This is a genomic window from Edwardsiella ictaluri ATCC 33202 (assembly GCF_000264785.1).
In the GTDB taxonomy this organism is placed as follows: Bacteria; Pseudomonadota; Gammaproteobacteria; order Enterobacterales; family Enterobacteriaceae; genus Edwardsiella; species Edwardsiella ictaluri.
This window is the reverse complement of sequence record NZ_AFJI01000076.1, coordinates 1-42065: the sequence shown is the minus strand read 5'-3', so window position 1 is coordinate 42065 and position 42065 is coordinate 1. Positions and strand designations below refer to the sequence as shown.

34 protein-coding genes and 3 pseudogenes are annotated in these 42065 nt (G+C 56.9%); 12 read left to right on the top strand and 25 right to left on the bottom strand.

Annotation, left to right across the window (positions count from 1 at the left end; translation table 11 throughout):
• Positions 1-321 precede the first annotated feature (321 nt).
• Positions 322-438: pseudogene (locus EIEH_RS11210) on the bottom strand (transposase); the annotation flags it as partial.
• Positions 439-745: 307 nt separating this feature from the next.
• Here EIEH_RS11210 and EIEH_RS17765 point away from each other — a divergent pair.
• On the top strand, positions 746-1273 hold the full coding sequence (locus EIEH_RS17765) for a very short patch repair endonuclease (RefSeq protein ID WP_071525720.1): 528 nt from the start codon (positions 746-748) through the stop codon (positions 1271-1273).
• Positions 1274-1581: 308 nt separating this feature from the next.
• Positions 1582-2997, top strand: coding sequence for a DNA cytosine methyltransferase (locus EIEH_RS11205; RefSeq protein WP_015870832.1), 1416 nt, complete (start codon positions 1582-1584; stop codon positions 2995-2997).
• Positions 2998-3045: 48 nt separating this feature from the next.
• Here the strand turns inward: EIEH_RS11205 and EIEH_RS11200 are convergent, their stop codons facing one another.
• The 5 genes from EIEH_RS11200 to EIEH_RS11180 form a co-directional block, all read right to left on the bottom strand.
• Positions 3046-4245, bottom strand: a complete 1200-nt coding sequence (locus tag EIEH_RS11200; RefSeq protein ID WP_015870831.1) for a type II restriction endonuclease — start codon at positions 4243-4245, stop codon at positions 3046-3048.
• Between the two features lie 233 nt (positions 4246-4478).
• Entirely contained in the window at positions 4479-5126 is a 648-nt protein-coding gene (locus EIEH_RS11195) for a hypothetical protein (protein WP_015870830.1), read from the bottom strand.
• A 10-nt stretch (positions 5127-5136) separates the two neighbouring features.
• Complete coding sequence (locus tag EIEH_RS11190) at positions 5137-5874, bottom strand: PDDEXK-like family protein (RefSeq protein ID WP_015870829.1); 738 nt, start codon at positions 5872-5874, stop codon at positions 5137-5139.
• 81 nt (positions 5875-5955) lie between these two features.
• Positions 5956-6450 carry a hypothetical protein gene (locus EIEH_RS11185; RefSeq protein WP_015870828.1) on the bottom strand — a complete coding sequence of 165 codons (495 nt, stop codon included), beginning with the start codon at positions 6448-6450 and terminating at the stop codon, positions 5956-5958.
• Positions 6451-6743: 293 nt separating this feature from the next.
• Positions 6744-7643 carry a LysR family transcriptional regulator gene (locus EIEH_RS11180; protein ID WP_015870827.1) on the bottom strand — a complete coding sequence of 300 codons (900 nt, stop codon included), beginning with the start codon at positions 7641-7643 and terminating at the stop codon, positions 6744-6746.
• Between the two features lie 271 nt (positions 7644-7914).
• On the opposite strand from EIEH_RS11180, the gene iadA reads away from it, so the two are divergent.
• The 3 genes and pseudogenes from iadA to EIEH_RS19040 all read left to right on the top strand — a co-directional run.
• The gene (gene iadA, locus EIEH_RS11170) at positions 7915-9063 is read left to right on the top strand and encodes a beta-aspartyl-peptidase (RefSeq protein WP_015870826.1); all 1149 of its coding nucleotides are present in this window, start codon (positions 7915-7917) and stop codon (positions 9061-9063) included.
• A gap of 4 nt (positions 9064-9067) precedes the next feature.
• Positions 9068-10537 carry a C4-dicarboxylate transporter DcuC gene (dcuC, locus tag EIEH_RS11165; RefSeq protein ID WP_015870825.1) on the top strand — a complete coding sequence of 490 codons (1470 nt, stop codon included), beginning with the start codon at positions 9068-9070 and terminating at the stop codon, positions 10535-10537.
• Positions 10538-10764: 227 nt separating this feature from the next.
• A pseudogene (locus EIEH_RS19040) lies at positions 10765-10889 on the top strand (IS5/IS1182 family transposase); the annotation flags it as partial.
• 357 nt (positions 10890-11246) lie between these two features.
• Here EIEH_RS19040 and EIEH_RS11155 read toward each other — a convergent pair.
• Complete coding sequence (locus EIEH_RS11155) at positions 11247-12173, bottom strand: LysR substrate-binding domain-containing protein (RefSeq protein WP_015870824.1); 927 nt, start codon at positions 12171-12173, stop codon at positions 11247-11249.
• 139 nt (positions 12174-12312) lie between these two features.
• Between EIEH_RS11155 and dcuC (EIEH_RS11150) the strand changes: the two genes are divergently transcribed.
• Positions 12313-13590, top strand: coding sequence for a C4-dicarboxylate transporter DcuC (dcuC, locus tag EIEH_RS11150; RefSeq protein ID WP_015870823.1), 1278 nt, complete (start codon positions 12313-12315; stop codon positions 13588-13590).
• A gap of 18 nt (positions 13591-13608) precedes the next feature.
• Entirely contained in the window at positions 13609-14889 is a 1281-nt protein-coding gene (locus EIEH_RS11145; RefSeq protein ID WP_015870822.1) for a M20 family metallo-hydrolase, read from the top strand.
• 57 nt (positions 14890-14946) lie between these two features.
• Here EIEH_RS11145 and EIEH_RS11140 read toward each other — a convergent pair whose 3' ends face one another.
• Together EIEH_RS11140 and EIEH_RS11135 are read right to left on the bottom strand one after the other, a co-directional pair.
• On the bottom strand, positions 14947-15252 hold the full coding sequence (locus EIEH_RS11140; RefSeq protein ID WP_015870821.1) for a YceK/YidQ family lipoprotein: 306 nt from the start codon (positions 15250-15252) through the stop codon (positions 14947-14949).
• 106 nt (positions 15253-15358) lie between these two features.
• On the bottom strand, positions 15359-15922 hold the full coding sequence (locus EIEH_RS11135; RefSeq protein WP_015870820.1) for a DedA family protein: 564 nt from the start codon (positions 15920-15922) through the stop codon (positions 15359-15361).
• A gap of 216 nt (positions 15923-16138) precedes the next feature.
• On the opposite strand from EIEH_RS11135, the pseudogene chaA reads away from it, so the two are divergent.
• Positions 16139-17220 (top strand): annotated as a pseudogene (chaA, locus tag EIEH_RS11130) (sodium-potassium/proton antiporter ChaA).
• A gap of 365 nt (positions 17221-17585) precedes the next feature.
• On the opposite strand, the gene cheZ reads toward chaA, so the two are convergent.
• The 13 genes from cheZ to EIEH_RS11060 all read right to left on the bottom strand — a co-directional run bounded on the left by cheZ (position 17586) and on the right by EIEH_RS11060 (position 32281).
• Positions 17586-18227 (bottom strand): protein phosphatase CheZ, encoded by a 642-nt coding sequence (cheZ, locus tag EIEH_RS11125; RefSeq protein ID WP_015870815.1) that lies wholly within the window; start codon positions 18225-18227, stop codon positions 17586-17588.
• 9 nt (positions 18228-18236) lie between these two features.
• A complete protein-coding gene (gene cheY / locus EIEH_RS11120) occupies positions 18237-18626 on the bottom strand; it encodes a chemotaxis response regulator CheY (RefSeq protein WP_015870814.1) in 390 nt (129 codons plus the stop codon).
• A gap of 96 nt (positions 18627-18722) precedes the next feature.
• Positions 18723-19775, bottom strand: a complete 1053-nt coding sequence (locus EIEH_RS11115) for a protein-glutamate methylesterase/protein-glutamine glutaminase (RefSeq protein ID WP_015870813.1) — start codon at positions 19773-19775, stop codon at positions 18723-18725.
• The gene (cheR, locus tag EIEH_RS11110; RefSeq protein ID WP_035609580.1) at positions 19772-20647 is read right to left on the bottom strand and encodes a protein-glutamate O-methyltransferase CheR; all 876 of its coding nucleotides are present in this window, start codon (positions 20645-20647) and stop codon (positions 19772-19774) included. Before cheR ends, EIEH_RS11115 begins: the two co-directional genes overlap by 4 nt.
• 56 nt (positions 20648-20703) lie before the next feature.
• Positions 20704-22302, bottom strand: a complete 1599-nt coding sequence (locus EIEH_RS11105) for a methyl-accepting chemotaxis protein (RefSeq protein WP_015870811.1) — start codon at positions 22300-22302, stop codon at positions 20704-20706.
• A 145-nt stretch (positions 22303-22447) separates the two neighbouring features.
• A complete protein-coding gene (tsr, locus tag EIEH_RS11100) occupies positions 22448-24115 on the bottom strand; it encodes a methyl-accepting chemotaxis protein (protein ID WP_015870810.1) in 1668 nt (555 codons plus the stop codon).
• Positions 24116-24293: 178 nt separating this feature from the next.
• Entirely contained in the window at positions 24294-24788 is a 495-nt protein-coding gene (cheW, locus tag EIEH_RS11095; RefSeq protein ID WP_015870808.1) for a chemotaxis protein CheW, read from the bottom strand.
• A 69-nt stretch (positions 24789-24857) separates the two neighbouring features.
• Positions 24858-26996 carry a chemotaxis protein CheA gene (cheA, locus tag EIEH_RS11090; RefSeq protein ID WP_035609578.1) on the bottom strand — a complete coding sequence of 713 codons (2139 nt, stop codon included), beginning with the start codon at positions 26994-26996 and terminating at the stop codon, positions 24858-24860.
• 9 nt (positions 26997-27005) lie between these two features.
• Positions 27006-28010, bottom strand: a complete 1005-nt coding sequence (gene motB, locus EIEH_RS11085; RefSeq protein WP_035609574.1) for a flagellar motor protein MotB — start codon at positions 28008-28010, stop codon at positions 27006-27008.
• Complete coding sequence (motA, locus tag EIEH_RS11080; RefSeq protein ID WP_015870803.1) at positions 28007-28912, bottom strand: flagellar motor stator protein MotA; 906 nt, start codon at positions 28910-28912, stop codon at positions 28007-28009. The genes motB and motA overlap by 4 nt, the downstream gene beginning before the upstream one ends.
• 152 nt (positions 28913-29064) lie before the next feature.
• Positions 29065-29646, bottom strand: a complete 582-nt coding sequence (gene flhC, locus EIEH_RS11075; protein ID WP_035609571.1) for a flagellar transcriptional regulator FlhC — start codon at positions 29644-29646, stop codon at positions 29065-29067.
• Between the two features lies 1 nt (position 29647).
• A complete protein-coding gene (gene flhD / locus EIEH_RS11070; protein WP_015870801.1) occupies positions 29648-29995 on the bottom strand; it encodes a flagellar transcriptional regulator FlhD in 348 nt (115 codons plus the stop codon).
• Positions 29996-31546: 1551 nt separating this feature from the next.
• The gene (locus EIEH_RS11060; protein ID WP_015870799.1) at positions 31547-32281 is read right to left on the bottom strand and encodes a helix-turn-helix transcriptional regulator; all 735 of its coding nucleotides are present in this window, start codon (positions 32279-32281) and stop codon (positions 31547-31549) included.
• A 433-nt stretch (positions 32282-32714) separates the two neighbouring features.
• Between EIEH_RS11060 and EIEH_RS19960 the strand changes: the two genes are divergently transcribed.
• The 3 genes from EIEH_RS19960 (at position 32715) to EIEH_RS11050 (ending at position 36767) form a co-directional block, all read left to right on the top strand.
• Entirely contained in the window at positions 32715-32840 is a 126-nt protein-coding gene (locus EIEH_RS19960) for a hypothetical protein (RefSeq protein WP_015870798.1), read from the top strand.
• Positions 32841-33017: 177 nt separating this feature from the next.
• Positions 33018-34766 (top strand): penicillin-binding transpeptidase domain-containing protein, encoded by a 1749-nt coding sequence (locus tag EIEH_RS11055; RefSeq protein ID WP_015870796.1) that lies wholly within the window; start codon positions 33018-33020, stop codon positions 34764-34766.
• A gap of 387 nt (positions 34767-35153) precedes the next feature.
• Positions 35154-36767 (top strand): phosphoethanolamine transferase, encoded by a 1614-nt coding sequence (locus EIEH_RS11050; RefSeq protein ID WP_015870795.1) that lies wholly within the window; start codon positions 35154-35156, stop codon positions 36765-36767.
• 51 nt (positions 36768-36818) lie between these two features.
• Here EIEH_RS11050 and EIEH_RS11045 read toward each other — a convergent pair whose 3' ends face one another.
• From EIEH_RS11045 to EIEH_RS11035, 3 genes are all read right to left on the bottom strand, one after another.
• On the bottom strand, positions 36819-37397 hold the full coding sequence (locus EIEH_RS11045; protein ID WP_015870794.1) for a hydrolase: 579 nt from the start codon (positions 37395-37397) through the stop codon (positions 36819-36821).
• Positions 37398-37536: 139 nt separating this feature from the next.
• The gene (gene ansP, locus EIEH_RS11040; RefSeq protein ID WP_015870793.1) at positions 37537-39003 is read right to left on the bottom strand and encodes an L-asparagine permease; all 1467 of its coding nucleotides are present in this window, start codon (positions 39001-39003) and stop codon (positions 37537-37539) included.
• 282 nt (positions 39004-39285) lie between these two features.
• Positions 39286-40620: an AppA family phytase/histidine-type acid phosphatase gene (locus EIEH_RS11035; RefSeq protein ID WP_015870792.1), complete on the bottom strand. Its 1335-nt coding sequence runs from the start codon at positions 40618-40620 to the stop codon at positions 39286-39288.
• A gap of 625 nt (positions 40621-41245) precedes the next feature.
• On the opposite strand from EIEH_RS11035, the gene EIEH_RS11030 reads away from it, so the two are divergent.
• Positions 41246-41842 carry a cytochrome b/b6 domain-containing protein gene (locus EIEH_RS11030; RefSeq protein ID WP_015870791.1) on the top strand — a complete coding sequence of 199 codons (597 nt, stop codon included), beginning with the start codon at positions 41246-41248 and terminating at the stop codon, positions 41840-41842.
• The last annotated feature ends 223 nt before the right edge of the window (positions 41843-42065 follow it).

Sequence of the window (42065 nt, the reverse complement as noted above, 5' to 3'; positions counted from 1 at the left end):
CGCGGATTTAATAAAACGACCGTGGCGGTCGCTAACAAAAACGCGCGAATAATCTGGTCGATGCTGAGAAATGAGACCGAGTATCAGGTAGTGTGAAATTAATCCCCTGCCAGAAAAAGTTGCAGCGTACTGAGAAATGGTGACAGGTTACACCTGCACAATCGGAACCTGATTTTTATACTGGCCTCAGAGGCCGTCCAGTTGTTGAGGCGATTGTGCGCGAATTACCCATTTTGGCACAGATTTTCCTGATGCCGGATAGATGTAAGCAACACCCCAAAACCAGATTCAGTACTTGCAAAACGGAGGTAGTCCATAGATGTAAAAAGTGGCGTCGGAGATACCCAGCTTGCGGCAGACATCCGGCACGGATGTCCCCAGCTCAGCCTGCTTCAGGGCAAAGACAATCTGCTCTTCGGTGGATCGTGACTTCTTCATCGGCACCACCTCCATTCAGGGGAGTGTTGATCATGCCGGAATGCTGTTTCTGAATGGCGCAGGATTTTCAGGCAGGGTCAGTAGTGACTGATTTATCCTCCCACTGTGGCACAAGGTATAGGAGCGACCATTCCATTAACAATGCTGGCAGTCTCATCATAAATAATCAGAAGAAATAAATCACTCATCAAGCTTTCACTAAAATGAAAAATTTTTGCACTTTATCATCCAAAACTCATCTCACAATTTCATCACCAGACATTTTGCTACAATGATACTATTACTGTTTTAGCATAGAGTTATAACGATGGATAAAGAGAGTGCACGCAGCCGTAATATGAAAGCAATCAAAAACCGTGACACAAAGCCGGAAATGCAGATTAGGCGGGCTTTGCATGCTCATGGATTCCGTTACAGGCTTTCCCCGCCAACCATCCCCGGAAAGCCGGATCTTTGGTTACCCGCCTATCATGCAGCCATATTTATCAATGGTTGCTTTTGGCATGCGCATGGATGCAGTTTATTTCGATTCCCAATCAATAACTCTGAGTTCTGGGTGCCCAAGCTAACCGGTAACGCAACCAGGGATCTTCAGACATATCGGACTCTTTATATTAAAAAAATCAGAACATTGGTCATTTGGGAGTGTGCATTAAAGGGTAAACATGGTATTTCTGACATACTTATCACAACACTGATTGCCACATGGCTGAAAGCCGATCAAAGCTGTGGATTTATAACATGTGATGGACTGACCTCCGGTGACACCCCGGATCTTAAAGGAATGATAGGTATAATCCATACGGAAAATCAAACAAATTATTTAAAATCATGATATTATTTACCTCCCCCAACCGTGGGGCCATATATCAATATCATTAATAGTGATGTAGTATTATCCGAGGTTTCATCCATCCTGACAGTGTTTTAATCGTGTTTCTACTGAACTTATCAGCAATTTCCTCTATCCGCGCCTTCCCCCTCCCATAGAGAACTACATTGAATTTGGTGCATATATCTGCATGCACCATGCATAATGGCATATTCATCTCCTCCAAATATACTGGTTAAATATCCAGAACACTCATTCCATCTGGGTCAAATGAGTGATACTATATCACCCATAAACCCCAAGGAGGCGTTATGTCAGAATTTGATCTATTTGCTCAGGAATTGCTCGAAAAAGCAAAAACAGAAGAAAAACAGCAGCAGGTACGTGACAGAAAGCTTATTGATCGGGTTCTTGAAATTTATGATCAAAAATATGTAGCTGAATTACTTAGAAAAGTTGGGAAAAATGAGTGGAGCCGTGAAACGTTAAACCGCTGGGTGAACGAAAAATGTGAGCCTAAATCACTCACAGTTGCAGAAGAAGCGCTGCTGCGAAAAATGTTGCCGGAACGTCCTGCCCACGAGCATAAATTTAGGTTTATTGACCTTTTTGCCGGAATTGGCGGGATCCGAAAAGGCTTTGAATCCATTGGCGGGCAATGTGTTTTTACCAGTGAGTGGAACAAGGAGGCCGTCCGGACCTATAAAGCCAATTGGTATAATGATGAAGATCTGCATACATTTAATATGGACATTAGAGAAATTACTCTAAGCGCAGAAAGTGATATATCTGAACATGATGCCTATAAGAATATAAATCAGCATATTCCAGACCACGATGTACTATTAGCTGGATTTCCCTGTCAACCTTTCAGTCTCGCTGGTGTGAGTAAAAAAAACTCGCTTGGGCGCGCTCACGGTTTCGAATGTGAAGCACAAGGTACACTATTCTTCGATGTCGCAAGGATAATCAAAGCAAAACGACCAGCAATTTTCGTCCTTGAAAATGTTAAGAATTTAAAAAGTCATGACAAGGGGAAAACATTTAAGGTTATAATGGATACGCTTGATGAGTTGGGATATGAAGTTGCCGATTCAGACGCTAATGGAAAACCAGATCCTAAAATCATTGATGGGAAGCATTTTTTACCACAACACCGGGAGCGCATAGTTCTTGTTGGTTTTCGTCGTGACCTCAATATACATCACGACTTTACCCTACAAAAAATCCAGCAGTTCTATCCTGAAAAAAAACCAACATTTGGTGAGTTATTAGAACCAGCCGTTGACAGCAAATACATATTAAGCCCAAAATTATGGGAATATCTATATAACTATGCAAAGAAACATGCAGAAAAAGGGAATGGATTTGGCTTTGGTTTAGTTGATCCAAAAAATAAAGAAAGCATTGCCAGGACATTGTCTGCAAGATATCATAAGGATGGTTCTGAAATACTTATTGACAGAGGATGGGATAAGGCTATAGGAGAGATTAACTTTACCGATCCGAAGAATCAAGAGAGAAGACCAAGAAGGCTGACACCCAGAGAGTGCGCTAGATTGATGGGTTTTGAGAAACAGAACGAAAAACAATTCAGAATTCCTGTTTCTGACACTCAGGCTTATCGCCAATTTGGCAACTCAGTAGTAGTTCCTGTATTTGAAGCAGTAGCAAAACTACTGGCTCCATATATAGATAAAGCCATGCAGGAAAAATATAATAAATAATATATTTGATTGAATACCAGAAGACTTATGGTATTCAATCAATCATTTTTAAGAGTACAGTTTTTTAGTATCAAAAATAAAATCATTCAATGAAATTAAATTTCCACGTATTTCCGCAGGATACTTTTCATGCAATTTCTCGGGAACAACAAGCCTAACTCTCTCCTCCTGCATTTCACGGAATTGAGTAATAGACACCCCCTCCTGCAATGTAAACAAATAGATATCCTGGATCCTGTCTGCTTCATTTAATATCTGACGCCAACGATCCTTACATGTTGTTTTTACTGCCAGCATACGTAATTTTTGTGGCGGCCAAGAATCATCATGATAGGCCTTAGCTGAAGGGAATAAAAAATCTGGCTTTTTATTCCCTTCAGTCACAGCCTGAGTTTCAAACTCCGTCAATCCATATTCATAGAAAATGTTTTCAAGATGTAATTCAAGTGATTTACCAGATCTTGACTTTCTCCTGTTACTAACCGAGTTTGCCAGTGATATAAACGCATCAACACTTGAAAATCCAGTTTTAATAACACTAAGAACATGTAACTCCTCAACCTGAAGAAAAATATCATACTCTATTTTTCGACGTTCCAGCAATTGAGTGTCAGGAGATAAATTATGCTTTGAGTAATAACCAGACGCATACGATATGATTTCTTTACCTGATGGAAAATATTTTTTCCATTCATCCGGGAAGGTGTATTTATGGGATGAGGTTCTCTTTGCAAAAAAACCGCCGAAAACTTCATCAGCCAGACCAAATATCAAATCTCCGGGCAGAATTTCCCCAATGGAGGCTTCAACAATATCCTCCTCATCAGCATCACGACATACCCAAACATCAACAGACTGACAATCGCTCTTCCCTCCCAATGACGAGTCAAATACCAATAATGCCAAGGCTCCGGTATTCTCGGTATCTTGCAGGGGGCTTCCCCCTCCCCAACGGGTTATCCTTCTCTCATTCCGGGTTTTACCAAAAAACTTATTATTATAATAAATTACTCTGACTTGGTTTTCCGGGTATGAATGTGATGATGTTCTGGCAGTTATCATTAAAGATGGGTTACATTCATCAGTCTTATTTATCGATGGAAAAAGATACTCTGCCGCACTGTGTTGCATATAAGTTCCAACCTGATGTGCTCCGGTAGCCCCGGTATCATTGGCAGACAATCTTTTTATATACACATACGCATTGCCGGTTAACTTATCAATTATCCACGAAGACAAGTCAGACATTTCACCTCCTAAAATAAAACACAACCAGTGAATTAACAATATCATGCATTAATCAAAAAATATAATTCCGTATCATATCACAGACTCACTATGTCATCATGACAGCAATCACGGTATGTAATGATAGAGAAAGTAAACCGTAAATGGAAGATTAAAAAATATAAACATATCACTTTTTAAAATATAAAGGGAGCTGATATCAGCTCCCCTCACAGTGCCCGTACCGGGTCAGATCACGATGCGGTCTGGCTTGCCAGTGCCTCGATAAACTCATCCAGAATGGGGATGGCAGCCTGCAGGGTTATCAAGGCGCTACGTAGTGGAGCAAAGGCATCATCCTGAGCCGAGAACGCCCCGTGCGCCACCCAGGCCGCTCTCAATAATTCCAGATCCAGCTTCACCGGTAAAAAGAACTCCCCTTTATTCAGCGGGCGGAAACCCAGTTTTTCCAGACGGCGGATGTAATCACTGTCAATGCACTTAATCGCTGCCCCGGCTTTACGGCTGCCGCCGAACTCTCCCATATTCAGACAGGTTTTAAATCCCCATTCCCCCGGTTGTACCGCCACGCCGGTCATCACGGCAAGGGTATAGTCATCTTCATTATTCTCAGTCTCTACACTTTCAAACCACTGCTTACAGTTATTGTCCTGCTGCTCTGTACATTTCCATTTTCGCGGAGCCAGCCACAGGTAGTCTTCATTATCCTCATAGGCGCTGATTTCCCCAATCCATCCAGACTCCCGGACAAAATCATTGATACAGGTATAGATTCCCTTATAAACAGCCGGATAAATTACCGTTTCGAAATATACCGTAGCTTCATTGACCAATTTCAGCTGTGACAGCAGCAATGCGCCAGCCTGACGATCGTTTTCCATTCCAAAATCCTTAAAGAGATGCCATACGGCGGATAAAACAGGCGGCCGATTGCTCGGCCATGTGACGCTGGGGGGATTTATGGGCAGCAGTGCCCTGATAGGCATCCAATACCGGCACCAACAGGGATGACAGCTGCCGCCATGACAGGTTCAGATAGGCCGTATCATCTCCCCCCTGTGAGTGCCCGGCGCAACCCCCGGGGGTTAAAAACAGCACGGCCCAGGCGCGGCTCCCGGCGCGGGCACTGGCCTCCTGGGCATACCGCTGCAATTGTTCCTCCTGCTCCGGCGCACTAATCTTCACCTCCACCAGCAGATAGCATCTCTCGCTATCCAGCACCAAATCCACCCGGTTACGGCTGTCCCCCGTCGGGCAATCCTCCACACTGGTGTGACAATAGCGGCCATAGCTGGCCGGTATCCGACCCGCGGATTGCCGGGAAAGGTGGCTCATCAGGGCACTGAGCATGATGCCGCCAAAACCGTGGCTGCCCTGAGGATTAAGCAGCCAGGCCAGAACTGCCGTGGTTGGCACCTCTTTACGGGCCACTCCGGCCACCGCCCAGGGATCAAAAAACAGCGCATGTTGTACAGCCAGTGGCTGATGCTGTTTCCAGTGGGTAAAAAATGTGTTCAGCCCGCCCGGCGACGGCGGTGGGCAAAGCGCCCGTGCGGGAAATAAGTCCGGAGTCCTGGCCTGCTGCCAGCCGGTCAAAAAAGCGGCCAATCCTTCCGGCAATAACGTCATCTTCTGCATTCTCCTCACTCACACCTGTCACCCGCGCACGCTTTATGCCCGCGCGGTGTTGTGGACCATGGGTTCCCGGTCTCAGCCGGCATCGGGTAAAAGATAGCCATATGCCCCCTCATCTCCGGTGTCCGTATCCCGGATAAGCCCTTGCGCATGATAATCACTGATAACAAAACCGCCGTTACGGCAGTTAAGGGGGCTAACGAGCTTCCGCTCATGAAACACCCGGACACCGGTAAATGACCGGTCATGGCCGATGCTATCCATCACCACATAGCGATAATTGACATTAATAAAACGGCAATAGGTGGCCCCGGGCAAAACTGATCTCCCACAGCGCACCATGGCCCGCTCACCCTCCTGGCGCGGCAATGTCAGCGGTGGGGAGTAGATGCGGCCGTGTTTCATAACGCCATAGCCATAGCGCGGCACACCGTCATACAGGGTCAGCCTCGCCACCATGCCATTGTCGAGCCCGCACTGGAACAGCAGCGGATCCGCTGCCGTCTGTACTCCCGATATCGGCAGGCTGACCAGCCCCCCATACCGCCCGATACGGATTACCCTGCCCACCCTGCACATCCTTTCTCTCCGCAGGCGGATAAGGCAGAGCACCGCGCATCACCGGTAAGCCTTCAGAGCCGGTGTCATTAATCATTTTGTATGATAATATAATTAAGTCGGCGGCAGCCCCGTTTATCCTGTACCCTCAGCACCTATTAATTCATTATAAAATACATTATTTTCAATATGTTATAAAACCACCCTTGTCAATAAAGACAGCCGCACCGTTCACCTCCGATCAGACGCAATATCAGCGAAAAGAATCAACGGAGCAGGTAAGCGCTACCCGGCAGGATAGGATTTTACGGCAGGCGGCATGCCGTGGCCGCCTGCCAGAAGCGCTCCACAGCGGGGCGGCGGCTGTCACGGCGTTTATACAGCAGGATCGGCAGACAGCAGCTCAGACGCGGATGGTCAGGAAAGGCGTTGCATAGCACTCCCTGGGCCAGCTCCCGATGCACCATGGAGAGCGGCAGCCAGGCCAGGCCGCGATCGCGCAGCACCATATGCTTTAGCCCCTCGCTCATGCTGGTCTCATAGCACTTCACCATCGGCAGCGGCGCATGGCGGCACAGGGGCGCCACGACGCGGCCAATAAAGGAGAAATCACTGTAGGCCAGATAGGGCAGTGGCTCTCCCGGCGGGTGGCGCTGCAGCAGCGTGCGGGAGATGACCGGGATAAGGGTTTCATGGGCCAGCCGGTGCGACTGCAGGCCGTCCCTTTCGGCGACGCCGGGACGCGCACCGTCGATATCATACACCATCAGCAGATCGGCGCTGTTTTCCAGCAGCGTATTAAAATGGTTATCAATCCCCTGCAGCCCCGGGTTAACCACCACCCGGACCCCCTCCAGCGCCGATCCCATGGCGTCGAGCAGCATCGGCAGCATATTGACGGCAAAGGTGTGCAGGCTGGCAATACGCACCGTCTCGTCAGACTGGATCGCCAGCTGGGCAAAGTCCAGTTTGACATCGAGGATCCGCGCCAGAATATCCTCGGCGGAGGGGAGAAACCTCTCACCGTAGGGGGTGAGCAGTATGGGGTTGCTGCTGCGATCGAACAGCGGCACCCCCAGCCACATCTCCAGCGCCCGGATCCGGCGGCTAAAGGCGGGCTGTGTGACGTTGCGCGCCCGCGCCGCCGCGGAAAAATTGCCCAGCCGCTGTAGGCTGATGAAGTCCTCCAACCATTTTACATCCATTGTACGTCCTATGCTCTGGCGACATGGCACCATGCCCAATAAGCAATGGTGGCATAAAGAATGGTGATATTATATTTGATACAAATAGATTCCTATGGGATGCGCGGCACTAAACCGACCCAACCGCCGCGCCATCGCCAGGATTTCGGCGGCGATTCGCCGCCGCGTCCGCCCCGCCACGGGGAGCCGCCGCTCGTCATATCGACACAGCCACTCACCCGCCCCCGCGGCGGGTTGCGCTATCGTCATGCCTAACACAGGAGAGAAGTCCATGTTTACCCTGCTTAAAGATGCCGACGTCTATCAGCCACAGCCCCTGGGGCGCCGGGACGTATTGCTGTGTGGTGCGAAGATCGTCGCCATCGGGGAGAACCTGCAGGTCAGCGCGCTGCCCGGGCTGCGCGAGGTTATCGACTGTCGCGGTCAGATCCTGGCCCCCGGCCTCATCGACCAGCATGTGCATCTGATCGGCGGCGGCGGCGAGGGCGGCTTTGCCAGCCGGACCCCCGCGGTCTCCCTGTCGCGACTGATCCGCGCCGCGACCACCACCGTCGTCGGGGTGCTCGGCACCGACGGTATCTCCCGTACCCCCAAAGATCTGTACGCCAAAATGCAGGCGCTGAACGCGGAGGGGATCAGCGCCTATATGCACACCGGATCTTACGAGCTCCCCACCCGGACCATCACCGGCACCATTCGCGATGATATCGCCTTTATTGAGCGGGTGCTGGGGGTGAAGATAGCGCTGGCCGATCACCGCGGTTCGTTCCCGACGACCCAGGAGCTGCTGCGTATCGTCTCCGATATCCGCGTTGCCGCGCTGCTGGCGGGCAAACGTGGGCTGCTGCACATCCATCTGGGCGCGCTGCCCGACGCTTTTGCCCAGATCAATGCGCTGCTGGCGCACGGTCTGCCTATCCAGCATATCTCGCCGACCCACGTGGCGCGCACCGAAGCGCTGTTCGCTGACGCCATCGCCTTTGCCCGCGCCGGAGGCCATATCGATATGACCTCCGGCGGCAGCCGCTTTGTCGCGCCAGCCTGCGCCGCCCGCCTGGCGCTGGAGGCCGGTGTCAGCCCGGATCGGCTCACCATCAGCTCCGATGGCAACGGCAGCGTGCCGCGCTTTGATGCGCAGGGCAGCATTATCGGGCTGGATGCGGCACCGCTGGACGGCAACCTGCAGCTGCTGCCACAGCTGATTGACCAGCGCATTCCCCTGCCGCAGGCGCTGGCGATGGTTACCGCCAACGTGGCCGATGCGCTGGGGATCGCGAAGGGCAGAATTTTACCCGCGGGGGATGCCGATCTGTGCCTGTTCGATGATAATCTGCGCCCCGAACGCGTATACGCCCGCGGCCGCCTGATGCTGAAGGGAGAGGAGTGTCTGGCCATGGGTAACTTTGAACAAGGAAACTGAGATAATGAGCCTACTGATCGCGCTGTGCGCCGTGCTGTTTGCCGGGCGCCTGATCCTGAAAAACTATAATCCCCAGGCAGTATTGCTGCTGAGCGGCCTGGTGATGATGGCCATCGCCGTCTTTACCAACGACGCCACCTTTATCAACAAGTCGACCGGCTGGATCGGTTTTGACCTGTTGGAGTACATCAACCAGCTGTTCCAGAAGATGGGCGGCGGCCTTGGGCTGCAGATCATGCTGATCGGCGGCTTTGCCATGTATATGTCCGCCATCGGCGCCAGCCAGGCGCTGGTGCGGGTGACCGCGCGCCCGCTACAGCGCCTTAACTCCCCCTACCTGCTGCTGGGGATCGCCTTTATCCTCGGCCAGACGCTGTCGCTGTTTATCACCAGCGCCACCGGGTTGAGCCTGCTGTTGATGGCGACCCTGTATCCGGTTCTGACCCGCCTGGGCTGTAGCCGTGCGGCGGCGGCGGCGGTGCTGGCCAGTACCTGCGCCATCGAGTTCGGCCCCGGATCCGGTAACTCCATCATGGCGTCGCAGACCTCGGGCATGGATATCACCGAATACTTCATCCACCAGCAGCTGCCGGTCGCCGTGCTGACCATCCTGGTGGTGGCACTGCTGCATATCCTGGTGCAACGCTACTTTGATCGCCGCGATGGCGCCATGGCTGAAGAGGTGAGTCTGGATCAGGAGAAGCTGCAGGAGACCCAGAGCGATGCGCCGCTGCACTATGTGCTGCTGCCGATGCTGCCGCTGTTCTTCATGCTGACCTTCAGCAAGCTGGGCGTCGGTACCATCGTCATCAACATGAATACCGCCGTGCTGATCAGCGTCGCGCTCTCCATGCTGTGCGAATACCTGCGCTTCCGCGCCGCCAAGCCGGTGATGGCCGGGCTCAGCGTGGTCTTCAGCAATATGGGGAAGGTGTTCGCTACCGTAGTGACGCTGATCGTCGCCGGTCAGACCTTTGCCGAGGGGCTAAAGTCGATTGGTGCGGTGCATGATCTGCTGGATCTGGCCAGCAATGCCGGCTTTGGCAGCGGCGTGGTGGTCCTGCTGATGGCGCTGTTAACCTTCACCATCGCCGCCCTGATGGGCTCCGGCAACGCCGCCTTCTTCTCTTTTGCACCGATGCTGCCGGATATCGCCAAGCGCGTCGGCGGCAGTACGGCCGAGATGATCCTGCCGGTGCAGATCTCCGCCGGTATGGGACGCACCATCTCGCCGATCGCCGGGGTGATCATCGCCGTCGCCGGTATCGCCGGCATCTCGCAGGTTGATATCGTACGCCGCACCCTGATCCCGATGCTCGGCGGCTGGTGCTTTATGCTGCTGCTGACCTTCTACCGCTCCGGTCAGCTGCTGTCGGTACTGCCCTTTATCGCGCTGCTGATGGTGATCATGGCCGGTGGCGTATACGCCATGGCGCGTAAAAAACGTGATGCGGTGCAGAGCAACGCCGCTTAAACAGCGTATCCCCCGCCGGGGTTATCCACGCGGCACCTGCCATCGCAGGGGCCGCGTTCTCCCCCGCTGACCCCGGCCTCCCCTATCCTGCGCCCCGTCCCTCCCCGCCAGTCGCGCCCCTGACGATTTAACCAAAAAAAACCATATCCCGAGATTTAACTCTATTCAGAATCTATCCCAAAAGGCGTTTTCATTAATCAATAGCGATCATTTCTGAGGGTGGAAAAATGACGGGTAATCAGTGGAAAATCAGCGATAAACTCTGGGAAAAAGGGCTCCGCTCATCCCTGAACACAAAACAGGTCACCCGTTGGGGAGACACCGTCAACGCGTTGATAATCGCGCGGTCTTATTGAATAAATCAAACGTTTAGCGGATCGTCGGATCAGATCACTATCATCCTTACGACATCGGGTCTCCTGTCGCAAAGCAAACGTTTAAAATGCCCCACAGGCCCGACGACGACAAAGCCCTCAGGCAGCGTGTTCGCTGACAGCCTGGCCTGATGAACCTGCCATGGCCACATGGACTGAAAGCGCACAGCCTGCGGGTCGGGGCCGAGCGCGCCGTTACGCATCCTGCGTCATCCGCCTCTGCATATCGCAGCTCGGGGTCATGCCGCTGTCCGTGCCGTCCAGACTCTGCCGGAACCTGTGATATGCGGTGGAAAAGTCCATATCGCCTCCTGCAAAAAGTGTGACAGCGCCCGTCACTGCGGGTGCTGCCAGTCATGATGCCGACAGTGCCAGCGAAACTGTTCCACCAGCGCCTGTGAGGCCTGCGTCAGCGGGCGTTTTCGCGGATAGATCAAGCCATAGTGCCCCACCGGCAGGAACTGCAGCCCGATGGGCAGCGCCGTCAGTACGCCACCGAAACGGGCCTCGCGCAGGCGTGCACGCGACAGGATGGTCAGGTAGTCACCGTGCATCACCAGATTCATGATGCACACCGTGGAGTCCGTCAGAATGGGATAGTGTGGATTATCCGGGTGGTCAAAGGGAATAATATGCCGGATGTTATGATAATATCCCATATCCGTTTCCGGCATTACCCACTTCGCCTGGCGTAACCCCTCCAGCGCTGAACAAGTGGCTAACGGATGATCTTTTCTGGCAACAATACAAAATGGCGCATCGAACAGGGGAATAGAAATAAAGTCCCCCAGCGGCATCTCATCTGTCAATGTCCCCAGCGCGAAATCGAGTCTTCCATCACGTAAACTGGGTAACAAGGTAGAAAGCTGCGCTTCCTTAACATTAATTACGGTAGCCGGAAATCCCTGTTTAAAATCATTCAACACTTTATTTAACACTGTCACCCCGAATAAAGAGGAAATACCGAAAGCGACATGTCCATGGCCATTTTTGGTTATTTGCTCCACCTCCTCTGCCGCCTTTTCCAGCTCCTCCAAGATCAAATGTGCCCGGATGGCAAAGGATTTTCCGGCGTCAGTCAGGGTCACTCCCTCGTTGCTGCGGATCAGCAGCATTGCTCCCATATGGTGTTCTAACTCTTTGAGTGTACGGGTTAAAGCAGGCTGAGACTGATCCATTTTACGCGCCGCCGCCCGGATGCTTCCGCTGCGAATAACCTCATTAAACACCTTCAGCTGTTGTATTTTTGGCAAATAGCGCATCGCTCCACCCTATCAGTTTTTTTTATCATCGTGAAACTAATAGCATATTACCCTGCCATCAATTTTTGCGTTAAATCAATAGTCATGACACTGGCTTTATTCACTATAAAACAAACCATAAATCTGGGGAGAGTCATTTATGCTGACGGTAATATTAGGCGTCGTAGTTTTAATTGCCACGATCGTTTTATTGATTAAACGATACGATACCCGTACCACGCTTATCGGCGCTGGCATTCTATTATGTATTATCTCACTGGCACCGATGAATGCCTTTAGCGCGTTTACTGCCCGTATGACCACCTCCGGGCTGATCGAATCGATCTGCAGCAGCATGGGCTTTGCCTATGTGATGAAATTTACCGGCTGCGATAGGTGTCTGGTGCGGCTGCTGACCCGCGGATTGAGCAAACTCGGCTTTCTGCTGGTACCGACGGCCGTGGCCGTCACCTTTGTCATCTGTATCGCCATCCCCTCTGCCGCCGGGGTCTCCGCCGCGGTGGGCGCCACGCTGATCCCGCTGTTGATCGCCGCGCGGGTGCATCCGGCCATCGCCGGCGGCGCCGTGCTCTCCGGCACGCTGGGAGCCTACCTGAATCCCGGCGTGGCCCACAATGCCTTTATCTCCCATATCTCTAAAACGCCGCTGATGGACTTTGTCTTCTACCATGCGCCGACCACCGTCATCTGTGCCATTATCTGCGCCGTCTGCCTGACGCTGGTAGCCTTTGCCAGCAACGGCCTTAACTACCGCCCTGAAGGCCCTGCGACGCAGGAGGCCGGGTCGGCACAGGCGGATCCGGTACGCAATCTGCGCTTCTATCTGCAGACCCTGGCCCCATTTCTGCCGGTGCTGCTGCTGGTCTGCGCCAGCCTGGGCTGGCCCGGCAGCAGCAAGATGAACGTCCCGGCGGCGATGATCATCGGCTCCCTGTACGCGCTGCTGATCACCCGGGTCAGCCCCAGCGCCCTGACCAAAAGCTTTTTTGACGGCATGGGCTCCTCTTACGCCAACATCCTTGGCATCATCATCGCCGCCGCCGTCTTCATCGAAGGGTTAAACGCCGTCGGCCTGATCAGGGCCTTTATCCAGCTGCTGACCGACTCGCCGGAGTTCGCCCGCTGGGGCGGCACCTTAGGGCCATTTCTGATGGGGCTGATCACCGGCACCGGTGACGCCACCGCCTTTGCCTTTAATGAGGCTGTCACCCCACACGCAGGTGACTTTGGATATGAAATCAATAATCTGGGTGCCGGTGTCATGCTCGCGTCGGCCCTGGGTCGCAATATGTCACCGCTCGCCGGTGCCGCCATCGTCTGCGCCGGCCTGGCCGGTGTCAGCCCGGTTGAAATCGCCAAGCGCACCGCGCCGGGTGCTATCGTTGCCGTGCTGTACGTGGCGCTGTTTTTCCTTTAATCACACAGGGAGATCATGATGACCATTTCCGATCCGGAACAGCTGCGCCGCTGGCGCCGTATGTTCCACCAAATTCCTGAAACCGGCTGGAGTGAATTCATCACCAGCGCACGGCTGATAGAGATGCTGCGCGCCATGGGGTACCGGGTATTGCCAGGCAGTGCCTTTCTCTCCCGGGCGCATATCCAGGGGCGTAACGACGATGAGGTCGCCCGGGGGCTGGACCGGGCTCGCCGCTATCCGGTCAGCGACGCCCTGCTGGAGGAGATGGGGGATTTAACCGGCTGCGTTGCCCTGCTGGAAACCGGACGGCCGGGCCCCACCGTCGCCCTGCGCTTCGATATTGACTGCGTCGCGGTCACCGAGAGCGGCGCGCCGCAGCACCCGCCGCGGGCCGCTGACTTTGCCTCACGCCACCCCGGCTGCATGCACGCCTGTGGCCACGACGGCCACATGGCCATCGGGCTCGGCGTCGCCCAGGCGCTCTACGCCCTGCGCGATCAGCTCTGCGGCACGGTAAAACTGCTGTTTCAACCGGCGGAGGAAGGGGTGCGCGGCGCCAGGCCGGTGGCGGAGGGCGGACTGCTCGACGACGTCGACTACTTCCTCTCTGCCCATATCGGCATGGGGGTTCCCAGCGGGGAGATCGTCGTCGATCCACGCGATTTCCTCTGCACCACCAAGCTGGACCTGCGCTTTTTCGGCGCACCGGCTCACGCGGGGATGATGCCACAGGGCGGTGCCAACGCGCTGGCCGGTGCCTGTCACTGCGTCACGCAGCTGCTGGGGATCCCACGCCACGGTGACGGTATGTCGCGCATCAACATTGGCACCCTGCGCGCCGGTGAGGGACGTAACGTGATCCCGGCCTACGCCGAGATGCAGCTGGAGGTACGCGGTGCCAACCGTACCATTAATGACTACATGGCGCAGCAGGTCCTGCGCATCGCCGAGGGTGCGGCGCAGAGCTTTGGCCTGCGGGTAGAGCATCAGGTGATGGGCAGCGCCGTCGATCTGCACAACGATGCGGCGCTGATGACGCTGGTGGCGGATATCGCCAGCCAACAGCAGGATCTGCGGATCGGTGAGGCCAGCTTTGGCGGCAGCGAGGATGCCACGCTGCTGGTCGAGCGGGTGCAGGCGCACGGCGGACAGGCGGTCTATCTGGTGCTGGGCGCCGATCTGCGCGCGGGCCATCATCAGTCCGGGTTCGACTTTGACGAAGCGGTGCTGTCGCGCGGCTGCGCGCTGTTTACCGCCTGCGTCAGCCGCCTCTGTCGCACGGTGCAGCCGGCCTGATAACCCAAAAGCCATCGCACAGCGATGGCTTTGCTTCAATGGCTGAACCGTATCCCCTCAGCGCGGCGGCACCGGGGCATCCGGGCTATCCGGCTGGCCGCGATAGGGGCCGTGGAAATAGTCCACCGGCGCGTACAGCGTATCAGCCAGCAGCGAAAACGGCAGATCGATAAATGCCCGGCCGCGGGTCATAAAATCGTAGTCGTAGCTGCCGCTGCCGCTTACCCGCGCCATATCGTTACGCACCCCGGCGTAATAGGTGTGCCCCTCCTGCATGGTGGTGCGCCCCATAATACTGCCGCATCCCGCCAGCATCGCCGCCCCCAGCAGTACCACGGCCATCGTTAACGGTCGCTGTTTCATCAATATCTCCCTGAAGAATCTATCCTGAGCCGATAATAATCGGGATCCCCGCCACAGGATACCGGACGCCGCTCTGTCGCTAAATTTTTTTGCAACGGCTCACGGTTTACCGCCCCCGGCGCGCTCTGTACCAGCGCAGCAGCACCACCGCCAGCAACAGCGCGACCAGCAGCCCGCCGCCGGCCCACAGGCGATGCTGCGGATCGGCAAAGATCCGCAGCAGCACTTCGCTGGCGCCGTAGCCAAGGCTGACGATGGTCAGCGCCCACAGGATCGCGCCGAGCAGATTAAACAGAATATATTTTCCCGGCCTGACGCCCGCAGACCCGATAATGATCGGGCCAACGGTGCGAAAACCATAGGCAAAGCGCATCCCCAGGATCAGCCAGCTTTCGTTACGGCGCACCTGGTGCTGCACATAGGCTATCTTCGGTTGCTGAGCCGGAAAACGCCGTAAAATAGGCGTGCCAAAGTGGCGTCCGACGAAGTAGAGCGTGGTATCCCCCAGCGTCGCGCCGACCACCGTCAGCAGCACCACCCACGGGTAGGCGAGCAGGTGTTTATGGGCGGCGGCGCCGGCCAGAAAGGCGATGGTCTCCCCCTCGATAATGCTGCCGATCACCACGGCGACATAGCCATACTCACTTATCCAGCGTGCTGCATCGATCATTGTTTATCCTTGGTGCTGCGCAGGGCGCCTATCATACCGAAAAAACACCCGGCGTCACGCTGGCGCATCGGATGGGCCATACTTAGATCCTGGATGAATAGAAATAACAATAATTATAAAAATGTTATGATATATCGTTTTTTTTGATAATGTCAGCGTAGCGCTATTCCGCCCGCTGCCGGTAAGCGCGCAGTCATTTGAAGGAGGGTGCCATTTATGAAGCCACATAGTAAAACCAGCCACCACAATACCCGCCACAGCGAGTATCAGCTGATCCTGCCGCTGATCGCCCTGGGGATACTGGTGGTGACGCAGCCCACCTCGCTGGGCGCCCTGGGCGCCATTAACCTGCTGGCGCTGATCGCGATCCTCGCCAGCGCCTTCAGCGTGGTGCGTCACGCCGATGTTCTGGCCCACCGTCTCGGCGAACCCTATGGCTCGCTGATCCTGACCCTGTCAGTGGTGATCCTGGAGGTCAGTCTGATTTCGGCGCTGATGGTCAGCGGCAAAGCCGCACCGGAGCTGATGCGCGATACCCTCTACTCCATTGTAATGATCGTCAGCGGCGGACTGGTCGGCTTCTCCCTGCTGCTCGGCGGTTATAAGTTCGCCACCCAGTATGTCAATCTGGGCGGGATCAAGCAGTACCTGATCGCGCTGATCCCGTTGGCGATCATCGTGCTGGTGCTGCCGATGACTCTGCCGGGGGATAACTTTAGCCACGGTCAGTCGCTGGTGGTCGCGCTGCTATCGGCCGCCATGTACGGCGTATTTCTGCTGATCCAGACCCGTACCCATCAAAGTCTGTTCGTCTACGAGCATGAGGATGAAGGCGACGATCCCAGCGATCCGCACCACGGTAAGCCCTCCTCCCACTGCAATCTGTGGCACGCCACCTGGCTGGTCACCTACCTTATCGCCGTCATCGCGGTCACCAAGCTGAACGCCATGCCGCTGGAGGGGCTGCTCGCTGCCCTGAACGCACCGCAGCAGATGACCGGCTTTCTGGTCGCGCTGCTGATCCTCTCTCCCGAGGGGCTGGGCGCCCTGAAGGCGGTGTTGGCCAATCAGGTACAGCGTGCCATGAACCTGTTTTTTGGACGGTGCCGACGGTAACGCTAATCGCCCTGCTGACCGATCAGCCGCTGCTGTTCGGGCTGGGCGATCCGCAGATGGTGGTGATGCTGGCCACCCTGATGCTGTGCCAGGTCTCGTTTAGCACCGGCCGTACCAATGTGCTCAACGGCGCGGCGCATCTGGTGCTGTTCGTCGCCTACCTGATGACCCTGTTTCTGTAGCTGACCTTCCCCGGGCGGGTCAGCAGTTCGCCGCAGGGGATCACCCGTGGGGCCGTCACCCGTGCCCGCCCCGGCGGCTCATGCAGCCGGTGGGCCACCAGCAGCAGCACAGGGGGAGCAGCCCGGGTCAGTAAATACCTCGACCCGGTCGCCATGGCACAGGCCACTGAGCAACCGGCTGCGGGCGGTGTAAACCGGCACCGACAGGCCGGTGCCGATACCCGTCTGCCGCCGTTGTCATCCCCCCGCTGGAATCTACGTGGCCTACAGCATAACCGGCGCGACAGGCGCCGTCATGGCAGCACAAATAAAACAGGCCACCCGAAGGTGGCCTGACGCTCACGCGGCGGGTGTCGCCATCGTGCTTAAAATCCCAGGCTGTCCAGCAGATCGTCAACCTGTTCCTGGTTGGCGACGACCCCCGGGCCATTCTGGTTCATCTGCGGGCCATTCAGCAGGCTGTCATTTTCACTCTTCGGCTTCGGCTTGGACGGCTGCTCAGGCATATTCTCCAGCAACACCATCAGCAGCTGCTTTTCAATCTCCTGGATCACATCCATCATGCGCTTGATCACCTGACCGGTCAGATCCTGAAAGTCCTGCGCCATCATGATTTCCAGCAGCTGGCTGTGAGTAAAGGCGGTATGCTCCGGCACCTCGCTCAAGAACTGACGGGTATCCGTTACCAACGCCCTGGCATCCTCAAGCTCGATCGGATTTTCAAACCAGGCATCCCAACGCTGCTTGAGCTCTTTGGACTCCTTCTCCATCTGCGTCTGACGTGGCTGTGCCGCCTCAACGCAGCTCAGGGCACGCTCGGCGGCCTGACGGGTCATCTGCACCACATAATCCAGACGGTCGCGGGCATCCGGAATGGCTTCGGCTGCCTGAGCGATGGCCTGATCCAGTCCAAGCTCTTTCATGCTGTCACGCAGCATACGCGTCAGTTGGCCAATCCTGGCGATAATATCGCCGGCATCAGCGGCTGGCATCGGATGTTCGTTCATCGTGACTCCTTAGATCCCGAGCTTTTCAAAAATCTTATTCAGTTTTTCTTCCAGCGTTGCGGCAGTAAAGGGTTTCACCACGTAGCCGCTGGCCCCCGCCTGCGCGGCGGCGATGATGTTCTCTTTCTTCGCCTCGGCCGTTACCATCAATACCGGCATCTTGTTCAGCGTGCCGTCCGCACGGATCGCCTGCAGCAGCTGCAGACCGTCCATGTTGGGCATGTTCCAGTCAGATACCACAAAGTCAAATCCGCCGGCGCGCAGCTTACCCAGCGCATCGGCGCCATCTTCGGCTTCCTCTACGTTGTTGAATCCCAGCTCTTTTAACAGATTGCGTACGATACGACGCATGGTAGAGAAATCATCGACAACCAGAAAACGCAGATTCTTATCCGCCATACTAACTCCTAAAAAAAATCCCTTGAGCCGGGAGCAATAACCTGAAAAACAGGCATTCGGTTAATGGCCGCGCCCGCAGGCACGGCCCGGTATCGGTTAAATGCGCAGCGCCTGCTTGGCGCTGACCTGTGCCAGCATACGCTGGCTGATTTGGGAGAGGTCGACCACTTCATCGACCCCGCCCATCTGAATCGCCTCGCGCGGCATACCAAACACCACGCAGCTGGCTTCATTCTGCGCAATGGTGTAGGCGCCCGCCTGGTGTAGCCGCAGCATCCCCGCAGCGCCATCGTTGCCCATCCCCGTCAGGATCACCCCTACGGCGTTGCGGCCGGCACAGCGGGCGACGGAGTCAAACAGTACCTCGACAGAGGGACGATGACGGTTCACCGGCGGCCCCTGATGCAGACGCACGATATAGTTGGCGCCGCTGCGCGCCAGCTCCAGATGGTGAGCGCCGGGGGCAATATAGGCATGCCCCGGCAGAATGCGTTCGCCGTCCTCGGCCTCTTTTACCGTGATCTGGCACAGCTTGTTCAGCCGCTCGGCGAAAGAGCGGGTAAAGCCCGGCGGCATATGCTGGGTGATCAGCAGCGCCGGGCTGGTCGCCGGCAGCGGCTGCAGCACGTGGCGAATCGCCTCGGTACCACCGGTAGAGGCACCGATGGCGATCAGCTTTTCGCTGCTGAGCAGCGGGCCGTGGCTCAGGGTCGCCGGCGGCGCGCTCTGCTTCAGCGGGCGCGGCAGACGCGCGCGCGCGGCGGTGCGGATCTTGTCGGCGATCAGCTCGCTATAGGCCAGCATCCCTTCGCGGATCCCCAGCTGCGGCTTGGTCACAAAGTCCACCGCGCCCAGCTCCAGCGCCCGCAGGGTGATCTCCGATCCCTTCCCGGTCAGGGAGGAGACCATCACCACCGGCATCGGGCGCAGGCGCATCAGTTTCTCCAAAAAGTCGAGGCCGTCCATGCGCGGCATTTCAACATCCAGTGTCAGTACCTGAGGATTGAATTTTTTGATCAGATCCCGCGCGACCAACGGGTCCTGCGCAACGGCCACCATCTCCATATCGGGGTGACTGTTCACGATCTCGGTCATCAATTGGCGCATCAGCGCGGAGTCATCTACGCACAATACTCTGATCTTGTTCATCGGCTCTCCTTCGTCAGCCCGTAAACGGTCTGCCCGCGCAGATGGAATTCACGGGAGATCTGGCTGAAGTTCTCCGAATGACCGGCAAACAGCAGGCCACCCGGTTTTAACAAGGGGATAAAACGGCGCAGAATGTGAGCCTGCGTTTGTTTATCGAAATAGATCATCACGTTACGGCAAAAAATTGCATCGAATGGACCCGGCAGATCCCACTTGGCATCCAACAGATTCAACTTCTGAAAATGCACCCGCTGCGCCAGTTCATGGCGAACCCGGATCAGTCCCTGATGAGGCCCGGTGCCGCGCAGAAAAAAGCGCTGCAGCTGCGCGGTGCTCAGCAGCTTGGCCTCCTCCTGGCGATAGATACCGCGCTGCGCCTTTTCCAGCACCTGGGTGTCGATATCGCTGGCCCACACCTGCGGCACCATCGGTGATGGCCCCAGCGCTTCTGCCAGGGTCATCGCGATCGAGTATGGCTCCTCGCCCGTGGACGCCGCCGTACTCCAGACACAGTAGTTATGCCGCCGCGCGCGGGCATGCTCCGCCAGAATCGGGAAGTGATGCGCCTCGCGAAAAAAAGCGGTCAGGTTGGTGGTCAGCGAGTTGACAAAGGTTTGCCACTCCTCGCTCTCCGGGTGACTCTCCAGCAGCGCCAGATAGTCGCCAAAGTCGCTCAGATTCAGCGCCCGTAAACGACGTACCAGCCGGTTGTAAACCATTTCACGTTTATGGTCGGCAAGCACGATGCCGGCCCGTTGGTAAATCAACTGGCTAATCCGCCGAAAATGGGCATCCCCCAACGTCAGACGTTGCATTGCCAGTGAGGAGACGTTGTTTTCCCCCTGTGCTGCCTGTAGTAATAAATTCGTCATCACTCACCAGTTAACTCACCTACTTCAATTTCGCTTTCCGCCGGACGGAAAGCCCATCAGCTCATCCCATTGGCGTGCCCTTGCAGATCGCTCTGCGCCGCATCCGCATCGCCGCCCAGCCGGAACGTGGCGACAGCGCGCGTCAGGACGTCTGCCTGCGCCTCCAGAGACTGGGTTGCCGATGCCGCTTCCTCTACCAGCGCGGCGTTCTGTTGCGTCACCTGATCCATTTGCGTTACCGCCAGGGCGACCTGTTCAATGCCCCTGCTCTGCTCCTCCGATGCGGAGCTGATTTCGCCCATGATATCGGTCACCCGTACCACCGAACGCACCACGTTATCCATGGTGTTTCCGGCGTGCTCTACCTGGGTTGACCCCTGTTTTACCCGGCTGACCGACTCCTCGATCAGCCCTTTAATCTCTTTCGCCGCCTGGGCGCTGCGCTGGGCCAGGTTACGCACTTCACCCGCCACCACCGCAAAGCCGCGCCCCTGCTCTCCGGCGCGCGCCGCTTCTACCGCCGCGTTCAGCGCCAGAATATTGGTCTGGAAGGCGATGCCGTCGATGACCCCGGTGATATCTCCGATTTTTTGCGAACTTTGCGTAATATTATGCATGGTCCGCACCACCTGGCTGACGATCTCACCACCCTCACTGGCGGTATGAGAGGCCTCCTGAGCCAGCTGCGACGCCTGACGGGCGTTGTCGGCGTTCTGTTTCACCGTGGCGGTCAGCTGTTCCATACTGGCGGCCGTCTCTTCCAGTGAGGCCGCCTGCTGCTCGGTGCGCGAAGAGAGGTCATTGTTACCGGCACCGATCTCCTGCAGTCCGGTATAGATGGCGTCCGTTCCCTGACGTACCGACAGCACCGTTCCGGCCAGATCCTGCTGCATGCTGCGCAGACTGGCATACAGCTGGCTGATCTCATTACGTCCATCCACCTTAATCTCCGCCGACAGATCGCCGCGCGCGATGCGCTCAAAGTGCGTACGCATTAAGGTCAGCGGCGCCAACAGCATATTGCGCAGCCACCAGATGGCGATCAGCACCAGCAGCACCAGCAGTACCACGGCCGTCAGATTCAGCACCATGGAGAGTTGGTAGGAGCGGTGGTTGATCTCGGCCCCCTCCTTCAGTTCGCCCTCAACGTGCTGTGTCAGCTTCGCCACACTGGCCTCAAACTGATCCTGGATCTGCTGGGTCGGATGGTCCATAAACCCCTGCAGATCCCCCTTCTCCACCAGGTCGATCAGCTGTAACAGCGCCGTGCGCAGCGCCCGATAATGCTGCTGCGTATCCTGAGACAGCGCGCGCTCTTCATCATTGCCGTCTGAATAGACCATATACTGCTGCATGGTGCCATCGGCCTTTTTCAGCATGGCGCGCACCCGGTACATCAGCGCATCGATCTGCTCCTGGGGGATATGCAGCGCCACACGGGTACCGGCACGGTTCAGCGTATTACGCGCCTGCAACAGGGCAACCCAGGTCTGTCCCAGCCTCTCGCGCTGCGCGTTGGATAACTGTACCCGGGCATAGTTATCACTGTCAGACCGGATGGCCATAAACGAGACCCCGTTGGATGACAGCTGCAAAAAGCAAAATGCCAGCACCAGTACAAATAGACTGGTCGATATACGGATTCGGTTAAACACGATAGGCTTCCTCGCTGGCCGGCGATGTGTAGGGTACCGGCTCGGTTGTCATTTTTATGTTGGCTCCCATATGCCTATGGCGCCTCACGGCGCCCGGCACTGGCAGTCAGCTCTCCGCCATCAGGGGCGGAAAGCCGTCGGGTGGTCAGAACGTCTCCCAGTTATCGTCGCTGCTGTCCGACGCTTTGGCTTTCACCGGCGCGGGAGCGGCGCTGCTGAGCGGCGCGGTGCGGACTACCGGCTCCGCCTCGCCCTGAGGCTCAATGCGGAATACCGCGACAGCCTGATTCAGATGGCTGGCCTGATCCTCCAGCGACGCGGCGGCAGAGGCGGACTCTTCTACCAGTGCGGCGTTCTGCTGTGTCACCCTGTCCATCTCGGAGACGGCCTGGCCCACCTGCTCGATACCGCGGCTCTGTTCGTCAGAGGCCGAGGCAATCTCACCCATGATGTCGGTGACCCGGGTGACCGCGTTAACGATGTCACCCATGGTATCGCCGGCGCTTTCGACCAATACCGAACCGGTATCGACCTTGCTGACGGAGTCCTCAATCAGCCCTTTAATCTCTTTCGCTGCCTGGGCGCTGCGCTGAGCCAGGTTACGCACCTCGCCCGCCACCACGGCAAAACCACGCCCCTGCTCACCGGCGCGCGCCGCTTCTACCGCCGCGTTCAGCGCCAGAATATTGGTCTGGAAGGCGATGCCGTCGATGACCCCGGTAATGTCAGCGATCTTCTGCGAGCTGCCGGCGATGTCATGCATGGTCTGCACTACGTTGGCAACGACCTTGCCGCCGCGCTGGGCCGTCTCAGAGGCGCTCAGCGCCAGCTGACTGGCCTGGCGGGCGTTTTCGGCGTTCTGTTTCACGGTCGCCGTCAGCTGTTCCATGCTGGCCGCCGTTTCTTCCAGCGATGCCGCCTGTTGTTCGGTACGCGAGGAGAGATCGTGATTTCCGGCAGAGATTTCGCTGGCGCCGCTGTAGATGGCATTGGCGCCCTGACGGACGTCGCTGACGGTGCGGATAAATTCGCTCTGCATATGGCGCAGGCTGTCGGCCAGCTGTCCCATTTCATTGCTGCCGCGCACCTCAATGCGACCGGAGAGATCGCCGACGGCAAACTGGCGGATATTGCCCATCAGGCTATTGAGCGGACGACTCAGCGCACGGTAGATCCCCATCCACACCAGCACGATGGCTGCGATAACCACCACCATAACGCCAAACAGTGTCCACAGGGCTGAGTGATAAGCGTCATTATTATCTGACATTGCACCTTTATAAAGGCGATCATTCTGAGCGAGGTAGGTTGTATAGCTCTTCTCAAAGCTATTCTGATAACTTTGGGTCGGCTGTTCGAAGAATTCATTGATGTGGCCGGCGGAAAGCAGCTGGATCAGCTCTCCCAGCGCATTATGCAGGGTGCCATAGTTTTGCTCCATGGCCTCCATGGCTTCCTCGCTCTGACGCGGATCGCGCGGCAATCCCTGATAGCGTTGCCACTCACCTTCCGCAGTTTTCAGCTCCGTTCGGGCAAGCTGCATCAAATCAGTCACCGTCGAACCGGTGCCGGTCTTGTTCAGATCGGCCATATAGCGGATCCCGGCACGGTTTAAGGTATTGCGCGTCTGGAGCAATGCCACCCAGCTGGCGTTAAGTGCGGCCTGCTGTTGGCGAATGGTTTGTAAAACGGTCATACTTTCTTTGTCGCTTTTCAGGGCGTCAAAGAACACTCCTCCGGAAGTCATCTGCAAAATGCCAAATAACCCCAACACCAGTAGCAAACTGGTAACTACTTTTATGCGGTTTAACATGGGCGTCTCATTTTTGCTGCATCAGATGTCAGAAATATCGGCGCGCGGCGATAAAACTTTATGGCGGGAAGGACAGTCAAATTATCTTTTTTGGCCACTATAACAGCATATTCTACTAATCATGAGCCCCGTAAATCGCACTGGGCAGTGGCCCGCCGCCGCCGCGGCGGGCCTGATATCAGGCGCTGACGCTATCGACCAGCGCCATCTCCTCGCTGCTGAGCAGCTTTTCGATATCCACCAGGATCAGCATACGCTCGCCGAGTGCGCCGAGGCCGGTCAGATACTCGGTCGACAACGTCACCGCAAATTCCGGCGCCGGGCGGATCTGATCCGCGCTCAGGGAGAGCACATCAGAGACGCCGTCCACCACGATCCCGACGACACGCTGGCTGAAGTTCAGTACGATAACCACGGTATTATCGTTATAGCTGACGTCCTGCTGAGAAAACTTCACCCGCAGATCGATGATCGGAACGATTACACCGCGCAGGTTGGTCACCCCTTTAATAAAAGAGGGCGTATTGGCAATACGGGTAACCTGATCGTAGCCGCGGATCTCCTGCACCTTGAGGATATCGATACCGTACTCTTCATCCCCCAGCGTAAATACCAGGAACTCCTGGCCCACGGTTTCACCCGCCAGTTTGTCTACGGAAGCCAGTCCAGTCATGTCAGTTCACCTTTATTTATTCATCGTCATCAGCGCCGCCTACGGCGGCGCCGGTTGCATGGTTAAGAGTCAGGCGGCCGTGCCGGAGACCCGTTTTTCCCGGTTGATGCCCTGCAGCGCCGCCACGTCGACGATCAGCGCCACGCTGCCGTCGCCGAGGATGGTTGCCGCGGAAATACCCGGCACTTTGCGGTAGTTGGTTTCCAGGTTTTTCACCACCACCTGATGCTGGCCGATCAGCTGATCGACCAACAGCGCATAGCGGCGTCCGGCGCTTTGCAGGATCACCACAATCCCCTGAGTGGCGTCGGTCTTGGCATCGGCGACGTCAAAGACGCGATGCAGCTCCACCAGCGGCAAATATTCGCCGCGCACCTGCAACACCCGCTCACCACCGGCCAGCGGGTAGAGATCATCGTCGCTTGGCTGCAGTGACTCCATCACGGCGTTCAGTGGCAGAATGAAAACCTCGCCGCTGACTTTGACCGACATACCGTCCAGAATCGCCAGGGTCAGCGGCAGGACGATACGGATCGTCGTACCTTTCCCTTCACGCGATTCGATCTCAACGTGGCCGCCCATCGCCTGAATGTTTCGCTTCACCACATCCATCCCGACGCCGCGTCCGGAAACATCGGTTACTTTATCGGCGGTGGAGAAACCCGGCGCAAAGATCAGCAGGCCAATCTCTTCGTCGGTCATGTTGTCGTGTATCGCCATCCCCTGGGAACGCGCTTTATCCAGGATCTTCTGGTGATTCAGCCCGGCGCCATCGTCGATGACCTCAATATAGATATTGCCCCCCTGGTGTTCCGCAGAGAGAGTCAGGTTACCGACGGCGCTCTTACCCGCCGCCTGGCGTACCTGCGGCGATTCGATGCCGTGGTCCAGACTGTTGCGCACCAGGTGAGTCAGCGGATCGATAATGCGCTCGATCAGGCTCTTATCCAGTTCGGTGGAGCTGCCCAGCAGGGTCAGCTCTACCTGCTTGTCGAGCTTGCTGGCCAGATCACGCACCAGACGCGGGAAACGGCTGAAGACGTACTCCATCGGCATCATGCGGATCGACATGACCGACTCCTGCAGATCCCGGGCGTTGCGCTCAAGCTGGCCCAGGCTATTGAGCAGATCGCCGTGATCGACCGGATCCAGCATATTGGAACGCTGCGCCAGCATCGACTGGGTGATCACCAGTTCGCCCACCAGATTGATCAGCTGATCGACCTTCTCCACGGCGACGCGAATGCTGGTGCTGCTCTCTGCCCCTTTGGCCGCGCGGGGGTTGTGACGCGGGATATGCGGGGCTGGCGCGGCAGATGCTGCGCCAGCCTCAGCAGGAGTCGCAGCGGCTGGTGTGGTTTCAGCTTGGGCCGGTGTGGTTCCGGCCGGGGCCACGGTGGCCTCTGCGGCCGCAGAAACCGGGGCAGGCTCCACCACGGAAGTCTCGGTGGTCACCGCATCAGATGACAGGGCTGCCTCTTCCAGGCTGACCTGCGGCGCTACCTCCGCCGTCGGATGGGTAAAGTGGATCTGCTCCGGCTCCAGCACAAAGCACAGCACCGCCGTAATATCATCCTCACTGACCGTGGTATCCAGTACCACCTCCAGCGAACTGTCGCTCTCCTGATGCTGCTGTACGGTACCCAGATTCCCCAGCTCCTCCAGCATCAGCGGGATTTCGGCCGGCTTGAGCCCGGTCAGGGAGACCGTCATGGCTCCGGTTGCCGGGGCCGCGGCCGCGGCGGGGGCTGCAGCCGGGGCTGCGGGAGCGCTGACCGTCTCTGCCACAACGCTTGCCGGAGCCGCGACAGGAGCCTCCCCTTTGGCTTCCTGCGCCAGCTGCCTCAGCGCCTGACAGATATACTCAAAGCTATCGGCATCGGGGTCCTGCGCGGACTTATAGGCATCGAGCTGATCCTGCATAATATCTTTGGTTTCCAGAAACAGGTTGATGATTTCGGTACTCAGCCGCATTTCACCACGGCGGGCACCGTCGAGCAGGTTTTCCAGCAGATGCGTGGTCTCCTGCAGTACGGTAAAACCGAAAGTGGCCGCCCCCCCCTTGATAGAGTGGGCAGCGCGAAAGATAGCGTTCAGTTGTTCGTTATCCGGCTCCTGGGGATCCAGCGCCAGCAGGTGCTGTTCCATATCAGCCAACAGTTCATCCGCTTCATCAAAGAACGTTTGATAAAACGCACTCATATCCATGCTCACAGGTCACCTCTTATCTATCGCGCTCGGAATTTTGACGTGGTCGTTCATTGGCGCCATCGGCGTCGGAGTCGGAATCAAGGGTGTTACCGCCGGTTGGCCGCTGGCGGCCCCGATACGCTGCCACTGCTCCGGAACCGTCGGCTGACTCATATCAATAGCGTCGCCACCCTCTGCATCCTCGCGTTCAATCCGATCCTGGGTGGCTTTATTCAGCACCAGAATACTGATTCGGCGGTTTTCTGCGGCATTACCAGCCATATTGTGCAAATTCATGGTATCTGCCATACCCACCACGCGCAGGATCTTATTGCTGTCCAGACCACCGGCCATCAGCTCACGCCGTGATGCATTGGCCCTGTCTGCCGACAACTCCCAGTTACTGTATCCCTTTTCACCATTGGCATACGGCAGATCGTCCGTATGCCCGGACAGGCTTATCTTGTTCGGCAGTTCATTCAGAATCGGCGCAATCGCCCGCAGGATATACCGCATATAGGGCTCAACCTGGGCGCTGCCGTTCTTGAACATCGGCCGCTTCTGGCTGTCGACAATCTGAATACGCAGCCCTTCATCCGTCATGTTGATCATCAGGTGCGGGCGCAACAGCTTCAGGCGTGGATCGCTGAGGATCAGCTGCTCCAGACGCTCGCGCAGGCGCTTCAGGCGCATCTGATCGGTACGCGTCTTCGGATCGGGATCTGCGGCAAACTTACGCACCTCGCCCTCTTTCCGCGTCACATCATCGCCACCACCGGGGATCGGGCTAAAGCTATCGCTGGATCGCTGTCCCCCGCTCAGGGCAACCTTCAACGGGGTACGAAAATATTCGGCGATGCGGGTCAGCTCCTGCGGGCTGGCGATCGCCAGCAGCCACATCACCAGGAAGAACGCCATCATGGCGGTCATAAAATCGGCATAGGCTATCTTCCAGGAACCACCATGGCTGGCCTGAGCGTGACTGCTGCGTTTCTTTTTGACCAGAATGACCGGTTGTTTACCGCCCTTCATACTTCGTCTTCCGTTGCCGCCTGTTCCGTTGCCGCCTGTTTCGCCGGGTATTTCACCTGACGCACATGCTCTTCCAGCTCAAGAAATGACGGTCGCTCGGTGGAGTACAGTGTCTTACGGCCAAACTCCACCGCAATCTGCGGGGCATAGCCGTTCAGACTGGAGAGCAGCGTCGTCTTAATGCAGTGCATCATTTTGGCGGTTTCGGCGCTCTTCTGACGCATCAGCGAAGCCAGAGGGGAGATAAATCCATAGGCCAGCAGGATACCCAGAAACGTCCCGACCATGGCATGGGCGATCAGCGCCCCCAGCTCTGCCGCGGGGCGATCGGCCGAAGCCAGGGCATGTACAACCCCCATCACCGCCGCTACGATACCGAACGCCGGCAGAGAGTCACCGACCGCCGCCAGGCTGCCGGCCGGCACCTCGGCCTCCTGTTCGAAGGTCTCGATCTCTTCGTCCATCAGGGATTCGATCTCAAAGGCATTCATGTTGCCGCTGATGATCAGTCGCATATAGTCGGTAATAAACTCAATGAGTGTGTTATCGGCAATCAGACGGGGATAATTAGAAAAAATTTCGCTCTCTTTAGGATCTTCGATATCACGCTCCAGGGTCAGCATGCCCTGCTGACGCGATTTGGCCAGAAGCTGATACATCAGCCCCATCACATCCATATACAACGCCTTGTTGTACTTAGAGCCGCGGGCAAGCCTGGGCAGGGTTCGCAGCGTCGACTTAATCGCCTTGCCATTATTGCCTACGATGAAAGCGCCGATGCCCGCTCCCCCAATAATCAATAACTCAGATGGCTGATACAACGCTCCCAGATGGCCCCCAACAAGCGTGTAACCGCCAAAAACCGCGATTAGCACAACGGCATATCCCAGTAGAATCAGCACGTGAATTCCTTACATGATCGGAGTGAACAGTCGGATGTAATCTGCCGGCCCAGGGCCGGAAAGAAGAAGGTCGATGACAGAATGTGCCCGAAGACAGCGCACGGTAGCATTGACGCTGTACCGCACGCTACTGGGCTGATTGCCTCAATCAGTTACACCACACGTTTCTCTTGCTCACCGAGCAAGTGTGGAAAGATATCGGCAGGATTCTCAGAAAGTTTACGTCTTTTTATCGCCCGCGACGGCGGTTGGCACAAACTACAGACAAAACTGTGCAGCGGCTGATGAGCATGGGTAATAAAGCTACCGTCACAGCTGTTGCAGTGGGCCGATTCCAACATGCCGCTCTCGACGAAGCGCACCAGCGTCCAGGCACGTGTCAGCGCCAACACCGGCAATTCGCCGTCCGCCGGCGGACACTGCTCCAGGTAGAGTTTGTAGGCGCGGATCACCGCCTCTACCCCGTGGCAGGCGCCGCTGGTCAGCATAAACGCATAAATATTATAGAACATGGAAGAGTGGATATTCTGCTCCCATGTCATAAACCAGTCGGTGGAGAATGGCAGCATCCCCTTCGGCGGCGGACTGCCGCGCAGCTCCTTGTACAGCTTGATCAGGCGTCCCCGGCTCAGCTGGGTTTCGCTCTCCAACATCTGCAGACGCGCCCCCAGAGAGATAAGTTCCATCGCCAGCTGTATGTCGCGTGCTTCCTGAATGATGCTTTTTTCGCTCATTTCAGCCCCGTTTCCCCGAATCATTTCCATCTGCCGACAGCTGCTGAAGCAGGTGGCTGGACAAAAGAATTCCGGTATGAATCTGTTGCAGATCGTCCACACGTGACTCTTGGGTCAAGCGTTGGATGGTCTGATGATCTTCAAAGCGAAACTGGCACACCAACTGATTGGTTTCAGCCAGTTTTACCATCTGTGGCAGCGTCAGCTGAACCAAGGTTTCCGCCATGTCTGCGTCAATCCCCAGCCGAAACATGGCAGAGGCTTTGTCGTCATGAATTAATCGCTGTGCTAATAACAAATATGACAAGTTGATGTCATAAATATGTTTAAGTATTTCCGAGGTACTCATTATCTCACCCTGCTTGACTCAATCGGCCAACACAATGAAACGTACCTTTACTATAACTGCGCGAGGCGCAGGAGAATGAGGTACCTGATAACCGCTCAACTAATGTGAAATGAAGCATAACGGTCATGTTTGCTGCGTGTTATATGACCCGACGTTGTACTTTTGATATACAAATGGAGGTTAGGCACCCTAGGGGTGAATAACAGACGGCATTAAGACGATTCTTAAAGCAGCGCAACTCTACCCCTGAATGGCCGAAATGTACAACGAGGCAAGGTGTCAAATTTGAGAAAAACGTGATCCAAATCACAAAAAGTGGCGGGAAAAGTATGACATTTGCCGAATTAGTTCATATTTTAACCTAATGAGAAATCTGCGCTGGCTATACGTTTAACTTTTTGAATAGCAAGAAAAATAATTGTAGGAAAAATAAACTATTTTTTACAGTTTTGGATTTTAATGTTGTGTTAATGTATATCCATAGGTTTAAACACTGAATAAATTTAAACAATCACATGAAAAACTAAACGCTGAGCAAAACCATAGAATAAAAATAGATAGCCTTGATGGACGGAGTCGTTTCATAGAATATTTCCTGAGCTACACTCTGATATATATCAATTAATGCGGAGATCTCCATTCCATCGCCAATCCTCTATTTCTCTTTTATTCAGTAATATCGATATAACTATTCAACGGGTTTATTCGAAATATTCATCATTAAATATAATAAATTACACTACGTACTGAAATTACACATAAGGCTAATGGTTTTTATGACCAAAAGTGCACATGGCTGCTTTTAGTACCAGTAGGCTCAGGAGGAGCATGTCAGGCTGTGGCCTACCCCGACGCGCTATGCCGATGTTAACCACACACCAACGGATACGACCGATCCCACCGGGGAAAGCGTATTCCCCCGCCACGACTGGGGAGCCCCGCAGATATTCAACTTTGATTACTATAATCCCACCCACATTCTGTTTGGCGGCGGGCGCATCGCCGATATTCCGCAATCTATTCCCGTCGGAGCGCGCATTCTGCTCACCTACGGCGGCAATAACGCCCACCAGTGTGGCTACCTGGATGGAGTTCGTCGCGTACTGGGGCCACGCATCGTCGCTGAGTTTGGTGGCATCGAGGCCCCCCTGCAGGAGACGCTGCTGAAGACGGTATAGAAGGTGCGCGAACAGCGCATCGATTTTCTGCTGGCCATCGTGGCGGCTCGGCGATCGACGGCAGCAAGTTTATCGCCGCCGCGGCGTACTGTCCGGGCGATCCCTGGGAGATGTGGCGCAGATCGCCTCGGCCATCGGGCACACCGAGCGCTGCTTCAGCGATATGGGGATGCCGAACTGGCTCAGCGCCTGTGGTCGCCATTATCGATAACCTGCGCCGTTTTCAACTGCTGTCGCTGGGGGAGCGGCAGCATATTGATGAGACGGTGGCCCGCCGTATTCTGACTCCGAGCGACTGAGTCCGTCGGTACGGGGGACGTTGTGATAGACGCCACATTGCCTGCACCGCGCATTGTATACGGTAGAAAGCGCGTTAACGCAGAGAGCTCAGCGGCGTCCGCCCCATACCGGCGTGCTGCCGGTGCCGCGGTAAGCAGGGAGCATGCACCGGGTTATCGCTCATTGCGCTGAGAAACCGCAAAAACTCCGGCTTACTGGCGAATGCCAGTTTCTGCATGATGCAGCGCTGGCGATAGTTAACGCTTTTATGATGGATCCCAAGGTAGCTGGCGACCTGATAGTTATCGCCGCCGCGGCTGCGGATGGCCACCACCTTCCACTCGTGAAACGACATGCCGGCCACCTCAGGCTGTGCCTGCATCTTGCGTATCATCCGCGGGCTGAGATGCGCCTGACGCTGCGCACGCCGGTAGGCCTCGGCGAGACGGGGCAGTGGCTCCCGCTTGGAGATCAGGCTCACCTGCCCCAGGCTGTGAACGGCCGCCAGCACCGCCGGATGGGTAATATCCGTCATCACCGTAATCCGCAGCGACGGACGATAGGCGCGAACGCGCATCAGCGCCAGCAGCGCATCGATGGGCGTATCATCATGGGTATACAGCTCGGCGATCACCTGGTCGACCTGCCGTGTGGCGATTGCCTCCGCCAGGTGGGCATAGCGCGTTTCATGTAATATCCGATCGTCAGAAATAATATGCTGCGCCAGACTGTGATAAAAAAAACGATCGCAGTCCATCACCAGCGTCACCCGGCGATCTGTATCCGAAAGCGGAGACTGGTGAGCGAAACGATCCTGTACTGCTGTCATTGCCTGGCACTCCTTCCCACGCGTTGGCCCTCTCTCTGGCTATCACCGTATCGCGATGATGACAATCCGGCGCGGATAATTATCCTCCATTCAAGGTGCCGATTGCTATTTGGGGAATTCGAACAACTTGATAAATATTTTCAGTTATCTCTGCGATGATTTTCCTGCTATGTTAATTTTTAGGCTGGATTCATCGTACGCGGATTTTTCGAAGTCAATATATCCCGTGAGGTGCGCAGTTATTCCGCATAAACCGGCGTGGTGTAGCGCCTCTCCCCGGTGAATTACCCGGTTGATACTCCCGCCGCAGTGACGACGGCGCCAGGTTAATAACAATTTTGTTACCATGACGCAATAAATACGCTCAACTGATCGCAGTGATTTTCGCCACAGGTCTCATAGGCACCCCCTCCTTGGCCAAGGCGGCATTCCCATGATCCGCGTCATCCTGCTGGATGACCATGTCATGGTAAACTCCGGGTTTATACTGCGCCTGATCCTTAAGACAAACCCGGAGTTCACCGGGCTATTTCGCCGCGCGGCGGCAGCGGCCGTATGACGGTGTCAATATCAGAGCACTGCCTGTGGAGAAACTCCGGTGTTGTTTTTTACGGCTATTTATTTCAACTTTGGCTTTATTACGTATAAATGTTTCACCACCCAAATCCATTCCATCAGCTAATTTATAGTGTTATCAATCGTCATCATTTTATTATTCTTCGTTGTAGACTACTTTATGCGTAAAAAAAGCACTCAAACAGGAAAGGTCAACTATTTTACAGGCCGTTTTGTGCTGATTTACATCGGCATTGGCGTTTTTCTGTTATTACTGCTGTTGCGCGTTGGCTATTTGCAGCTCATGAAGCAGCCCCAGCTGGAAAAAGAGGCCGATCAGCGCTCGCTGCGCGAGCTGGTCACCCACCCGCTGCGCGGCACCATTACCGATCGTAACGGACACCCTCTGGCGGTCAGCGTCGCCTCTAACGATGTGATCGCCGACCCGGTGCGGGTACTGGAGCACGATCCCCAGCTCAGCAGTGCACAGTGGCGCTATCTGGCCAACGCGCTGTCGCAGCCGCTGGAGAGCGTCCGTGACAAGATCTTGCAAAACAGCCAGCGACGCTTTATCTATCTGGACCGCCAGATCGAGGCCGGGATCGCAGACTATATCACCAAGCTGCATATCCCCGGCGTCACCACCCCGGACGATTCCAGCCGCTACTACCCGATGGGGGAGGCGGCGGCGCCGCTGATCGGCATCGTGGGGCTCGATCAACAGGGGCTGAACGGGATCGAGCACGGCTTTAACAGTCTGCTGCAGGGCAAGCCGGGCTACCGCCTTTACCGTAAGGATCGCTATGGCCACGTGGTCGGCCTGATGGAGGACGATCCGGCCCGGCAGGCGCCAACACTTCCCCTGAGCATCGATCGCTATATGCAGTACGCGCTCTACTCCCACCTGCGCGACGGGGTGTTGCGCAATCAGGCCGACTCCGGCGCCGCCGTGCTGGTGGATGTGAATACCGGCGAGATCCTCGGCATGGCCAGCTATCCCTCCTTTAACCCCAACAACTACCAGGGGGTAGCCCAGCAGGATATGCGTAACGTCGCTATCTCCGACAGTTTTGAGCCGGGATCGACGGTGAAGCCGCTGGTGGTGATGGCCGGTCTGCAGCGCCACCTGATCCGCCCGGACTCCGTCATCGATACCATGCCGTATCCGGTTAACGGCCACCTGATCCGCGACGTCGGCCACTGGTCACGCCTAACCATCACCGGTATTCTGCAAAAATCCAGCGATATCGGGGTATCCCATATCGCGCTGGCCATGCCCGCCGATGTGCTGGTCAACCTCTACCATAACTTTGGGCTCGGGGTCTCCACCGCACTGGGCATCAGCGGCGAGAGCGGCGGCTATTTCCCGCTGCACCGCCAGCGTTGGTCTGACATTGAACGCGCGACGTTCTCCTTTGGCTATGGCCTGCGTATCACCCCCCTGCAAATGGCGCGGGAGTATGCCACCATCGGCTCCTTTGGCCTGTTCCGCCCACTCTCGATCACCAAAGTCACACCGCCGGTGATCGGTACCCAGGTGATCGACGCCAACATCGTCCGCACCGTGGTACATATGATGGAGAGCGATGCCCTGCCGGGCGGCAGCGGCGTGGCGGCGGCGGTTCCCGGCTATCGTCTGGCGATCAAGACCGGTACCGCAGAAAAGATGGGCAGCGACGGGAAATACGACGGCGGCTACATTAACTATACCGCCGGCGTGGCACCGGCGAGCAATCCGCGCGTCGCCCTGGTGGTGATGGTGAACCACCCGACCGCCGGTAAGCACTTTGGCGGCTCGGTAGCCGGGCCTATTTTTGGCCAGATCATGGGCGATATACTGCGCCATATGAATATTGTGCCCGATGCGCTGACCGATCAGGCGATTACCCTCAACCGCAATTCGACCGGCGCGCAACGGCCTGGCACATAAGATTTCTTTATCTTATAATTAACATATGACAGGAAAAATGGCGCCTGTTGCCGTTTCTGCACGGCGCTCGGCTGGCGCCCACCTGTAGGAGATGAGGGGCCTGACGCCCCTGTCGACATATGCGCCTGTCCCCGATGGCAAGGGCGCACATGTTTATCGGACTCAGCCTAATATATTTGTTTTGTTTATCATATATTGTATGCCGGATATCTGTTGCTATTCGCTCCAGCTCAGATTATCTTCAGGCTGCCAGTCCGGACCGAATCCGATACCCCGGATCCCCCTTCCAGCGGCAGCTCTGTCGTACACCCTGCCCTCTCGCCAGAGCGTGGAGGGATTCATCACGGTAAACCGGGATCACCAGCGCATCTTGTTCAGAAAAAAACCATGAAGCCAAAAGAATTACTGTTACGCGCAAAAGAGGGCTGCGGCGAATTGTTGACGCCATACCCGCTGCTTTACGTTATCCTCTCCACCCTGATTAACCGGGGGCTGGGCTATCATTTCAGCTTGATCTATGCGCTGGGACTGGCTGCTATTTTCCTGCTGCTGGCGCACTACCTGCCACGAACGCAGCGGGTTCTGCTGCTGATCTGTACCCTGGTCGCCGGATTCTACTACCCGTTTGGCCGGGTCTTTGGCCCACCCAACTTCAACTCGGTGCTGGCGCTCTACTCCACCAACCCGGAAGAAGCCGGCGAGATGGCGCAGATCTTCCCCTTCTGGGACTACCTGATCGCCCTGTTTATCCTGCTGCTCGGCGGCGTCCTGGCGTGGCGGGGGATACCGCGTGAAAAATCCTGGGGGTTGCCCAAGACGCTCTACCTGCTGCTCGCCCTGTGCGGCCTGTTGCTGACACCGGTCACCAACCTGAGCGCCGGTGGCGAGTTCCGTCTGAGCGACACCGGCTATCCGGTCGCACGCTTTATTAAGGATACCGCCAACGGCACGCTGGAGGTCGATCGCGAGATGGCCCGTATGCAGACGCTCTCCTCTGTCGCCGACAGCTGGCACGTCACCTCGGTCAAGCCCAGGCATCAGATCTATGTGCTGGTGATTGGCGAAAGCGCACGCCGCGATGCGCTCGGCGCCTTCGGTGGCAAGTGGCCCACCACCCCCTTCGCCAGCCAGGTCAACGGTATCTTCTTCAACGACTATATCTCCGCGGCGCCCTCGACCCAGAAATCCCTGGGCCAGACGCTGAACCTGGTGCGCAACGGACAGGCCGAATATCAAAACAGTATCATTACGCTGGCGCAGAAAGCCGGTTTCCGGACCTTCTGGTTCTCCAATCAGGGGCAGCTGGGCAAATATGACACCATCGTCGCCAGCATCGCCAAGCGGGCCGATGAGGTTCACTTCCTCAAGCAGGGCGACTTTGAGGACGGAAAATCCACCTCCGATCTGGATCTGCTGAACTTTACCCAGCAGGCGCTGGACGCCCCCGCAAAGGGGCCGAAGCTGATCGTCTACCATCTGATTGGCTCCCATCCCCAGGCCTGCGATCGCACCAATAACCACTTTACGACCTTCGTCCATACGAAGGAGACCTCCTGCTATCTGTACAGCATCACCCAGACGGACCGGTTTCTGAGTGAGCTGTACGGCCAATTGAGCAAGAGCGGGCAAAACTTCTCCATGATCTACTTCTCCGATCACGGTCTGGCCTTCCATGAAAAGGGTTCACGCAGTGAGTTTCTGGCGCATCACGACCGCTACCGTCAGAACTATCAGGTACCGCTGATGATCCTCTCCAGCGGTGACGAACGCCGTACCGTGATCAGGGCGCGCCGTTCAGCCCATGATTTCCTGCATCTGTTCTCTGACTGGACCGGGATCAAGAGTGGGGAGATCGTCGATCGTTACCGCTTTATCTCTGGCCAAAAAGCCATTCCGTCGAAGGTGATGGTGCAGAACTTCGCCCTGAAGCAGGTTCCCTATGATAAGCTGGAGAACGATCCGTTTCTCGTCCAGGACTCCGCGGCCCAGCGCCATCAGTAAACGTCCGTCCGCGCTGCGCGCGCTCCCGGCGCAGCCCGTAACCTACGGGTTTTATCCCTCCTTTCCCAGCGCGGCCAACAGCGCCGCGCTGTGTGACACCCGGGCGATGCGCGGGAAAATGTAGCGGAAGCTGTGACGGTGTTGGACCTCATCCGCCGCCGCGCAGAGATCCTCTGCAATCCATAGCCCATAGCCATGCTCCCAGGCGCTGCGCGCCGTCGATTCGACCCCGATATTGGTCGAGATCCCCCCGAGCACCAGCGTATCAATACCGCGACGGCGCAGCTGCAGATCCAGATCGGTGCCGTAAAAGGCCCCCCACTGATGCTTAACGATCTGAATATCCTGCGCCTGTGGCGTCAGCGCCGGCGGATAATCCCACCAGTTATCCGCCAGCGTCCCCCCCGACGCCGGCGCATCGACCGGCTGACGCAGGGCATCGGCGCCAGAGGCGCTCCATCCCACGCGAACCAGGATCACCGGCATCGCCCGGGCGCGGAACGCCGCCGCCAGCGTGGCCGCACGGGCAACCACTGCGCTGCCGGTATAGGGCGCAACAGCGACGGGCAGGATCCCCTGCTGTAAATCGATCAGTACCAGGGCCGTCGTGGCCGGATCAAGCTGTAGCATCATGATGCTCCTTAATGGCAGTCAGCGCGGCGATCGACGCATCGCCACCGGTAGCTCAGTGTAACTGAGGCCGTGGTGGGATGCGTCTCACCCGCCCGCCATTGTGTTAGCAAATATGAGCCGGGCACGCAGCCAGTATTCATTGCCCGGCCTCGCAGTCGGCGGGCAGAGCCGACACGTCACCCTGCTGTTCGCAGCGGTGCAGCCCGCGCCAGCCCAGTGCCAGCAACAGCACCAACAGCGGCAGCGTGGCGACCGTCCAGGTCCCGTTCGGATAGTCACAGGCCATCAGCACCACGACCCCCAGCAGAAATGCCAGCGTCAGCCAACCGGTAACGGGGGCGCCGGGCATCCGGAAGGCCACCGGTTTGGCTCGCCCGGCGCGGATCGCCTGGCGCAGCTTCATCTGACAGACGATGATAAATGCCCAGGAGGCGATGATCCCCAGCGAGGCTACGTTGAGCACGATCTCGAATACCCGGCTCGGCAGCAGATAATTAAGCACCACGCCCACCATATACAGGGCGACGGTGGCCAGGATCCCGGCGTACGGCACCGCCTGGGCGCTCATCCGGGCCATAAAGCGCGGCGCCGAACCGCCCATCGCCAGCGAGCGCAGGATCCGACCGGTGCAGTACAGCCCGGAGTTCAGGCTGGAAAGCGCCGCCGTCAGCACGACCAGGTTCATCAGGCTGCCGACGTAAGGCACGCCCAGCCGGGAGAAGAAGGTGACAAACGGGCTCTGACCGGCCTGATAGACATTCCACGGCAGCAGGCAGACCAGCAGCAGGACCGAGCCGACGTAAAACAGGCCGATACGCCAGATAACGCTGTTGATCGCCCGGGGTACCAGGCGCTGCGGATCGCGGCACTCACCGGCGGCGGTACCGACCAGCTCGATCGAGGCGAAGGCAAAGACCACCCCCTGGATCAAGACCAGCGCCGGCAGCACGCCGTGTGGAAACAGACCACCGTTATCGGTGATCAGATGCAGCCCGGTCGGACTCCCCGCCAGCGGGCGACCGCTGCCCAGATACAGGGTACCGACCAGCAGAAACAGAACGATAGCCACCACCTTAATCAGGGCAAACCAGAACTCCATCTCGGCAAACCACTTCACGCCGATCATATTCATGGTCGCGACCAGCGTCAGCGCCATCAGGGCAAAAAGCCACTGAGGCACCCCGGCAAAGGCGCCCCAATAGTGCATATACAGCGCTACCGCGGTGATATCGACGATGCCGGTCATCGCCCAGTTGAGAAAATACATCCATCCGGCCACGTAGGCCGCCTTCTCCCCCAAAAACTCCCGCGCATAGGAGACAAAGCTGCCGCTGGCCGGGCGATGCAGTACCAGCTCACCCAGTGCGCGCAGAATAAAAAACGAAAACAGCCCGCAGATCAGATACACCAGCGCCAGTGAAGGCCCCGCCGCCTGTAGGCGCCCACCGGTGCCCAGAAACAGTCCGGTGCCGATGGCACCACCGATGGCGATCATCTGGATCTGCCGCTTTCCCATCCCCTTCTGGTAACCCGCCTCATGGGCATCCAGCGCACGCCGCTGCCGGTCTGCCTGCGCCTCTGCGCCCTTACCCTGTAAATTCATTCTTCAATAACCTATTTTCTGTCTGTTTGTCATGCCCCGCCCCGGGATTATCCCGCTGCGCGACACGCCGTGCCCCAGGCCTCTCTGAGCCCGTGTATCCACATGATTTACGTTAAAAAATCAGAAGGAGCGACAGCCTACCCTGTCGGCCTGCATTAGGCAAAAAAGCCCGATGCAATCGGTGGAAAAAGCGGCACGGCAGGCGGTGCACCGGGTACTGCGGAAAGGGGGGCGCCAAACCACCGCGGGAGGGCGCCGCCGCTGCCGGACGGCGGGCCGGGCTTACTCCATTGCGTTTGTCGCGCCGTCGGGCACCGGCAGACACGCCGGGATCAGGCGGGAGGAGAGCCACTGGCTGAAGGCATCCAGTGGACAGAGGCCATCCGCCATCTCCCCCCGGCATCCCGGCAACGCCAGGGTCATCTGATGCGGCGGCAGCGGCAGCGTCAGGCGGCTCTGCCGGCGCAGCTGCGCCAGCGACTGGTAGACCACGCTCACCCGCACCCAGGCGCGACCCGTGCTGTCGCGCCAACGCTCAAAACGCAGTTCGCCGCCGGGCGGCGTATTATCCGGCTGTCCGGGCAGGCTCCACGGCGTTTGCAGCAGGCCGGACAGATTGGCCAGATTGGTATCATGGCCGACCAGCAGCAGCAGGCGGTTCTGCGCCGTTAATCCCGGCAGGCGCGGCGTCTGCCCGTGCAGCGCCTGCAGCACGGTATACATCAGCGGCGTCCCGCGATGACGGGCGATATAGTCGGTACGCGACAGCAGATCAAACTGAAGGTTATGCAGCTGGAGCAACGACCGCCACTGCGCCGGGGTGGCGATACGCCCCCAGGCCGGCTGCGCCATTCCCTGCGCCTGCTGCAACAGAAACATCTCCGCCAGCGTCGCAGAGAGGCCCAGAGCGCCGCGCAGCGCGATGGCGCCGTGAGCGTCCATGTGCAGCCGGGTTGGCATGGTCCGGGCGAGGGTACACACCCCATCGCCGCTGCGCCGCTGGCAATAGGGCGACGACGCGAAATGCAGCACCCGCGCCATCTGCGCCAGCGCGGTGCCATAACGGTGATTGAGCGCGGCCAGCGGCATACCGGCCTGCGCTTCAATCGCCCGGCGCGTGCGGGCCTTATCCAGTCGACAGAGGCCCGCCTTGACCGGATGAAACAGGGGATCGCGCTGAGACACATCAGGCCGGTGATGGATGGCGACAGCACAGCCCGGTGCCAATCCCTGCAGAAAAGCCGCGCCGGTTTTACGCGTACGCTGATCCACATCGGTCCAGGCATAGACCCACCCTGCCGGGGGACACCCCTGTGCGGGCAGCAGCCCCTCACGGCTCAACTGCTGCCGATAATAGGCGCCGAGCAGGGTCACCAGGGACGCTCCGCGCGGCGTAAGATCACCCAGTGGCACCGGCCATACCGGCCACCCATCCGGGGTGACCTCACGGATCAGCGCCGGCATTTTGGTCGGCGCCCGTACGCCGTGGCGGCTGACGATCACCACCCTCTCCAGATGGCGTACAGGGTGCGCTGCCTCCGCCGCCTTCAGCGGCAGGGGAAATAACAGCGTAAGCGATACGGGGAATAACCAACGGCTCAGCTCGCACCAGCGCATTTTTGCCTCCAAGGCATAATTTCGACAAGATTTGGCCATGCTGGCCTATTTGATTCAGTGTAAATCCCACCGTCCGATTATTCCGCCCGGGCGGTAAAAAGTCCCTCCACCGAGGCGACCAGCGCAAAAAATAAAAATGGTTATTATTCCTATCGCCATTTTTATTAAAAGCCACCGCGTTCGGTAGAACCAATATCCTGTCCGTAGCCTGCATATATAGCGAAAAGTGCGGAGAAAGGGTTCGGGAAATACGCACTGTTCGAGCGTTAACCATGAATAAAACCGTAGTTTAATCGGTCAAAAACACTATGTAACAGAGGAGTGAATAAATCCGCTGGTTAACATTATTCATGCTGACTATAGTAGAAAGGCCGGTATGATTAGGCGGCCCCGTAACGGATGGCATCGCGCGACGACGCGCATGCACAGCTACGGCACACGGCCCGGTATTACGGCTCCTGGTCTGTATGCGCGGGTGCAGATAGCGACTCCCCCGGCACGTCGGTATTTCTCCCCTGCACACTCCGGCAGGTAACACGCGGCGCTCCATGAAATAACACCTTGGCACCGCGACGGCACGCCAGCGTAATACCCGGATAAAAATATAAAACAGAAGGTAACCATGATGTCTCGTCTCTCCACCTTATTCCCACTGTTCTGGCGTTATCTCGGCACTTACCAGAAACCCTTTCTGCGCGTGCTGCACTTTATTATTATGCTGCTTGTTATCGTACAAATTCTCACCAGCAATGGGATGGGATTCAATCAACAACAGCAGATTCGGCCCGGGCTGAGCTACGATATTTTTACCTGGATGCATATTGGTATCGGTCTGCTGATGGTGCTGCTGACGCTGGTACTGACCCTGTACAGCCTCTCTACGCGCGGACTGCGTTACTTTTTCCCCTACCTGTTCGGCGACGTCAGCCAGCTGAAAACCGACATCGGGGATATATTTAAAATGCGCCTGCCGGGCACCGCTCCACAAGGCATTGCCACCTGCGTTCAAGGGCTGGGACTCGGCGCCCTGCTGCTGGTGGTGCTCTCTGGGCTGGTGTGGTTTGTCCTGTGGCGCAGCGGCTCTGCATGGACCGGCGATGCCAAATCCATCCATAAGACCCTGACGGGGCTGATCGAAGTCTATCTGGCCGGCCACGGTTTTATGGCGCTGCTGCACTTTATCCTGTGGCTGCGCGAACCGGCACAGCGTCAGCGCAGCTAGCCTGCAACACCGATGGCCGCGGCGGCGAATGAATTGAAAAGCCCCGGCCCTTATGTCATCCTCACAGATCCAAATTCAGGGTAATTAACGTGATGAATACAAAACAGTTAACGCCACAAGAGAAAACCTTGGCCGATGAGCTGGCGCTGGAGCGGGTCTATGCCATGAACAATGATGAGTACCTGCTGCAGCGCGTGGATGAGAAAATCCACCGGTTGGAGGG

Excerpts from the sequence above, each read along its gene's own strand:
- cheZ (WP_015870815.1), bottom strand. The coding sequence starts at position 18,227 with ATGAACGAACATCCGATGCCAGCCGCTGATGCCGGCGATATTATCGCC.
- cheA (WP_035609578.1), bottom strand. The coding sequence starts at position 26,996 with ATGGATATGAGTGCGTTTTATCAAACGTTCTTTGATGAAGCGGATGAA.
- motB (WP_035609574.1), bottom strand. The coding sequence starts at position 28,010 with ATGAAGGGCGGTAAACAACCGGTCATTCTGGTCAAAAAGAAACGCAGC.
- EIEH_RS11060 (WP_015870799.1), bottom strand. The coding sequence starts at position 32,281 with ATGACAGCAGTACAGGATCGTTTCGCTCACCAGTCTCCGCTTTCGGAT.
- EIEH_RS11190 (WP_015870829.1), bottom strand. The coding sequence starts at position 5,874 with ATGACGTTATTGCCGGAAGGATTGGCCGCTTTTTTGACCGGCTGGCAG.
- flhD (WP_015870801.1), bottom strand. The coding sequence starts at position 29,995 with ATGAGTACCTCGGAAATACTTAAACATATTTATGACATCAACTTGTCA.
- dcuC (WP_015870825.1), top strand. The coding sequence starts at position 9,068 with ATGAGCCTACTGATCGCGCTGTGCGCCGTGCTGTTTGCCGGGCGCCTG.
- EIEH_RS11155 (WP_015870824.1), bottom strand. The coding sequence starts at position 12,173 with ATGCGCTATTTGCCAAAAATACAACAGCTGAAGGTGTTTAATGAGGTT.
- EIEH_RS11050 (WP_015870795.1), top strand. The coding sequence starts at position 35,154 with ATGAAGCCAAAAGAATTACTGTTACGCGCAAAAGAGGGCTGCGGCGAA.
- dcuC (WP_015870823.1), top strand. The coding sequence starts at position 12,313 with ATGCTGACGGTAATATTAGGCGTCGTAGTTTTAATTGCCACGATCGTT.
- EIEH_RS19960 (WP_015870798.1), top strand. The coding sequence starts at position 32,715 with ATGATCCGCGTCATCCTGCTGGATGACCATGTCATGGTAAACTCCGGG.
- EIEH_RS17765 (WP_071525720.1), top strand. The coding sequence starts at position 746 with ATGGATAAAGAGAGTGCACGCAGCCGTAATATGAAAGCAATCAAAAAC.
- ansP (WP_015870793.1), bottom strand. The coding sequence starts at position 39,003 with ATGAATTTACAGGGTAAGGGCGCAGAGGCGCAGGCAGACCGGCAGCGG.
- cheR (WP_035609580.1), bottom strand. The coding sequence starts at position 20,647 with ATGACGAATTTATTACTACAGGCAGCACAGGGGGAAAACAACGTCTCC.
- tsr (WP_015870810.1), bottom strand. The coding sequence starts at position 24,115 with ATGTTAAACCGCATAAAAGTAGTTACCAGTTTGCTACTGGTGTTGGGG.
- EIEH_RS11115 (WP_015870813.1), bottom strand. The coding sequence starts at position 19,775 with ATGAACAAGATCAGAGTATTGTGCGTAGATGACTCCGCGCTGATGCGC.
- EIEH_RS11045 (WP_015870794.1), bottom strand. The coding sequence starts at position 37,397 with ATGCTACAGCTTGATCCGGCCACGACGGCCCTGGTACTGATCGATTTA.
- EIEH_RS11135 (WP_015870820.1), bottom strand. The coding sequence starts at position 15,922 with ATGATCGATGCAGCACGCTGGATAAGTGAGTATGGCTATGTCGCCGTG.
- iadA (WP_015870826.1), top strand. The coding sequence starts at position 7,915 with ATGTTTACCCTGCTTAAAGATGCCGACGTCTATCAGCCACAGCCCCTG.
- EIEH_RS11145 (WP_015870822.1), top strand. The coding sequence starts at position 13,609 with ATGACCATTTCCGATCCGGAACAGCTGCGCCGCTGGCGCCGTATGTTC.
- cheY (WP_015870814.1), bottom strand. The coding sequence starts at position 18,626 with ATGGCGGATAAGAATCTGCGTTTTCTGGTTGTCGATGATTTCTCTACC.
- EIEH_RS11180 (WP_015870827.1), bottom strand. The coding sequence starts at position 7,643 with ATGGATGTAAAATGGTTGGAGGACTTCATCAGCCTACAGCGGCTGGGC.
- EIEH_RS11200 (WP_015870831.1), bottom strand. The coding sequence starts at position 4,245 with ATGTCTGACTTGTCTTCGTGGATAATTGATAAGTTAACCGGCAATGCG.
- EIEH_RS11035 (WP_015870792.1), bottom strand. The coding sequence starts at position 40,620 with ATGCGCTGGTGCGAGCTGAGCCGTTGGTTATTCCCCGTATCGCTTACG.
- EIEH_RS11195 (WP_015870830.1), bottom strand. The coding sequence starts at position 5,126 with ATGGAAAACGATCGTCAGGCTGGCGCATTGCTGCTGTCACAGCTGAAA.
- EIEH_RS11055 (WP_015870796.1), top strand. The coding sequence starts at position 33,018 with ATGCGTAAAAAAAGCACTCAAACAGGAAAGGTCAACTATTTTACAGGC.
- flhC (WP_035609571.1), bottom strand. The coding sequence starts at position 29,646 with ATGAGCGAAAAAAGCATCATTCAGGAAGCACGCGACATACAGCTGGCG.
- EIEH_RS11030 (WP_015870791.1), top strand. The coding sequence starts at position 41,246 with ATGTCTCGTCTCTCCACCTTATTCCCACTGTTCTGGCGTTATCTCGGC.
- EIEH_RS11205 (WP_015870832.1), top strand. The coding sequence starts at position 1,582 with ATGTCAGAATTTGATCTATTTGCTCAGGAATTGCTCGAAAAAGCAAAA.
- EIEH_RS11140 (WP_015870821.1), bottom strand. The coding sequence starts at position 15,252 with ATGAAACAGCGACCGTTAACGATGGCCGTGGTACTGCTGGGGGCGGCG.
- cheW (WP_015870808.1), bottom strand. The coding sequence starts at position 24,788 with ATGACTGGACTGGCTTCCGTAGACAAACTGGCGGGTGAAACCGTGGGC.